This window comes from Sphingomonas sanxanigenens DSM 19645 = NX02 (assembly GCF_000512205.2).
In the GTDB taxonomy this organism is placed as follows: Bacteria; Pseudomonadota; Alphaproteobacteria; order Sphingomonadales; family Sphingomonadaceae; genus Sphingomonas_D; species Sphingomonas_D sanxanigenens.
On record NZ_CP006644.1, the window covers coordinates 5,930,996 to 5,988,435 of the forward strand.

Sequence of the window (57,440 nt, forward strand, 5' to 3'; positions counted from 1 at the left end):
GATGGCGTTCGACGAGGTCGGCCAGGCCGACACCAGGGACCGCAAGGTCGATATCTGCGAGCGCGCCTACAAGCTGCTGGTCGAGGACGGTTTCCCGCCCGAGGACATCATCTTCGATCCCAACATCTTCGCGGTGGCAACCGGCATCGACGAGCATCGCCGCTACGCGATCGACTTCATCGAGGCGACGGCGGAGATCCGCAAGCGCTGCCCCGGCTGCCACATCTCCGGCGGCGTCTCCAACCTCAGCTTCTCGTTCCGCGGCAACGAGCCCGTGCGTCGCGCGATGCACAGCGTGTTCCTCTACCACGCCATCCAGGCGGGGATGGACATGGGGATCGTCAACGCCGGCCAGCTCGACGTCTACGACCAGATCGATCCCGAGCTACGCGAGGCGTGCGAGGATGTGATCTGGGACCGCCGCGAGGACGCCACCGAGCGGCTGATCGCGATCGCCGAGCGCTTTCGCGGCACCGATGCCGCTGCCGAGAAGGCGGCCGAGGAATGGCGCGGCTGGCCGGTCGCCAAGCGGCTCGAGCATGCGCTGGTCAAGGGGCTGGACGCGTATGTCGTCGACGATACCGAGGAGGCGCGCCAGCAGTTCGCGCGGCCGATCGAGGTTATCGAAGGCCCGCTGATGGACGGCATGAACGTGGTCGGCGATCTGTTCGGATCGGGCAAGATGTTCCTGCCGCAGGTGGTGAAGTCGGCGCGCGTGATGAAGAAGGCGGTGGCGCACCTGCTGCCCTTCATCGAGGCGCAGAAGGAAGCGGGTGCGCGCGCCAAGGGCCGCATCGTGATGGCGACGGTGAAGGGCGACGTCCACGATATCGGCAAGAACATCGTCGGCGTCGTCCTCCAGTGCAACGGCTTCGAGGTGATCGACCTCGGCGTGATGGTGCCCTGGACGAAGATCCTCGAGACCGCGCAGGACAATGACGCCGACATGATCGGCCTCTCCGGCCTGATCACCCCCTCGCTCGACGAGATGGTGACGGTGGCGGAGGAGATGAAGCGTGCGAAGATGGCGATGCCGCTGCTGATCGGCGGCGCGACGACGTCCAAGGCGCACACCGCGCTGCGCATCGCCCCGGCCTATGACGGCCCGGTGGTCTATGTGCTCGATGCCAGCCGCGCGGTCGGTGTCGCCTCGACATTGGTCAGCGACACCCAGCGCGACGAGTTCGTCGAGAAGACCGCGGCGGACTATGCCGCCGTCCGCCGCGCGCGAGAGGGCAAGGGGCAGAACGAACTGCTTCCGCTCGAAAAGGCGCGCGCCAATGGCTTCGCCGTGGATTATGCCGCCAAGCCCGGTGCGCCGAAGCAGCCCGGGCTGCACGTCTATGCGGATTGGGATCTCGCCGATCTGCGCGCCTGTATCGACTGGACGCCCTTCTTCCGCGCGTGGGAACTGGCCGGCACCTATCCGGCGATCCTGAGCGACGAGGTGGTCGGCGAAAGCGCGACCAGCCTGTTCGCCGACGCGCAGAAGATGCTCGACCGGATCATCGAGGAGAAGTGGTTGACCGCCAAGGGCGTCGCCGCACTGTGGCCGTGCCACCGCGAGGGCGACGATGTGATCATCGATGCCGGCGAGGGGGCGGTCCGCATGCCCTTCCTCCGCCAGCAGATCGCCAAGCGCGAGGGCCGCGCCAATATGTGCCTCGCCGATTTCATCGATCCGGCGGGCGACTGGTTCGGCGGCTTCGCCGTCACGACGGGCCACGGCATCGATGCGCATCTCGCCCGCTTCAGGGCGGACAATGACGATTATTCGGACATCCTGCTGAAGGCGCTGGCGGACCGCCTCGCCGAAGCCTTTGCCGAGCGCATGCACCAGCACGTCCGCACCACCCTGTGGGGCTATGCCGAGGGCGAGCAGCTCACCAATGAGGCGCTGATCCGCGAGCAATATCGCGGCATCCGTCCGGCGCCGGGCTATCCCGCGTGCCCGGACCACAGCCTCAAGCCGATCCTGTTCGACCTGCTCGATGCCGAAGCGAATACCGGTATCAGCCTGACCGACAGCTTCGCGATGCTGCCGACCGCCGCGGTCTCCGGCTTCTATTTCGGCCACCCCGACAGCCAATATTTCGGCGTCGCGCGGATCGGTCCGGATCAGGTCGAGGATTATGCCGCCCGGCGCGGCATCGATCGCGCGACCGCGGAACGCTGGCTGCGGCCGAACCTGGACTGAGAAAAGCAATTCCCACTTCTCGCCGCGATGCTCTAAGGCGCTGCGCGGAGCCGAGTGGCAGGAAAGTGGAAATGGCAGACAGATTGCGTGTTGCGCTGGCGGGACTGGGGACGGTCGGCGGCGGTGTCGTCCGGTTGCTCGAGGCCAATGAAGGGCTGATTACCCGTCGGGCAGGCATGCCGATCGAGATCGTCGCGGTTTCCGCGCGTGACCGCAGCCGCGATCGCGGCATCGATCTGTCGCGTTTCGACTGGGTCGACGACACCGCCGGGCTGGCGTCGCGCGACGATGTCGACGTCGTCGTCGAACTGATCGGCGGGTCGGACGGCCCGGCGCTCACACTGGCGCGCAACACGCTCGCGGCGGGCAAGGCGTTCGTCACCGCCAACAAGGCGATGATCGCGCATCACGGGCTGGAACTTGCGCGGCAGGCCGAGGACAAGAGCGTCGCCTTGAAATATGAGGCGGCGGTCGCCGGCGGCATCCCGGTGATCAAGGGGTTGCGCGAAGGTGCGGCGGCCAATGAGATCGGGCAGGTCTATGGCATCCTCAACGGCACCTGCAACTATATCCTGACGACGATGGAAGAGCGCGGCAGCGACTTCGCCGACGTGCTCGCCGAGGCGCAGGCGCTGGGCTATGCCGAGGCCGATCCCAGCTTCGACATCGACGGCGTCGATGCCGCGCACAAGCTGGCGATCCTTTCCAGCCTGGCGTTCGGCACGCGGCTCGATTTCGACGGCATCGCGGTTTCGGGCATCCGTCACGTGATCGCAGCGGACATCGCCGAGGCGCAGGCGCTCGGCTTCCGCATCCGCCTCATCGGCCTTGCCGAATCGGATGCCGGCGGCCTGTTCCAGCGCGTCCATCCCTGTCTGGTGCCGACCAGCCATCCGCTGGCGCATGTCGCGGGCTCGCTCAACGCGGTCGTCGCCGAAGGCAATTTCGTGGGCCGGCTGTTCTTCCAGGGCCGTGGCGCGGGCGACGGTCCGACCGCCTCGGCGGTGGTCGCGGATCTCATCGACATCGCCCGCGGCGAATATGGCCCCGCCTTCGCGATGCCGGTCGATGCGCTCGCCGAACCGCCGGTCGCCTCCAGCGCCGTACGTCGCGGCCGCGCCTATCTGCGCTTCACCGTCGTCGACAAGCCGGGCGTGCTCGCCGAGATCGCCGCTGCGATGCGCGATTCGGGCGTGTCGATCGAAAGCCTCATCCAGCGCGGTACCGCGCCCGATGGCTCCGCGATCATCGCGATCGTCACCCATGCCGGCCCAGAGCGCGCGGTGACGGATGCGCTGGAACGGCTGCGGGGGTCGGCCAGCCTGACGGGTGAGCCGATGCTGATGCACATTCTCGATCTCTGAGGCACGTTTTAGCTGCATTGCAGCAAAGCCGTTCGCACCGTTCTCGACAACGCCATATCGGGCGCTTATCGCCGGATCATTCGTGCCTCTTCTCAAAGGATCGCCCACGTCATGGTGAAAGCAAGCCAGGTTCTCGATCGCGTTCTGGTGCTTGAAATGGTGCGCGTCACCGAAGCCGCGGCGATCGCCGCCTCGACGATGATCGGCCGGGGTGACGAGAAGGCGGCCGATGCCGCTGCCGTGGAGGCGATGCGCGCCGCGCTCAATGAACTGCCGATGGATGGCACCGTCGTCATCGGCGAGGGTGAGCGCGATGAGGCGCCGATGCTCTATATCGGCGAGAAGGTCGGCTCGAAGCAGGGCAAGGGCCCCAAGATCGATATCGCGCTCGATCCGCTGGAAGGCACCACGATCACCGCCAAGGCCGGCCCGAACGCGCTTGCGGTGCTGGCGATCGCGGAAGAGGGCAACCTCCTCAACGCACCCGACGTCTATATGGACAAGCTCGCGGTCGGCCCCGGCTATCCCGAGGGCGTGATCGATCTCAACAAGACGCCGACCGAGAATGTCAACGCGGTTGCCGCCGCCAAGGGCGTCGAGCCCAGGGACATCATCGTTTGCGTGCTCGATCGCCCGCGTCACGAAAAGCTCGTCGCCGAACTGCGCAACATCGGCTGCGGCATCATGCTGATCCCGGACGGCGACGTCGCCGGCGTGATCGCCACCACCGATCCCGACACCACCATCGATCTCTATATGGGTTCGGGCGGTGCCCCAGAGGGCGTGCTTGCCTGCGCGGCGCTGAGCTGCGTCGGCGGTCAATTCCAGGGCCGGCTGCTGTTCCGCAACGATGATGAGCGCAAGCGCGCCGCCAAGTGGGGCATCAAGGATCTCGACAAGGTCTACAAGCTGGACGAGCTGGTAAAGGGCGACGCGATCTTTGCGGCAACCGGCGTCACCGACGGTTCGCTGCTCGAAGGCGTCAAGCGTCGCAAGGGCTGCATGACCACCGACACGGTGGTCATGCGCGCAAGCTCCGGCACCGTCCGCTGGGTCAAGGGCGAGCACCGCAAGTTCAAGTGATGGTCGGGCGCCGGACAAGCACTTCGCTTGATCGGCGCTCTGCCCCGGTTCGTCTCTCGGCTGCGAACGCAACCCTTTTCTGTCAACCTCGTTGTTTCAGGTTCATGCAACTTCGATCAATAGCGCGGCGTTGGGTTGTTCGTTCCTCAAGAGGGAAAGAAAGGGACGTTTTGCGATGAAGAAGCTCATGCTGGCCCTCGGGGCCTTTTCGATGGTCGCTCCGGCGACGATGGTGCTTCCGACCGACAAGGCCGAAGCGCGTGACGGTCGTCATCGGAATTACAAGTATCGGGAATGGCGCGGCCGCGACGGCCGTCAATATTGCCGCAAGAAAGATGGTACGACCGGCCTGATCGTTGGTGGTGCAGCCGGTGCTCTCGCGGGCCGCGCGATCGACACCCGCGGTGACCGAACGGTCGGTACGCTGGGTGGCGCTGTCGCCGGCGCGCTGCTGGGCCGCGAAATAGACAGGGGTGGCAGCAGCCGTCGCTGCCGCTGATCCGGTCCAACGCCGAAATCAAAAAAGGCGCTGCACTCGCGAGAGGCAGCGCCTTTTTCATGTCAGCCGCCAGCGGTCGATCTACTCCGCGGCGATCAGCTTGACCTCCGGCGCGCCGTCGTCCGCCTGCCGTGTCAGCCGGCCATCGACCGCGGCGCCGCCGTCGATGCTGACCGTTGCGTAGCTGAGGTCGCCGGTGATCCGCGCGCTCTTCTCGATCGTCAGAGCCTGCGCGTCGACGGTGCCGTCGACCCGGCCCGCAATCCGCGCTTCCCGCGCCACGACATTGCCGGCGACCCGGCCGTTGACGCCCTGGGTGAACTGGGCGCAGCGAATATCGCCCTTCACCTCGCCGTCGACATGCAGCGCACCTTCGGCGGCGATATCGCCCGTGATGACCACATCGGCGCCGATGATCGACAGCGCGTGTGCCGCCTTCGAGCGGCCGTTCCCGCCCGTCTTGTCGGATTTGAACATGCGACCCCCTGCTCGGTCGCGGCTCATGGCCGCACCCGCAGCATAGGTCGCGTCTGGAGCCGATCAAGCGCGGCGGTCAGCGCTCCTGCCGGATTTCGGGCATCTCGGCGCCGAAGGATTCGATATCGTCGCCCTCATCATCGTCGATGATGTCCGGTATCAGATCGGCCTGGAGCAGCCCGTCGGTCGGCGCGTCCTGCGTGGTCATCAGGATCTGCGCGCGCTGGCTTTCGTCATAGCCTTCACCGTCAGGCCGCTGCGTATTGCGCGCCTGGGTCATGATCGTCTCCTCTCTTGTTCTGAGGCGAAGGCTAAACCCGAATCGGCGAAACGCGAAGCCCGATCGGCGGTTCGTGTCGCGGGGCGGGCGAAGCGATCCCGTGCCGGTCGGCGCCGGACGGCCGGCTCTTCTCTTCGCGGCGCCCAGCGCGTAAATATCGGCGATGCTCGACACACATGTTTCTGCCGTCGCCCCGCTGTCGCTCGCCGACGAGGCGGCCGACCCGCAGGCCTTCGCCGCCGCGCTGGGCGGCTCGTTCGAACGCTTCGGCTTCGCCGTCGTCGCCGATCATGGCATCGATCCCGCGCTGATCGACCGTGCCTGGGCGCTGACCAAGGCCTTCTTCGACCAGCCCGAAGAGGTGAAGCGCGCCTTCCACATCCCGGGCAAGGGCGGCGCGCGCGGCTACACCCCGTTCGGCATCGAGATCGCCAAGGGCGCGACCGAGAACGACCTCAAGGAATTCTGGCATGTCGGCCGCGAACTGCCCGCCGGCCACCGCTATCGCGAGACCATGCCCGACAATCTGTGGCCGGAAACCCCGGAGGGGTTCAAGGCGACCTTTCTCGCGCTCTACCGGGCGTTCGATCGCGTCGGTCTGCGCCTGCTCTCGGCGATCGCCCGCCACCTCGGCCTCGATGCGCACTGGTTCGACGCCGCGGTGGAGAATGGCAACAGCGTGATGCGGCTGCTCCATTATCCGCCGGTGCCGCCCGAGGCGCCGGGCGTGCGCGCTGGCGCGCATGAGGATATCAACCTCATCACCTTGCTGCTCGGCGCCGAGGAAGCCGGCCTCGAACTGCTCGACCGCGACGGCCGCTGGCTGCCGATCAAGCCGCCGGAAGGCGCGATGGTCGTGAATGTGGGGGACATGCTGCAGCGGCTGACCAACCATGTCCTGCCCTCGACCACGCACCGCGTCGTCAACCCGCCGCCCGAGCGCCGCGGCACGCCGCGCTATTCGATGCCCTTCTTCCTGCATCTGGCCCCCGACTTCCTGATCGAGACGCTGCCGGGCTGCGTGGGCGGGGGGAATCCGGATCGCTATCCGGAGCCGATCACGGCGGACCAGTATCTGCACCAGCGTCTGCGGGAGATCGGGCTGATGAAGTAGGCGGACGGGACTTTCGCGGGTCGGGTCGCCGCTCGGCAGCCTCACGCCGCCAACCGCGCCGACGCCCCGCGCAGATCCGCCACGAATCGCTCATGCTCCCCGTCCGCATCCTCGCGCACGCGCAGCAGGAAGCTGGGATGCACCGTCACCCACGCCTCGCCGCCCTCCGCCAGCGGGATCGGCCGCCCGCGCAGCGATGCGATCGTGCCCGCCTTCGGGCCCAGTACCGATCGCACCGCGGTCGCCCCCAGCAGCACGGTCATACGCGGCGCGACCAACGTCCGTTCCTGATCGATCCACCAGCGGCAGGCATCGACTTCGCCGGCGCGGGGGCTCTGGTGGATGCGGCGCTTGCCGCGGCGCTCGAACTTGAAATGCTTGACCGCGTTGGTGAGGTAGAGCCCGGCGCGGTCGATGCCCGCCTGCCGTAGCGCCTGGTCGAGCCGCTGGCCGGCGGGGCCGACGAACGCGCGGCCGGCGAGATCCTCCTGGTCGCCGGGCTGCTCGCCGACCAGCATCATCGCGGCATCCAGCGGCCCTTCGCCGAACACGGTCCGGGTGGCATCCTTGAACAGCGGACAGCGCGTGCAACTCGTCGCTTCCTCGCGCAGCGCCGCCCAACTCGACGCGCTGTTGCCGCCCAATGCCGTTCTCGCCGTCGCGATCATGCCGCTCTCCCGGGCTTGCGCCCCGGCTATCAGTTCCGAGACCAACGCCGTTTCGGGCATGTTGTGCCAATAGCGGCGCGGCATCTCCTTCAGCATCATTCCCACCTTGAGGCGCGCGGGGTTGAAGATGGAGGCGTAATAGGTCTTCCACACCTCCTCGATCGGATCGCCCGACGGGGCATCCGCGCGGGTGCCGCCGGGCCCCTCGGTCACCGTCTCGCCATCCCAGTGGATCGAGAGGTCGGGCGTCAGGATCGACCAGCGCATCGCCGCGAAGCGCCGGACGAAGAAGTCGGCATTGGCGCGCACGATATGATGTTCGGGCTCGAACCAGGCGACGAAGCGGTCGCCGCCCCCGCCCTCACCAGCATCGCCGGCGACCTCGCGGAAGCGCAGGAAGGCGCGCATCTTGTGGATGTCGCGATGGACCTGCTTGGCCATTCCCTCCAGCCGGCGGACGACCGGATCGGCATGATCCTCGATCCCCGGCCCGCCGTCGCGGATGCGCAGCAGGACGATGTAGAGCAGCGAGAACCGCGCGGGATCGCGATGGAGCACGACGCTTTCGGCAAGGTCCACGAAGTTCCGCGGCACCGCGAAGGTCGCGCCCGGCGGCGGCAGCGGCCGGGCTTCGGCGAACAGGTCGGCGGGCGTCTCGTCGGTCTGCCACTGGATTGCGCCGGCGGGCACCCGCGCGCCGGCCAGCGCCCGCGCCGCGCTGCGCCAGCCTTCGAAATCGTCGGGCGCGGAAAGATCGACCCGGAACATCGGTTCAGGCCGCGAACAATTCCATCTGCTCGGCGCGGGGAGTCAGGCGCTGGCGCAGGTCGGCACGATCGGTCAACTGCACCGGGCGCCAGTCGTCGGCGGAGATGAACGGCCGGATCTTGGTGATCGACACCGTCAGCCGGCCGACATCCGCCAAGCCCAGTCGCCGCCAGCGCCGCGCGGCGAGGATCGCGTCGACCGCCTTGGTGCCCAGCCCCGGCACCCGCAGCAGCGCCTCGCGCGGTGCGCGGTTGACGTCGACCGGGAAGCTCTCGCGAAACTTCAGCGCCCAGGCGAGCTTCGGATCGATGTCGAGCGGCAGCATCCCGTCTTCGCCCGTCGCCGACACCACCTCGTCGGGGGTGAAGCCATAGAAGCGCATCAGCCAGTCGGACTGGTAGAGCCGATGTTCGCGCATCAACGGCGGACGCTTGAGCGGCAATATGGTGCTGGCGTCGGGGATCGGGCTGAACGCCGAATAATAGACCCGCCGCAGATCATGCGTCTGGTAGAGGCTGCTGGCGCGGCGGACAATATCGCCGTCATGCGCGGCATCGGCACCGACGATCATCTGCGTCGACTGGCCCGCAGGCGCGAAGCGCGGTGCGGATTTGTATCGGCGCGCGGCATCGCCGGCGTCGGTGATCGCCCGCTTCATCCCCGCCATCGCACCGTCGATCCGCGCCGCCGATTTCTCCGGCGCCAGCCGCTTGAGCCCGCCGGTGGTCGGCAGTTCGACATTGATCGAGATGCGGTCGGCATGCAGTCCGGCCTGATGGATCAGTTCCGGGTCGGCATCGGGGATGGTCTTGAGGTGGATATAGCCACGGAAATCATGATCCTCGCGCAGCGACCGCGCCACCTCGACGATCTGCTCCATCGTATAGTTGGAGGAGCGGATGATCCCCGAAGAGAGGAACAGCCCCTCGATATAGTTGCGGCGGTAGAAGGAGAGGGTGAGGTCGACCACCTCGCGCGCGGTGAAGCGCGCGCGGCGCACGTTCGAGCTTTTGCGGTTGATGCAATAATGGCAGTCGAACACGCAGCTGTTGGTCAGCAATATCTTGAGCAGCGAGATGCAGCGTCCGTCCGGCGCATAGGCGTGGCAGATGCCCATCCCCTCGGTCGAACCGATGCCCTTGCCGCCCCTGCTGTCACGCTTGGCGGTGCCCGACGACGCGCAGGACGCATCATATTTTGCTGCATCGGCAAGAATTTCCAGCTTCTGGGCGATACTCGATTGCGCCATGTGTTCAGTATATGTTCTGCATGACGGCAAGTCCAGCGCAGGACGGCGCGGCGTCCGCCCGCACCGGCGCATCCCCGCCCGCTTGCGCCTGTCACCACGCTTCTCCACAAGCGCCGGTCATGAACCCGCTCTACGCCAACATGCCGACCACGATCTTCGAGCATATGTCTGCGCTCTCGCGCGAGACCGGTGCGATCAACCTCGGCCAGGGCTTCCCCGATTCGAACGGCCCCGAGGATGTCATCGCCGCGGCGGCGCGGGCGCTGAGCGAGGCGAGCAATCAATATCCGCCGATGCCGGGGCTGGCATCGCTGCGGCAGGCGGTGGCGGATCATTATCGCCACCACCATGCGGTCGATCTGGACTGGCAGCAGGAAGTGGTCGTCACCTCGGGCGCGACCGAGGCGCTCGCCGCCGCGATCCTCGCGCTGGTTACCCCCGGTGACGAGGTGGTGCTGATCCAGCCGATGTACGACGCCTACCTGCCGCTGGTGCTGCGCGCCGGCGGCGTGCCGCGCTTCGTGACGCTGCAGCCGCCCGAATGGCGGATCACGCGCGAGGCGCTGGAGGCGGCCTTCACGCCGAAGACCAGGTTGGTGCTCCTCAACAATCCGATCAACCCCAGCGCCACCGTCGTGCCGGCCGACGATCTCGCCTTGCTCGCCCAATTCGTCACCGCCGCCGACGCGGTGGTGGTCAGCGACGAGGTGTGGGAGCATGTCGTGTTCGACGGCCGCGCGCACCAGTCGATCCTCGGCGTGCCCGGCCTGCGCGACCGTGCCGTGAAGATCGGATCGGGGGGCAAGATCTTCGCGATGACCGGCTGGAAGGTCGGCTGGACCTGCGCCGCGCCGGCGATCACGCGCGTGATCGCCAAGGCGCACCAGTTCCTCACCTTCACCACCCCGCCCAACCTGCAGGCCGGCATTGCCTATGGCCTGAGCAAGGAAGATAGCTATTTCGCTGCGATGCGCGCCGATTTCGCGCGTTCGCGCGACCGGCTGACCGATGGGCTGACCGCCGCCGGCTGGTCGGTGCTGCCCAGTGCGGGCACCTATTTCCTGTCGGTCGATCTCATCGCCTCGGGCGTCCACCTCGACGACGTCACCTTCTGCGAGCGGCTGGTGCGTGAGTTCGGGGTCGCCGCGATCCCGATCTCTGCTTTCTACACCGAAGATGCGGTACGCCACGTCGCACGGCTGTGCTTCGCGAAGACCGATGCCACGTTGGATGCAGCGATCCCGCGACTGGCGCTCGCACGCGAAACGCTGGCGGTCGCGCCATGATCCTGCAGCGTGATTGACGCCGATCTGTCATAAAAAATCCGCCATCCCGCAACATGGGCCTCCTACGCCCGACGCCGGGTGGGGATGGGGCTGATGCCAAGAAGCCGATCATCCTCCTGTGTAGAAAAGGGGATGATGATATGGCGCTCGGTCTCGGTTCGATCGCGTTTACGGGCTTCAATGCCGACGGCAATGACGACATCGCTTTCGTCGCGCTGGAGACGATCCCCGCCGGAACGGTGATCTATTTAAACGATCAGGAATGGCAGGGCACCGGCTTCAACACCGGCGAGGGCCAGGTGACGTGGACCGCGAGCGCCGACATCGCGCCGGGCACGATCGTGACGATCAACAGCTTCGGCAGCAATCCCGCCAGCAATCTCGGCACGGTCGGCGGCAGCAGCGGCCTCGGCAGCGATGGCGAGATCGTCTACGCCTATGTCGGCGCGCCCTTCGCGCCGACCGCCTTCCTCGCCGCCATCGCCAATGACGGGTTCGCGCAGTCGGGCGGCACCTTGGAAGGCACCGGCCTCGTCGTCGGCGAGACCGCGATCGACCTCGGCAATGGCGGCGCCAACCCGGGCGAGGATGTCGCGGTGTTCACCGGCCCGCGCAACGGCCAGGCGAGCTATGCGGACTATGCCGCGGTGATCAACGACGTCGCCAACTGGACGACGCAGGATGGCAGCGGCGACCAGTCGGGTGACGGCACCGCGCCCGACCTGCCGTTCGATCTCGGCGGCTTCACCTTGGGCGGTGCCGAGAGCCAGAGCATTGGCTTTCAGGGCGCGCTGATCAGCCAAATCGAGGGCAATGACGGAACGACGACCTTCACCTTCACGGTCGCGCGCAGCGGTGGCAGCACCGGCGTTCTCGACTTCACCGGCACGATCGCGGCGGGCGGCACCGACGCCGCCGACTATGCGGGCGGGACGCTGCCGACGAGCTTTTCCGGGAGCATCGCGGCGGGGGAGACCAGTGCGACGGTGACGGTGACGGTTGCCGGCGACACTGCAATCGAAGCCGACGAGAGCTTCACCCTCACGTTGACAGGCGCCACCAACACCGAGATTCCCGCGACGATCAACCCGGGCGCCGCCAGCGCCACCGGCACCATCGTCAACGACGATGCGGCGCCGACCGGCCTCGTCGCCGGCGACATCGCCTTCGTCGGCTTCAACGCCGACGGCAACGACGACATCGCCTTCGCCGTGCTGAAGGACATCGCCGCCGGCACCGTGATCTATTTCAACGACCAGGAATGGCAGGGCACCGGCTTCAACACCGGCGAAGGCCAGGTGGTGTGGACCGCGACCAGCGATATCGCCGCGGGCAGCATCGTCACCATCAACAGCTTCAGCGACGCGCCGACCAGCAATTTCGGTTCGGTCTCGGGCAGCAGCGGCCTCGGCAGCGATGGCGAGATCGTCTACGCCTATGTCGGCGCACCCTTCGTGCCGACCACCTTCCTCGCCGCCATTGCGAATGACGGGTTCGCCCAGTCCGGCGGCACCTTGGAAGGCACCGGCCTCGTCGTCGGCGAGACCGCGATCGACCTCGGCAATGGCGGCGCCAACCCCGGCGAGGATATTGCCGTGTTCACCGGCCCGCGCTCGGGCCAGGCGAGCTATGCGGACTATGCCGCGGTGATCAACGATGTTGCCAACTGGACGACGCAGGACGGCTCCGGCGACCAGTCGGGCGATGGGACCGCGCCCGATCTGCCCTTCGATCTCGGCGGCTTCATCCTTGGTGCCGAGCCGGCCCAGTCGGTCGCTTTCGCCGCCACCGCGGTGAGCATCGCCGAAGGCGATGACGGCACCAAATTGCTGACCTTCACCGTCGCCCGCACCGGCGGCACCAGCGGCCAGATCGACTTCTCCGGCAGCTTCGAGGCGGGCACCACTGATGCCGCCGACTTCGGCGGCGCGCTGCCCACCGGTTTCACCGGCAGCATCGCCGCCGGTACCAGCGCGACGACGGTGACGATCACGATCAGCGGCGACACGGCGATCGAGGAAACCGAAGCCTTCACGCTGACCTTGACCGGCGTGACCAACACGCTGGGCAGCGATGTGACGATCACGCCCGCGGGCGCGGCCGCGACGGGCACGATCCTCAACGACGATTATGGTCTCTCGATCGGCGGCATCAACGTCTACGACGCGGCCGAATCGCTCCAGGGCAGCGCCACCACGCCGACCGCGACCGACGATATCGTGCTCGTCCGCCTCGGCTCGATCCAGGGTGCGACGGCCGGCGCCGAGAGCACCGCCTTCCTCGACGGCAAGGTCTACGCCACCAACATCAACGGCGATGCGATCAACGTCGCGACCGTCACCGCGCAGGGCACGCTGGTCAACGAAGCCGCGATCTCGCTGGCGGGCCTGCCCGACTACAAGGCCGGCGGCGTCAATGCGGTTGCTGCCAAGAATGGCGTGATCGCGGTCGGCTACGAAAGCGTCACCCCCGGCCAGCCCGGCCACGTCGCGCTGTTCAACGCCGCCGACAACAGCCTGATCAAGACCATCACCGTCGGCGTGCTGCCCGACCAGCTGACCTTTACGCCCGATGGCAGCAAGCTGCTGGTCGCGAATGAGGGGGAAGCGGTGTCGGCGGCCGAAAACCCGGTCGGCGGCATCAGCATCATCGACCTGTCGGGCGGCGCCGCTGCGGCAACGGTCGCGACCACGATCGGCTTTGGCGGGTTGGACGGTGCCGAGGCGGCGCTGGCCGATCGCGGCCTCACCCTGTTCCCGGGAACGGCGGCCTCGGCCGACATCGAGCCCGAATATATCACTGTCTCGCCCGACGGCTCCCGCGCCTATGTGACCCTGCAGGAGGTCAATGCGGTGGCGGTGATCGACCTGACCGACCCGACTGCGACCGCGCCGATCGCGATCCAGCCGCTCGGCTTCATCGATCGCAGCCTCGCCGGCAACGCGTTCGACCCGAGCGATCGCGATGGCGGCATCAACATCCACAATGCCGAAGTGTTGAGCGTGCTGCAGCCCGATGCGATCGCCAGCTTCTCGGTGGGCGGCGCGACCTATTTCATCACCGCCAATGAGGGCGACGCGCGCGTCGCGGTGACCGATTCGGTGCGCCTGGGCGACAGCAGCTATGTGCTCGATCCGACCCTCTTCCCGAATGCCGCCGAACTCAAGGCGGATGCGGAACTGGGCCGGCTCAACGTGCTGACCAATGTCGGGGATACCGATTTCGACGGCGATTTCGACGTGATCTACACGCTCGGCGGCCGCGGCATCTCGATATTCCGCCAGGAAGCCGATGGCAGCATCACCAAGGTGCGCGAGACCGGCGGCGAGTTCGAATCGATCATCGCCCAGAACTATCCGGCGATCTTCAATTCCAACCAGAGCATAGCGGGTTCGTCGGCCGACACCCGCTCGGACGACAAGGGCCCCGAGCCCGAGGGCGTGACGATCGGCACGATCGGCGACCGCACCTATGCCTTCATCGGACTGGAGCGGGTCGGCGGCTACATGGTCTATGACGTGACCGACCCCGCCAACGCCTTCTTCGTCACCTACAAGCCGCAGACCGCGCAGGATCTGGGGCCGGAGACGAGCGTGTTCGTGTCGGCGGAAGACAGCCCGACCGGCCAGGCGCTGCTGATCAGCGGCCAGGAGATCAGCAACACGGTCACGCTCTATTCGGTCCAGACGCAGAGCGAGAATGCCGACACGATCATGGGCGCCGGCGATGCCGACACCTTCTTCGGCCGCGGCGGCGATGACTCGATCTCGGGCCTCGGCGGCAACGACGTGCTGACCGGCGGGCTCGGCGCCGACCGGCTCGATGGCGGCGACGGCATCGATACGGCGGGCTATGCGGCGGCGACCGCGGCGGTCAGCGCGTCGCTGTTCGCCGGCCGTGGCCTCAGCGGCGAGGCGCTGGGCGATCGCTTCGTCTCGATCGAGAACCTCACCGGTTCGGCGTTCGACGACGGCCTTTATGGTGACAATGGCGCCAACGCGATCCTCGGCGGTGCCGGCGACGACACGCTCTACGGCTATCTCGGCGACGACCGGCTCGAGGGCGGCGCGGGCGACGATCTCGTCCGCGGTGGCGAGGGGGCGGACATGCTGCTGGGCGGCGAGGGTGTGGACAAGCTGCTCGGCGACGATGGCAACGACGTCATCGCCGGCGGGGCAGGCAGCGACATCGTCTATGGCGGTGCCGGCGATGACAGCATCGACGGTGGCGCCGATGCCGACACGCTGCGCGGCGACGAAGGCAATGACACGCTGACCGGTGGCGACGGTGATGACGTGCTGCTGGGTGGTGACGGCAATGACGTGCTGATCGGCGGCGCGGGCCGCGACTCGATCTATGGCGGCGCCGGAGCCGACCGTTTCGTGTTCAACGCCGTGTCGGACAGCGTGGGCGCGCGCGACATCCTGCGGGACTTCAGCCAGGCCGATGGCGACCTGATCGATCTGAGTGCGATCGACTCGGGTGCAGCGGGCGGCACCTTCACGCTGGTCGGTGCCTTCACCGGCACCGCCGGCGAACTGACCGCGACCACTGTCGGCATCTTCCAGCAGGTGCAGGGCGACGTGAATGGGGACGGCGTCGCCGACTTCACCCTTCTGGTCGCAGCGGGCGGTGCCAGCCTGACCACCGCCGACTTCGTTCTGTGAGGTAGCGCGGGGCCATCGCCTGATGGCCCCGCAACACCGGCTCCGGCGCTCAGCGCTCGGAGAGGTAGTAGCGCTCGATCTCGGCGAGATCGTCGTCGAGCGTGTAGACGATCGGCTGACCGGTCGGGATTTCCAGCCCGGTGATCTCGTCGTCCGAGATGCCCGAGAGATGCTTGACCAGCGCACGCAACGAATTGCCATGCGCGGAGATCAGCACGCGTTCGCCTGCCTTCAGCGCGGGGGCGATGCGCGCCTCCCAATAGGGCAGCACGCGCGTGATCGTGTCCTTGAGGCTTTCGGTGTTGGGCACCGCGATGCCGGCATAGCGGCGGTCGGCGGCAGGATCGAACGGGCTGCCGGGGTCCATCGGCGGCGGCGGCACGTCGAAGCTGCGGCGCCAGATCTTCACCTGATCGTCGCCATGCCGGGCGGCGGTCTCTGCCTTGTTGAGCCCGGTGAGGCCGCCATAGTGGCGCTCGTTGAGCCGCCAGTCCTTCTCCACCGGCAGCCACAGCCGGCCCATTTCCTCGAGCGCGAGGTTCAGCGTCTTGATCGCGCGGCTCTGCAGCGAGGTGAAGCACTGGTCGAAATCCAGCCCCTTCTCCTTCATCAGCCGTCCCGCGGCGCGCGCTTCCTCGACGCCCTTTTCGGTGACATCGACGTCCCACCATCCGGTGAAGCGGTTCTCGAGATTCCAGGTGGATTGGCCATGACGGATGAGGACGAGCGTCGGCATGCTGCACTCCGGCGATTGATGTCGCCGCGTGTCTTAGTCAGGCACGGGCCCGGCGTCACCCCAGATTGCGGGCCGTGTCGGGGCCGTGCGAAGGGAGCGGGACCAAGCCACCGGGAGTCGCGAAATGACGATAGAACGCAGGACAATCGTGCATGAAGGACCGGGGGGCGCCTTCGAGAGCGTTTTCGCCGCCGACACAGCGGATGGTGCACCGCGCCCGGGCGTGCTGGTGCTGCCCAACGTGCTCGGCCAGAAGGAAGCCGACAATCTGGTGGCCGAACGGCTGGCCGCGCTCGGCTATGCCGCGCTGGCGGCCGACATGTTCGGGCAGGGCAACCGCACGACCCGCCAGTCGGCCGATCCGGCGGTCTTCATGAACCAGCTCAACGCCGATCGCGGACTGTTGCGCGATCGGCTCCACGCCGCGCTCGCCGTGCTGACGGCGCAGCCCGAGGTCGATGCCGCGCGGACCGCGGCGATCGGCTTCTGCTTCGGCGGCAAGTGCGCGCTGGATCTTGCCCGCTCCGGCGCACCGGTGCTCGGTGTCGTCAGCTTCCACGGCGTCTATGACCGGCCGGACTATGACACGGTCAAGCCGATCAAGCCGAAGGTGCTGGTCTGCCATGGCTGGGACGATCCGATCGCGCCGCCCGCGGCGACGCTGGGGCTCGCGACCGAACTGACCGAGGGCGGGGCGGACTGGCAGATCCACGCCTACGGCCACACCGCGCACGCCTTTACCGACAAGGATGCCAAGGCGCGCGACCGCGGCGTCTATTATCAGCCCGACGCCGACCGGCGCAGCTGGAAGGCGGCGACGGACTTTCTGGTCGAACTGTTCGGGTAGGTTCTCCGCCGACGCTGCGGCGGGGAGGAAAGACAAGCGACGCCGCTTCCGCCCTCCGTTCGCCTCGAGCGCAGTCGAGCATCTGTCTTCCAGGTCAAGCGGGTTTGGGCGCCCACACGCGATTTTTGGTGATGAGGGTGTTGGCAAGCGCGACGAGTTTTCGTGCGACGGCGATGAGGGCGAGCTTTGGAGCTTTTCCGCGCGCGAGAAGGCCATCGTAGAAGCGCTTCAAGTCGGGGTTGCGGCGGCTGGCGACGAGCGCGGCCATGTAGAGGGTGGATCTGAGCTCGGCGCGTCCGCCGCGTATGGATCGCTTGCCGCGCATGCCGCCGCTGTCGCGGGCGAAGGGCGCGAGGCCGACGAGGGCTGCGGCCTGCTTGTTGGTAATGCGGCCGAGTTCGTGGAGGTATGAGAGGAAGGCCTGGGTGCTGATGGGGCCGATGGCGGGGATGGATCGCAGGATTTTGGCTTTGCGCGTCATCTCGGCATCAGCCTTGATCAGTTCCTCGATCTTCACCTCGATGCGATCGATATGCGTGGCGATCGAGCTCAGCCTTCTTTTATGTTCGCTCTTGAGGAAGCTGCCCTGCGTGACGCTGAGCCTGTTGCGCAGCGCGGTCTGTTCGGCGAGCGCCGCGGTGCGGGCGCTGACGAGTTCCTGAAGCTCCTCCTGCCGCCGGCTCACCGGCTCGGATGCCGAGAGGCCGAAGCGATCGGCCATCAATGCCAGCATGGCGGCATCGATCGCATCGGTCTTGGCGAGTTTGCCGGCAGCCTCGGCGAACAGCCTGGCCCTCAGCGGATTGACGAGCGCCACCGGCAGTCCGGCATCATGCAGATGGCGTTGGACGTCCCGATGATAGCGCGACGTCGGCTCCATCAGCACCAGCTTCACCGCGAACCGGCCGAGCACCTCGACCAGGCGGTCATGCCCGGCACTGTCGTTGCTCACCCGCAGCTGCTCGCCCACCGGGTGAATGTGGATGTCCAAATTGGCCTTGCTCACATCGACGCCGACATGGACCTCCGGCAGCGACTTGTCCTCGACCTTTCCTTGCATACGGGACTTGCTCCCCTTCATCTGTTCAGGCCAGACTTGAAGGGACGGACGGACCGATCTCGACTACGGCTCGAACCAAGGGACACTCGGTCCCGTCCGTCCGACCGCCGGGGGTGGCCACCCCCGGCGGTCGCCCTTCTGGACTACCAGATCGGGCTGACCGCAAGATGCAAGGGGCAGCGTCGAGCGAAGCCGAGACGCGGGGGACACGTAGGGCGCGGGTCTCGCGTTCTCGGCTGCGCTCGAACGACCCCCCTCGACTGCGCTCGGGGCGAACGAGGGGCGGGTAGGCGGCCTTACCCGCCAGCGTGTCGGTGGGTGTCGAACCCAGCTCCTCGCAGCGCCTCCACCAACCGGGCCTCCCCACCCGCCTGCAACACCAGCAGCGCCTCATAGGGATCGCCCTCGATCCCCAGCGCCCGCGCAAAGGCCGGTTCTGTCTTCAACCCCTGCCGGCGCAGCGTCATCACCGTCGCGCGCAAGCGCGCGCCGCCCAGCGCCAGCAGCCGCTGCTCGACGAGGAAATGGCGCCAGCCCGCCTGATCCGCGACCGGCTCGGCAGCGGCGAAGATCTCGAACGGCCAGCCACGTGCGGTGAAGGATGCGATCACCGGCCGGCCGCCGCCCACCCACTGGTGCATCCGGAAATCCTGCCGGTCGCCGAGCGCGCACCAGATCAGCGCCACAAACGCCTCGGCGTCGGGGGCGTGGCACAGCAGGTCGATGTCGCTGCCCGGCAGGTCGAGCCCCAGCGGTGGCGTGCCGGCGACATGCGGATCGAACGGCGCCAGCAGGTCGAGCAGCCCGCTCGCCGCCAGCGCCGCGTCGTAGGGCGGCCGGTCAGCCGAGATCGTCGATCATCTCCGCCAGCACGGCCAGGCAGTCGCGCGCCAGCGCCTTGCTGCGCTCGGGCGACCAGCCGAAGACGGGATCGGGGCTGTCGTCATGATCCTTGAACGGCATCTCGAGCGTCATCGAAACCGCGCCGAAGCGCTCGGCGAGCTGGTTGGTCGACATCGAGAGATTGGCCTTGCCCGCGGGGGCGACGCCATAACCCCTGGCAGTCTGGAACAGCGGCGAACGCTGGGCGAGCATATCGCGATAGCGATAGAACAGCGTGCCCTGCGCTTCGGTCCATGACGGGATGCCCTCGAAGCCGGCGAGGAAATTGGCGGGGATCGCTTCGTCGCCATGCACGTCCATCGCGAAGTCGACGCCGGTGGCGTCCATCGCGCGCAGGACGTGCAGCACTTCCGGGCTGCGCTCCTCGCTCGGCTCATGCCATTCGCGGTTGAGGTTCACCCCTGCGGCGTTGGTGCGCAGATGGCCGCGACGGCTCCCGTCGGGGTTCATGTTGGGGACGATGTGCAGCGTCGCCTTGCTGCGCAGCGTCTGCGCTACCGCATCGGCCGGATCGGTCAGCAGCTCCAGCGCGCCTTCCATCCACCATTCGGCCATGGTCTCGCCGGGATGCTGGCGCGCATAGAGCCACACCTGCTTCGGCCCCTCGCCCATCTCGAGCACGTCGAGCGGCTGGCCGTCGAGCGTCTTGCCGAGTTCGCGCTGCGAGACGCCGGGCAGGCCGCCGATCCGCGCGACGAGGTCATGATGGCGCTCCATCGAATAGGGCGCGAAATACGCGACCCACAGCGCGTCGCGGGTGGGCGTCGCGCGGATCGTCAGCACGCCGTCGGCATAGTCGGTCGCCGCCATCGTCCAGCGCTCGCGATCCTCGCTGATCCGCGCGCGATAGCCGGGCCAGCCCATCGGATAGGCGGACCCCGCGCAGTTGACGATGCGCAGCGTCACCGCGCGCCCCGCCGCGCCCGCCACACGGAAGTGGAACCACTGGTAGAAGTCCGAGCGGTGATCGTGGACGATCTCGAGATCGGCGGAATCCTCGCCGACCGCGACCACCCGGATGTTGCCGCCATCGAAGGCGGCGGTGATGCTGAGGGGGGTGATGCTGATGGTCATTTGACGCTGATAGTGCGCCCCGACTCTCCCGGAAAGTCCTTGAACAAGGCTGCCGACAGCCGATCGGCAGCCAGCCCCGGCTGTGCGGCGGGCGCATTTTCGCGCGCCTCGGTTTGGGCACGGCCCTCCCACACGACTTCGCCCGAGCCACGCCGCTTGATCTGGACGCTGAGCTGCGTGGTAACGACATCGCCGCCCTTGCCGCCGCCGATGCCGAACCCGACACCCAGCCCGAGACCGACACCCCCGCCGCCGGTCCCGCCACCGACGCCGATGCTGACCGGAGAACGCCGGCCGGTGCTGGCGGGGCGGACACCGCGCGCATAGCCGACGACGGCGATGAAATCGGAGCGGTCCTGCCCGATCCGATAGCCGATACGCGACAATTCGCGTTCAACGCCCGCGATGTAGGCGCGATATTCGAGGCTGCCCGAATCGGTGCCCGGTTGCGCCTCGACCGTCACCGAGCCGCGCACGACCGGCGCGCCGAGGTGGAAGCGGGTGACGTCCACGGGGGCGACCGGGGTCGCGCAACCGGCCGCGCCGAGCAACAGCAATAGGGCGGCGAACCGGGGCGGACGTGACAACATTCTGCGACTCCTCTGGTCTGGGCCTCGCCTTGTCGCAGACTGCCGGCCGCCGGGCAATTTCCGTTGCATCGCAGCAATGTCTGCCATGTTTCGGCGAACCGTGGCCGTGCCAGAAAAGCCGTACGGATCAGCGAAGCAATGCCGCAGCGGCGCTTTCCAGCCGATCGCGCCAGGCGATCCGGCCGCGCCAGGCGGCCGGGATCGCCGCATGGCCGTGGAGCGCGCCGGCAAGCTGGCCGGTGATCGCGGCGACGGTGTCGGCATCGTCGCCGAGATTGGCTGCGAGCAGGACGGCGTCGTCGAAGCCGCTGCCGTTCGCGACGCTCCAGATCGCGGCCTCCAGGCTGTGCACGACATAGCCGGAGGATCGGATCTCGTCGCGCCCCTTGCGGCGCCAGCAACCGCGGAAGATGGCGCCGACCTCTGGCGTCGTGTCGAGGTCTCCGGCGCGGGCGAGCGCCTCATCGAAACCGGCGCCGTGGAACGGCGCGTGCAGGACGACCGCGAATCCCTCGCACGCATCGAGACAGGCAATGGTGCCGTGCGTCGTCGCGCTCTGGTCGCGCGCGGCCTCGCGCATCGCCGCTTCTCCAGCACCGATGCCCCAGATCGCAACGGGGGCGAGGCGCATCAGCGAGCCATTGCCCGCAGCATCCCAGTCGGTTGCGCCGGCATAGGGATTGCCGTCGCGCACGAAGCGCTGCAGCGCCTGGACGGTGGTGACGCCGATGTCGAAGCAGGTGCCGGTGACGCTATAATCGCCGTCTCGCCACCAGCCGACGAAGCGCGTCATCAGGTCGCTGGCGTCGAGGCCGTCGCAGTCAGCGAGGCTTTCGGCCAGCGCCAGCGCCATGGCCGTGTCGTCGGTCCACTGGCCCGGCGCGAGCGCGAAGGGGCCGCCACCGACCATGTCGGTCAATGGCGGGGCGCTGTCGCGCGGCTTGAATTCCAGCGTCGTGCCGATCGCGTCGCCCACCGCGAGGCCGATCAAGGCGCCGGTCGCGCGGTCGGCAAGCATGGAAGGGGTGGTCATTGCGGCCTCCGATCGCGCGACCTGCGCCTATTGGAGCGGCTCGGCAGCGTGAGCAAGGATGGGCGACGATATCTCCTGCGCAATTATCAGACAATGGGCCTGCAGACAGTGATGCTTCAGTCGCGCGAACGGCTTATTGTGCGCTGCACAAATGGCGCGGCGGCGGTCGGTGCGGCACAGGCCCATTTTGCGGTCGCCGGACCTGCTTTGACTGTGTTCCTTAAGCAACAGCGCAGGAGGATCGTGCCCATTCGGCCAAGTTTATTGTCTGACTAATGCAAATTGTCTGGCGCGCGTCCCTCCTCCCAGCTATATATGACAGCAAGGTCCACATGATGGGAAACGGTGGGCCAACGACAGGGAGGATGGGGATGAGCTTTTCTAGCACTGTTCGATATGGCGCGGGTACCAGCCTGGCGACGCTCGCATTCGCTTCGATGATGGTGTTCGCGGCACCGGCCCACGCGCAGGATGCGCCGCCGCCCGCAGAAGCGGTCGATGCGGCGCCGGCCGAAGCGCCCGAACAGGATATCGTCGTCACCGGCTTCCGCGCCTCGCTCGCCAGCGCGCTCAACCAGAAGCGTACTGAGACCGCCGCGATCGACAGCATCGTTGCCGAGGACATCGGCAAGTTCCCGGATTCCAACCTCGCCGAATCGATGCAGCGCGTGCCCGGCATCGCGCTTCAGCGCGGCGACGGCGGCGAGGGCCGCAACATCTCCGTGCGCGGCCTCGGGCCGGGCTTCAGCCGCGTGCGCATCAACGGCATGGAAGGCACCGCGCAGACCGGTTCGTCGGACATTTACGGTGCCGGCAACAATGGCCGCAGCTTCGACTTCAACGTCTTCCCGACCGAGATATTCTCGGCGCTGGCCGTGCGCAAGACGCCGTCCGCCGACGTCGAGGAAGGTTCGCTCGGCGCCACGGTCGACCTGACCGCGCCCAAGCCGCTCGACCAGAAGGAGGATTTCGTCCTCACCGCGACCGCGCGCGGCGTCTATAACGAGCTGTCGAAGAAGGTCGATCCGCGCGCCTCGCTGCTCGTGTCGAAGAAGTTCGGCGACGGCACGTTCGGCATTCTCGGATCGTTCGCCTATCAGAAGCGCCGCCTGCGCGAGGTCGGCTATTCGTCGGTGGACCTGCTGTCAGCGAACACCAATGGAGGCTTCTGCTCGCCGGTCGGCTTTGCGTCACAGAACCCCGGCGACAATGCGGGCAAGGGCACTGATGCGCTGAACTGCAGCACGGGCAACCCGCGCACGAGCAACGCCGCCGCCTATCAGACGATCCTCGACCTGCGGCGCGACGACCTGCCGAATGTCGAGGGCAGCGGCGCCTTCCTGCCGCGCATTCCGCGCTATCTGAACTCCGAACAGAATCAGGAGCGCATCGGCGGTTCTCTGAGCCTGCAGTTCCAGCCTGACGACGATACCGACATCTCGCTCGACATGCTCTATTCGCGCTTCGAAGTGACCCGCCGCGATAACTATATCGCCGGCATTTCGTTCGCGCGCTCGGCCTCGAACAATGGCCAGCCGATGACCTCGGTGCGCGACATCGAGTTCGACGAGAATGGCTCGCTGCTCTCCGGCCTGTTCGACGGCGTCGACGTCCGCTCGGAAGGGTTGATCGACAATTTCGTGTCGACGTTCAAACAGGCCAATCTGAACTTCAAGCATAACTTCACCGATACGTTCACGGTAACGGCGATGTTTGGCCTCAACCGTTCGATCTGGGACGGCAAGAAGCGCCTCCAGACCTTCATCGATGCGATCGACACCGATAATTTCTCGATCGACTTCAACGGCAATTCGACGCCCGTGCTGGGCTTCGGGGTCGACGTGAACGACCCGACCAGCTTCAACTATGCGCCGGGTCGTGCCGATGGCACCGTGCTGGGCGGGTTCAGCTTCCAGGGCAAACCCTCGAAGAACACCACCGACGGCCTCACTGGTGAGGTCAATTTTGACTGGGAATTCACCGACGGTTTCAAGCTGAAGTTCGGCGGCCAGTACCGCGAGAGCGACTTCCGCTCGACCTTCCTGCGCGCCTACAACGCCGATACCGTCGTGCGCGCGTTGCCGGCCGGCACCACGCTGGCGGACATCACCACCAACATCACCGGTGTCGACAAATTGTGGGGCAATGGTGCGCCGTCGAGCTGGGTGGCAATCGATCCCGAGAAGTGGGAAGAGACGTTCGACTTCGACAGCGTGCGCTACTGCGGCGTCGAATGCGGCGGCGGCGATACCAATGTCCGTGAGAGCGTGACCAGCGCCTATGTGATGAGCACGTTCGACCTGCAGGATCGCCTGTCGTTCGGCGTCCGCGGCGACATCGGCGTCCGCTATGTCCATACCGAGCAGTTCAGCTCGGGCATCATCCCGGTTGCGCCGCCGGCGGGCACCACCTCGCCGACCAACCTCGTCGGGCAATATGCGTCAGTAAATCGCAGCTATGACAACTGGCTGCCATCGGCGAACCTCGTGATCGAGCCGTTGGACAATCTGCTGCTGCGCTTCTCGGCGGCGAAGGTGCTGTCGCGTCCGGAACTCGGATTGTTGGCGCCGACCAGCGGCGTCAACCCGGTAACCCGCGTCGGCAACGTCAACAATCCGATGCTTGAACCGATCAAGGCCGACACATTCGATGCCGCCGTGGAATGGTACTTCCGTCCGGGCGCGCTACTGTCTGCGGCGTTCTTCTACAAGGACGTCAAGACGCTCGTGCAGTCGGTCACCAGCCAGGTGCCATTTAGCGAACTCGGCCTGCCGAACGCGCTGCTTGAAAATTCGAACACTGCGCCGACGGAGCTGTTCACCGTCTCGCGGCCGGTCAATTCGCCGGGCGGCACCTTGAAGGGTATCGAAATCAACGCGCAGGTGCCGTTCGATTTCGCCGGTGGTATCCTGAGCAACTTCGGTGCGTTGGGCAACTTCACCTACATCAAGTCGGACTTCGAATATTGCCTGGTCAGCACCGGCGGCGCCTGCACGGTAACGGTGGAGAACGACCTGCTCGGTCTCTCGCGCTACACCGCCTCGGGTACGCTGTACTATGAGGATGACAGGTTCAGCATCCGCAGCACGGTCAACTATCGCGACAAGTTCCTGCGCGGCATCCCCGCCTCGCCGGGCAGCGACGTGCAGGGCAATGCCTCGACCATCTATGTCGATGCGTCGGCCTCCTACAGCATCAACGACAACATCAAGCTGATCGTCGAGGCGACCAACCTCACTGACGAGCAGAACCGTCTCTACATCGACAGCCAGCGTCAGGACACATTGTTCGAGACGCGGATCGGCCGGACCTTCACCTTCGGCGTCAATGTCCGGATGTAAGCCCGGCGGGTCGCTGCCAGAGGCATGAGAGGAAAGGGGGCCGAATGGCCCCCTTTCTGATTCCCGGCGCGGCGAGAATGACCGCAGGCACACCTTGTCACACCGGCGCTATTAAGCATATTCATCTGATAATAGGCAGAGAGGGGGCGTGAGGTGACAGTGCGCGGCACTTGCGGCAGAACGCTGCCGTGCAGACCGATATGACAGATATGGATCCGACGCTCGGACGTTCGGAACTCGGACGGAACCTCACCTTGGGGATGCTCGACACGCTGGGCCGTGCGATCGTCACGGGGCGCTACGAGACGCGGCCTTTTCCCACCGAGGCGGAGCTTGCCAAGGCGCATGGCGTCAGCCGATCGGTGACGCGTGAGGCTGTGAAGATGCTGACCGCCAAGGGGCTGGTCAGCGCGCGGCCGCGGCAGGGCACGGTGGTGCAGCCCGCCGCCAACTGGAACCTGTTCGATCCGGACGTGCTGCACTGGCTGCTCGAGCGCAAATTCTCGGTCGATCTGCTCCGCCAGTTCAACCAGCTGCGCGTCGCGATCGAGCCCGAGGCGGCGGCGCTCGCGGCGCAATTCCATGACGCGGCGGACCTGGCTGCGATCCGCGCCGGGCTGGCTCGCATGGAAGCGGCGGAGGCGGGCGAGGATGACCCGCTCGATGCCGATATCGCCTTCCACATCGCCATCCTGCGCGCGTCGAAGAACCCGTTCTACGCGCAGTTCCAGATGATGGTCGCAACCGCGCTGCGCACCTCGATCCGCTTCACCAACCGCATGAAGGGCCGCTCCGCCAACATCGGCGATCATGGTGCCGTCGCCGACGCGATCGCCGCGCGCGATCCGCAGGAAGCGCGGCTGGCGATGCGGCGCATCATCGGCGACGTGCTGGAACTGATCGCGGCGGACAAGGCCGGGGTGTGACGCTCATAGTCCTCCCCAAGCTTTGCTTCGGGGCGGACACAGGACAAAAAAGGGCGGCCGCATCGCGACCGCCCTTTCTTTTTGCGTATCGGCCGCCGGACCTACTCGATCCGGTTGGCGAGCTCGCGGTTCAGCCACAGCGCCAGCAGCGTGCCGGCGGCACCCGAGAGCAGATAGGCGCCCGAGGAGATCAGGCCGAACTGGCTCGACAGCAGCAGCGCGACCAAAGGCGCGAAGCCGGCGCCGAACAGCCAGGCGAGATCCGAGGTCAGCGCCGAGCCGGTGTAGCGATGGCGCGGCGAGAAGCTGGACGAAAGCGCGCCCGAGGCCTGGCCGAAGGAGAGGCCGAGGAGAACGAAGCCCATCAGCATGAACATGATCTCGCCCGACTCGCCGGCGTCGAGCATCTGCGGCGCGAAGCCGCTGAAGGTCGCGATCGCCGCGGCGGTGGCGCCGAGCAAGGTGCGGCGCCCGATGCGGTCGGCGAGCTGGCCCGAGACGATGATCGCGATCACGCCGATCGCGGCGGCGATCGCCTCGATCACCAGGAAGCGCGTCGGGCTCTCGGTGGTGAACAGGAAGACCCAGGAAAGCGGGAACACGGTGACCATGTGGAACATGGCGAAGCTGGCGAGCGGCGCGAAGGCGCCGATCGCGACGATGCGGCCCTCGGCGCGCAGCGTCTCGCCCACCGGCGCCGGCTGCAGCTCGCGGCTCTCGAACAGCTCGGCATATTCCGGCGTCACCACGATGCGGAGACGTGCGAACAGCGCCACCACGTTGATCGCGAAGGCGACGAAGAAGGGATAGCGCCAGCCCCAGTCGAGGAAGTCGGCGGCGGGAAGCTGGGTGATGAAGAAGGCGAACAGCAGGCTCGACACGATCAGGCCGAGCGGCGCGCCGAGCTGCGGGATCATCGCATACCAGCCGCGCTTGTCCTCCGGCGCGTTGAGCGCGAGCAGCGAGGCGAGGCCGTCCCACGTGCCGCCCAGCGCGACGCCCTGGCCCATGCGGAACAGCGCGAGCAGCAGCGCCGAATAATGGCCGATCGTCTCGTATCCGGGCAGGAAGGCGATCGCCGCGGTGGAGCCGCCGAGCAGGAAAAGCGCGGTGGTCAACTTGGCGCCGCGGCCGTAGAGTCGATCGACCGTCATGAAGATCAGCGTGCCGACCGGGCGCGCCATGAAGGCGAGTGCGAAGATGGCGAACGAATAGAGCGTACCCGTCAGCGCATCGACATAGGGAAAGACCAGCTTCGGGAACACGATCACCGAGGCGATCGCATAGACGAAGAAGTCGAAGAACTCGGAGGTGCGACCGATGATCACGCCGATGACGATTTCACCGGGATCGATCTTGTGGCCATCCGCGTGGAGGGAGCGGACATCCTTCTCCGGCTGGGTCTCGGCTACCGGTTGGGCATTCATTCTCTTCGGCTCCCGGGGCGCGACCCCTGTGCATGAATCGACGGCGCGCGGGTGCGCCCGCGAGCGGATGAGCCCCTTTGATACTGCAGCGCACACAAGGGCATTGGACAAAATGTCCTATGTCTTTTCGCACGTGCGGCATTAGGCGCAGCGTCATGCTCCACTCCGCCCGCCGAATCCGGCCGCCGCTGCGGCTCCTCAACGCCGCCGCCCTCGTCCCGCTGCTCGGCGGGTGCCAGACCGTCGTTCTCAATCCCGCGGGAGACGTCGCGCGGCAGCAGGGCGATCTGGTGGTCATCTCCACCATGCTCATGCTGCTGATCGTCGTGCCGGTGATGGCGCTGATCGGCCTGTTCGCCTGGCGCTATCGCTCGGCCAATACCGAGGCGCGCTACGAGCCGGACTGGGATCACTCCACCCAGCTCGAACTGGTGATCTGGGCGGCGCCACTGATGATCATCATCTGCCTGGGTGCGCTGACCTGGGTCGGCACCCATCTGCTCGATCCCTATCGTCCGCTCGCGCGCACGGCGCCGCAACAGCCCGTGAATGCGGCGGTCAAGCCGCTCGACGTGCAGGTGGTCGCGCTCGACTGGAAGTGGCTGTTCATCTACCCCGAATATGGCATCGCGACGGTCAACGAGTTCGCGGCGCCGGTCGATCGGCCGGTCAGTTTCCGCATCTCGTCCTCGTCGGTGATGAACTCCTTCTACATCCCGGCGCTCGCGGGCCAGATCTACGCGATGCCCGGCATGGAGACGAAGCTGCACGCCGTGTTCAACGAACCCGGCGAGTTCAAGGGCTTCTCCGCCAACTATAGCGGCGCCGGCTTCTCGCACATGCGCTTTGCCGCCAGGAGCCTGTCGCCCGCCGCGTTCGACGCGTGGGTGGCCGAGGCCAAGGGCGGCGGCGGCGCGCTCGACCGCGCCGGCTATCTCGAACTGGAGCGCCCGAGCGAGAATGTACCGGTCGCCCGCTTCGCCAATGTTGAGACCGGCCTGTTCGACAAGGTCGTCAACATGTGCGTCGAGCCCGGCAAGATGTGCATGACGGACATGATGGAGATCGACGCGAAGGGCGGCCTCGGCCTCGCCAGCGCGCACAATGTCCGCCGCCTGCATTATGACAAGACCGGCGGTCGCGGCACCGGCCCGCTGGTCGACCGCCGCGTCGTCGCCGCGCTGTGCGCGCAGGACGAATCGAAGTCGGCGCACAGCCATGTGAAGGCCGGCCCCTCGGCGCCGGTCGATCTCGCGCCGCTCACCGGCGTGGGCCTCTCGCGCCCGGCCGACCGCACCGGTCTCACGCTCATCCCGTCGGCGCGCGCGGAAACGTCCGCGCCCGCCCGCCCGTAACCGTCGGAACCCATATTCATGTCTTCTGATCCGACCGCGCCCATGCCGTTCAGCCCGATCTTCGGGCGGCTCTCGCTGGATTCGCTGCCGCTCCATGAGCCGATCGTCGTTGCGACCTTCGGCGCCGTCGTCATCGGCGGCATCGGCGTGCTCGCCCTGCTCACCCGCTTCAAGCTGTGGGGCTATCTCTGGAACGAGTGGTTCACCAGCGTGGACCACAAGAAGATCGGCATCATGTACATGGTGCTGGGCCTCATCATGTTCCTGCGCGGCTTCGCCGATGCGGTGATGATGCGCCTGCAGCAGGCGTTGGCCTTCAACGGCTCCGATGGCTATCTGAACGCGCACCACTATGACCAGGTGTTCACCGCGCACGGCGTGATCATGATCTTCTTCGTGGCGATGCCGTTCGTCACCGGGCTGATGAACTATGTGGTGCCGCTGCAGATCGGCGCGCGCGACGTCTCCTTCCCGTTCCTGAACAATTTCAGCTTCTGGATGACGACCGCGGGCGCGGTGCTGATCATGACCTCGCTGTTCATCGGCGAGTTCGCGCAGACGGGCTGGCTGGCCTATCCGCCGCTCTCCGGCCTGGCATACAGCCCCAATGTCGGCGTCGACTATTATATCTGGTCACTCCAGATCGCGGGCGTGGGCACGACATTATCAGGTATCAACCTGATTGTGACCATCATCAAGATGCGTGCGCCGGGCATGTCGCTGATGAAGATGCCGGTGTTCACCTGGACCTCGCTGTGCACCAACGTGCTGATCGTGGCGTCGTTCCCGGTGCTGACCGCGGTCCTCGCGCTGCTCAGCCTCGACCGTTACGTCGGCACCAACTTCTTCACGAACGACTTCGGCGGCAGCGCCATGATGTACGTGAACCTGATCTGGATCTGGGGCCACCCTGAGGTCTACATCCTCATCCTGCCGCTGTTCGGCGTCTTCTCGGAAGTCACCTCGACCTTCTCGGGCAAGAAGCTGTTCGGCTACAGTTCGATGGTCTACGCCACGGTCTGCATCACCATCCTGTCCTACCTGGTGTGGCTGCACCACTTCTTCACCATGGGTTCGGGCGCCAGCGTCAACAGCTTCTTCGGCATCACCACGATGGTGATCTCGATCCCGACCGGGGCGAAGCTCTTCAACTGGCTGTTCACCATGTATCGCGGCCGGATCCGCTTCGAACTGCCGATGATGTGGACGGTCGCGTTCATGTTCACCTTCACGATCGGCGGCATGACCGGCGTGCTGCTCGCGGTGCCGCCCGCGGACTTCGTGCTGCACAACTCGCTGTTCCTGATCGCGCACTTCCACAACGTGATCATCGGCGGCGTGCTGTTCGGCCTGTTCGCGGCGATCAACTTCTGGTGGCCCAAGGCGTTCGGCTTCAAGCTCGACAAGTTCTGGGGCCTGGTCTCCTTCTGGTGCTGGGTCGTCGGCTTCTGGGTGGCGTTCACCCCGCTCTACGTGCTCGGCCTGATGGGCGTGACGCGGCGCATGCGCGTGTTCGACGATCCCTCGCTGCAGATCTGGTTCGTCATCGCCGGCATCGGCGCGGCGCTGATCGCGGCCGGCATCGGTGCCATGCTCGTCCAGTTCGCGGTCAGCATCTGGAAGCGCAAGGAACTCGCCGACACCACCGGCGATCCGTGGGGCGGCCGTACGCTGGAGTGGGCGACCTCGTCGCCCCCGCCGGAATATAACTTCGCCTTCACGCCGGTGATCCACTCGCTCGACGCGTGGTACGACATGAAGTCGCGCAATGCCGAGCGTCCGCTGAGCGGCTTCCGCCCGATCCACATGCCCAGCGGCACCGGCACCGGCGTCATCCTGGCGGGGATCAGCACGGTGATGGGGTTCGCCCTGATCTGGCACATCTGGTGGCTGGCGGGCCTCGGCTTCGTGGCGCTCATTGCCACCGCCATCGCCCATACCTTCAACTATAAGCGCGATTTCCACATCCCGGCCGAAACGGTGGCGACCACCGAGGCCGAGCGGACGCGCCTGCTCGCGGCAGGAGCATGACGATGAGCGCATCCCAGACGATGACGGCCGGCGGGCCGGTCAGCTTCTACGACCTCGACGAACATGATCATCCCGAAGGCGGCAGCACGATGCTGGGCTTCTGGATCTACCTGATGAGCGACTGCCTCATCTTCGCGATCCTGTTCGCCTGCTACGCGGTGCTCGGCGGCAATTTCGCCGCCGGCCCGTCGCCGCGTGACCTGTTCGATCTGCCGCTGGTCGCGGTGAACACGGCGATGCTGCTGTTCTCCTCGATCACCTATGGCTTCGCGATGCTGGCGATGCAGCGCGATCAGGCGCGCCAGGTGCAGTTCTGGCTGCTGGTCACCGGCCTGTTCGGTGCCGCCTTCCTCTCGATCGAACTCTATGAGTTCGCGCACCTGATCCACGAGGGCGCGACGCCGCAGCGCAGCGCCTTCCTGTCCGCCTTCTTCACGCTGGTCGGCACGCACGGCCTGCACGTGACCTTCGGCATCGTCTGGTTGCTGACCTTGATGGTGCAGGTGGGCAAGCGCGGGCTGATCCAGGCCAACAAGCGCCGGCTGATGTGCCTCAGCCTGTTCTGGCACTTCCTCGACGTCATCTGGATCGGCGTCTTCACCTTCGTCTACCTGATGGGAATGCTGCGATGAGCCACGACGCGCACGACGCGCATCACGATCATGCCGATGGCGGCCATGGCAGCATGCGCGACTATGTGATCGGCTTCCTGCTGTCGGTCGTCCTCACCGCGATCCCGTTCTGGCTGGTGATGGCCCGCCCGATGTCCGACGGCGCGATCGCCGCGCTGATCATGGCGTTCGCCGCGGTGCAGATGGTCGTCCACATGATCTACTTCCTGCACCTCAAGGGCAGCACCGAAGGCGGCTGGAACATGACCGCGCTGATCTTCACGATCATCGTCGTCGTGATCATGATGACCGGCTCGATGTGGGTGATGTACCACCTCAACACCAACATGATGCCGATGCCGGCCGCGTCCGACATGCGGCAGATGCCGTGAACCCCGCCCGCCGCCCGCGCCCGTCATGGGCGCGGATGGCGCTGGCCGCGACGATGCTCCTGCTCGTCGCGGCCTTCGTTGCTCTGGGCGTCTGGCAGATCCAGCGCCGCGCCTGGAAGCACCGCCTGATCGCCGCCGTCGAATCCCGCGTGCATGGCGCGCCGGTCCCGGCGCCCGGCCGCGCCACCTGGGACCGCATCACCGCGGACGGCGACGCCTATCGCCGCATCACCGCCACCGGCCGCTTCCGCCACGATCGCGAGACGCTGGTGCGCGCCACCACCGGTCTCGGCTCGGGTTATTGGGTGATGACTCCGCTTCAAACCGCGGGCGGGTTCAGCCTGATCGTCAATCGCGGCTTCGTGCCGCCGGAAAAGCGCGATCCCGCGTCCCGTGCGGCGGGGCAGGTGGGTGGTCCCGTCACCGTCACCGGCCTGCTGCGCGTCACCGAACCCGGCGGCGGCTTCCTGCGCGCCAACGATCCCGCCGCCGATCGCTGGTATGGCCGCGACATCGCCGCGATCGCCGCCGCGCGCGGGCTGAAGGATGCAGCGCCCTATTTCGTCGACGCCGATGCCGCGCCCAACCCGGGCGGCTGGCCGCGCGGGGGGCTGACCGTCATCAGCTTCCCCGACAATCACCTGCCCTATGCGCTGACCTGGTTCGGCATGGCACTGCTCTCCGCCTGGGGCGCATGGTGGGTGCTGCGCGATCGCGAACGGGGGGCTAAGGGGGAGGGGTGACCACCACCCCCGACGACACCACCCGTTCCGCGCCGCCGGAGACCAACGCCGGCCGGCGCAACATGCACCTGCTGGTGCAGCTCCGCTGGATCGCGGTCGGCGGCCAGCTCGTGACGATCGCGGTGGTGCACGGGCTGATGGGCATCCCGCTGCCGCTGGCACCGCTGCTGGTCATGCCGGTGATGCTGGCCGCGATCAACCTCGCCAGCCTGCCGCTCATCGCGCGGCGCACGGCCGTGACCAACAGCGAGCTGACCGGTGCGCTGCTGTTCGACGTCGCCGCGCTCGCCTGGCAGCTTTATCACAGCGGCGGCATCACCAATCCCTTCGCCTCGCTGTTCCTGCTGCAGATCGTGATCGGCGCGATCCTGCTCACGCCGGCATCCTCCTGGGCGATCGTCGTCGCCACCGGCATCGCGCTGCTGACGCTGCGGCTCGATTCCCAGCCGCTGCCGCTGCCGCCGCCCTACAGCGACAATCCGATGAAGCTCTACCTGCAGGGCAGCCTCGTCTGCTTCGCGCTGATCGCGGTGTTGCTGGTCGCGGTGGTGACGCGGGTGACCAGGAACCTCCTGCAGCGCGACGCGGCGCTGGCGACCATCCGCCAGCGCGCGGCGGAGGAAGATCATATCGTCCGCATGGGGCTGCTTGCCTCGGGGGCGGCGCATGAACTGGGCACGCCGCTCGCCTCGCTGTCGGTGATCCTGGGGGACTGGAAGCGGATGCCGCGGTTGAGCGGCGACGCCGAACTGCAGGACGACCTGCGCGAGATGGAGGCCGCCGTGAAGCGCTGCAAGGCGATCCTCAGCGGTATCCTGATGTCCGCCGGCGAGGCGCGCGGCGTGGCGCCGCGGGTGACGACGATGCGCACCTTCCTGGATGGCATCGTCGCCGAATGGCATGCCGCGCGCCAGCCTGAGACGCTCGCCTATGCCGACCTCTTCGGCGCCGACCTGCCGATCGTGTCGGACCCGGCGCTCAAGCAGGTGATCGACAACGTCATCGACAATGCCGCCGAGGCCTCGCCCGGATGGGTCGGCATCACCGCGCGCCGCGAGGAGGAGATGCTGGTGCTCGAGGTCGCCGATCGCGGTCCCGGTTTCGCGCCGGAGATGCTCGCCTCCTTCGGCCAGCCCTATCGCTCCACCAAGGGGCGGCCGGGCGGCGGGCTCGGCCTGTTCCTGCTGGTCAACGTGCTGCGTACGCTGGGCGGCGAGGCGAATGCGGTCAATCGCGGTGAAGGCGGCGCGCTGGTGCGGCTCAGTCTGCCGCTGACGGCGCTCGTCTATGAGGATAAGGGTGCGGCATGACCGAAACCCGCCTGTTGATGATCGTCGAGGATGACGAGGCGTTCGCGCACACGCTCAAGCGCTCCTTCGAACGGCGCGGCTATCGCGTGCTGCTTGCCGACAGCCACGATGCGCTGCAGGCGCTGCTCGCGGAAGGGCACCAGCCTGGCTTCGCGGTGGTCGACCTCAAGCTCGGCGGCGCCTCCGGCCTCACCTGCGTCCAGACCCTGCGCGCCACCGACGACGAGATGCGCATCGTCGTGCTCACCGGCTTCGCGAGCATCGCCACCGCGGTGGAGGCGATCAAGCTCGGCGCGTCCTACTATCTCGCCAAGCCCTCCAACACCGACGATATCGAAGCCGCGTTCGCGCGCGACGATGGCGATCCCGACGCGCCGGTCGACGGCCGCCAGACCTCGATCAAGACGGTGGAGTGGGAGCATATCCACCAGACCCTGGTGGAAACAGGCTTCAACATCTCCGAATCGGCGCGACGGCTGGGGATGCATCGGCGGACCCTGGCGCGGAAGCTGGAGAAACGGCGGCTGACGTAGGGAAGGCGTCGCTTCGACACCCCCTATTCCGCTCGGGACGAACGGGGAGGGGTCAGGCCGCGGGGCGAGTCCACGCCCCCACTTCTCCCGCCACGAATTCCACGAACCGCCGCGCGCGCAGCGGCATCGCCCGCGCGAAGGCGTGCAGCGCCTGCACCGGAACCGTCGGCAGCACATGGTCCGGCAACACCACCACCAGCCGGCCCGCTGCGACATCCTCCGCCACCGCCGTCGCCAGCATATGCGCGATGCCGAGGCCGCCGACCGCTGCAAGCCGCAGCGCCTCGCCGCTGTCGGTGTCGAAGCCGCCCTCGGGATCGATGCGGGTGCCGTCGGCGAAGCGGATCGGATAGGGGCGCCCGTTCAGCAGGTAGCGGACATGGCGATGGCGGCGCAGCGCGTCGGGATCGGCGGGCACCCCCTGCGCCGCGAGATAGGCGGGCGAGGCCACCAGCCGCAGCGGGAGCGATCCCAGCGGCCGTGCCCATAGCCCGCTGTCGGCGACGGCGCCGGCGCGGATCGCGAGGTCATAGCCTTCGCGCACGAGATCGACATGGCGGTCGGCCAGGCTGAGTTCCAGCACCAGCGCCGGATGTGCCGGCGCGAAGTTCGCCGCGATCGCCGGCATCAGCGCGCGACCGAGGTCGGCGGGCATGGTCACGCGCAGCCGGCCGCGCACCTCATGGTCGCCGCGAAGTTCTTCCTCCGCTTCCTCCACCGCACGGATCAGCGGCGCCATCCGCTCGTGATAGGCCTGCCCCTCCTCGGTCAGCGCCAGCGCGCGCGTCGTCCGCTGGAACAGCCTCACGCCCAGCCGTTTCTCCAGCCGCGCGATGCTCTTGGAGATCGCCGAGGGGGTGGTGCCCAGCCGCCGCGCACCGGCGGTGAAGGATCCGGCCTCGACGACGCGGATGAAGGTGGCAAGGCCCTGCACGGTTTCGGCGCCCATTGATGACCATCCGGCACAATTGAACTGAGCAATGAAGGAATAGACCGACCGACGGGCAAGAACCAGATGGCGTGCACACCCCAAGGAGGTTCTGATGGCTCAACTGGAAGGCAAGGCCGCTGTCGTCACCGGCGGCAACAGCGGCATCGGCTATGCGATCGCCGAGCGCTTCGTGGCGGAAGGTGCGCGGGTGCTGATCGTCGGGCGTCGCGCGGATGCGGTCGGGCAGGCGGTCACCGCGCTCGGCGATGCGGCGACCGGCATCGTCGGCGATATCGGCGAGATCGAGACGCACCGGCGCGTCGCGGCGCTGGTCGCCGAGCGTTTCGGGCATGCCGACATCTATGTCGCCAATGCCGGCGCCAACACGATCACCCCCACCGCGGGCGTCTCTCCGGCCGAGTATGAGGCGCAGTTCGCGATCAACGCGCGTGGCCCCTTCTTCGGGGTGCAGGCGATGTTGCCGCACCTCGCCGATGGCGGCGCGCTGATCCTGGTCGGCTCGATCGCGGCGACCAAGGTGCTTGAGAACCACGCCGTCTATGCGGCGAGCAAGGCGGCGGTGGCGGCGCTCGCGCGGGGCTGGGCGGTCGAGTTCGCGCCGCGCCGCATCCGCGTCAACCTGCTGAGCCCGGGCCCGGTGGCGACGCCGATCCTCGGCAAGCTCGGCATCGATGCGGTGGCGCTGCCCGCGTTCGAGGCGATGATGGCGCAGGCGATCCCGCTCGGCCGGCTCGGCCAGCCGGAGGATGTGGCGGAAGCGGCGCTGTTCCTCGCGTCGGATGCGTCGCGCTTCGTCACCGGCATCGACCTGCGCGTCGATGGCGGCATCGCGCTCACCTGAACGCGCCGGATCGGCATGGATCGGCATGGATCGACAATCGCTTCGGTTGCGATAAGCCTCGTCCTGCGACCGCTCCCCACCCGGCGGCGCGGGATGAGGAGCGCCGATGGACGTCGCGATCGCAGCATTGGTGCTGATCCTGCTGATGCTGGCCGCCTATCGCGGGCTCAGCGTCATCATCTTCGCGCCGCTGCTGGCGATGCTCGCGGTGTTCCTCACCGATCCGGCGGCGGTGCCGGCGGTGTTCTCCGGGCTGTTCATGCAGAAGGTGGGCGCCTTCCTGCAGCTCTATTTCCCGGTCTTCCTGCTCGGCGCGCTGTTCGGCAAGCTGGTCGAGATCTCCGGCTTCTCGCGCGCGATCGTCGGCGCGGTGATCGGCTTCCTCGGCGCGGGGCGGGCGATTCCGGCGATCATGATCGTCACCGCGCTGCTCACCTATGGCGGGGTCTCGGTGTTCGTCGCGGTGTTCGCGGTCTATCCCTTCGCCGCCGAGATGTTCCGGCAGGCCGATATTCCCAAGCGGCTGGTGCCCGCCACCATCGGCCTCGGCGCGCTGACCTTCACGATGGATGCGCTGCCCGGCACGCCGCAGATCCAGAACATCATCCCCAGCAGCTTCTTCGGCACCACCACCTGGTCCGCGCCCGTGCTCGGGCTGACCGGATCGGTGGTGATCGTCGCGGCGGGCCTCGCCTATCTCAACTGGCGCCGGCGAACGCTGGCGGCGGCGGGGGAGGGCTATGGCCGCGCCGCGGATCTGGTCAACGAGCCCGAGGCGGTGGCGGGCGCCGGCGCGATCAATCCGGCGATGGCGCTGCTGCCGCTGGTCGTGGTCGGCACCGCCAACCTGCTGCTCACCTTGTGGATCCCGCACCTCGCCGGCGACACTGTCCGCGTCTCGCTGATCGGGCTGGAGGCGCCGCTCGAGATCGAGGTCGCCAGGACGGCGGCGCTATGGGCGGTGGAAGGCGCGCTGCTGCTGGGCATCGCCACCATCGTCGTCACCGCTTTCCCCGCCATCCAGGCGCGCTTCGCCGAAGGATCGAAGGCGGCGGTGGGCGGCGCGCTGCTGGCGGGGATGAACACCGCGGTCGAATATGGCTTCGGCGCGGTGATCGCGGCGCTGCCCGGCTTCCTCGTCATCAAGGAAGCGCTGCGCGCGATCCCCGATCCGCTCTTGAACGAGGCGATCAGCGTCACCTCGCTCGCCGGCATCACCGGTTCCGCCTCGGGCGGGCTCAGCATCGCGCTGGCGGCGATGGCGGAGCAGTTCGCCGCCGCCGGCGACGCCGCGGGCATCCCGCGCGAGGTGCTCCACCGCATCGCCGCGATGGCATCGGGCGGCATGGATTCGCTGCCGCACAATGGTGCGGTGATCACCTTGCTCGCGGTGACCGGTCTCACCCACCGCCAGGCCTATAAGGACGTCTTCGCGCTGACCCTGATCAAGACGATGGCCGTATTCGTGGTGATCGCTGTGTTCTACGTCACAGGCTTCGTCTGATCGGCTACTTTTATTTCGCTCGATTCGTCGCACGACACCGTAACGATCAATCTTTGCAATCGATCAACCGCCCCGAATCCGCTACAAATTGAGCGAAGTTGGCGGGTCGGGGTGTATTGCGACATGCGGTTATGGCTTCTCGCGGCGTTTATGGCGATGACGGTTTCGACGGGGGCGGCCGCACAGCGTGGCCCGCTGCCGCATCGCTTCGAGAACGAGATCGAGGCGTTCAAGAAAGCCGATTCCGCGCGGACCGAGCCGGAGAAGGCCGCGCTGTTCATCGGCAGCTCGACGGTCCGCTTGTGGGATCTGCAGCGCAGCTTCGCCCACGGCAGCGTGATCAACCGCGGCTTCGGCGGCGCGACCACCCCCGAACTTCTCTATTATTATGGCAGCGTCGTGAAGCCGCACCGGCCGGCGGTGATCATTGCCTATATCGGCGAGAACGATATCGCCGCGGGCGCGACGCCGATGAAGGTGGCGGGCGACGTGCTGATGCTGCTCCAGCGCCTGCGCCGCGACTATCCGGAGGCGCGGATCGGCTATGTCGCGATGAAACCCAGCCCGGCGCGGATCGCGCTGTGGGGCCGGATGGACGACGCCAACCGCATGATCGCGGCGCGCGCCGCAACCTATCGCGCGGACTTCCTCGATGTCGGCGCGGAACTGCGCGGGGCGGACGGCCTGCCCGATCCGGACCTGTACCGCGCGGACCGGCTGCACCTCAACGATCGCGGCTATGCGGTGTTGACCGCGGAGCTGCAGGGCTATGTCGGCGGTGCGAAGCAGCCCGTCAGCGCGAAAGTGGCGCGGTAAACTTCCCTCGCCCCTTTGGGGAGAGGGTTGCGCAGACTTGGGTCCGCCCGTTGGCGGGCCCTGGTCGTAGCTGGGTGAGGGGATGCGGCGCTCTCGCGCCGCGCGCTCGCCGCGAGCGCCGTCCTCGATGCGGCGACGTCCTTCGCATTCCTGCAACAGCCTCTCCCATCGTATATCTGGCTCCCGCCCATGCATCCGTGCACAGTCTCGCGCGTTTGACGCGAACCCCTTGCAAGGAGACTCGAACATGACCGACCTCAGCGCCATTCGCGAGCATATGGAAATCATCGGCGCCGACGGCGTCCATGTCGGCACCGTCGACAAGGTCGAGGGTGACCGCATCAAGCTGACCAAGGCCGACAGCGGCGAGGGCAGCCACAAGGGCCATCATCATTATATCTCGGTCGGGCTGGTCGCCGAGGTCGAGGGCGACACGCTGCGCCTCTCCGCCAATGGCGATGTCGCCGTGCTGTTCGAGGAAGAAGAAAACGGCTGACGCCACGCCAATCCCTCTCCCCGGAGGGGAGAGGGAAATGCCGCCGCAGGCGGCGAGGGAGAGAGGGCTGGAATCCTTGGGATCCATGCCCCTCTCCCTGGTCCGCTGCGCGGACCTGTCCCTCTCCCCGGAGGGGAGAGGGTTAAGCGAAAACGTTTCGCTTGTAATTGATTGCCCGATTCGCTATCGGCGCCACTATTACTTCAGGGAACCAAGCAATGTCGCGCCTCGAACAAGGTATCAATCAGCTATCGACGATGGATCATTCCGTCGCCGGCGGACTGTATTTCACCGCGATCTGACGACGTCTCCCCTAAGCGGGAGGCGAAGGCCTCCCTGTGTGTCTGCGGACCCCGGTTGGCCTGAGCCTCCGGGGTTTTTTATTGGCCGCGCGCGCCGCGCGGCCGCGATCGAGGAGTGGGTCATGGCCCATATGCTGATCAATGCCGTCATCGTCCTGCCGTGCGCCTATGGCGAACGCGTCGATGGCGCATGGGGAACGACCTTCCCGGCCTGAGCCCAGGATCCACCTCCGGGGACCGTAACGGACCCGGCAAGCGCGTGCATCTGAGGCTCGCCGGGGTCCGCCCGGCGGGCCTTTTCCTTTGTCACTTATTCGGCGCGTCACCGGCGAGGCGGCGCGGCGGCACCCCTTTGGCGCGCCAATGCCAATGGCCGTCCGGGCTGGTTTGGCCAACCCGTCCGGACGGCGCCTTCAAGAGCAGGAACAAGACGATGCTCAACACCAAGACGCATGTGAATGTCGGGACCATCGGCCATGTCGATCATGGCAAGACCACGCTGACCTCCGCGATCACGCGGGTGCAGGCGGCGCGGTTCGGCGGGCAGGCCCTGTCCTACGACCAGATCGACCGGGCGCCGGAGGAGCGCGCCCGCGGCATCACGATCAACACCGCGCATGTGCAGTATGAGTCGGACAGCCGGCATTACGCCCACATCGATTGCCCGGGCCATGCCGACTATGTGAAGAACATGATCACCGGCGCGTCGCAGATGGACGGCGCTATCCTGCTCGTCGACGCCACCAGCGGCGCCGCCAGGCAGACGATCGAGCATGTCCTGCTCGCGCGCCAGGTGGGCGTTCGCCACATCGTCGTGTTCGTCAACAAGCTGGACATGGTGCCCGCAGCGGATCGGGACGAGATCCGCGCGCTGATCGAGCTGGAGATCGGCGAACTGCTCGGGCTGCGCGGTTATGAAGGCTCGCCCTTCATCTTCGGCAGCGCGTTGCGCGCGGCGCAGGCGATCGAGCGCGGCGACCTCGCCGATGCCGATGTGCAGGCGATCGCCGGTCTCGTCGCGGCGCTGGACCGCCACATCCCCGATCCCGTGCGGGATCTGGAGGGCGCGTTCCTGATGCCGATCGAGGGCGTCCACACCATCGCCGGCCGCGGCACGGTGGTGTCCGGCCGCGTCGATCGCGGCCGGGTGAAGGTGGGCGATCTCGTCGAGATCGTGGGCAGCGAGGAGGATGGTACCTCGGTCGTCACCGGCGTGCAATCCTTTCACAAGGATGTGCCGGAGGCGGTGGCGGGCATGAATGTCGGCCTGTTGCTGCGCGGGCTGAAGCGCGACGCGGTGGTGCGCGGCCAGGTGCTGAGCGCCCCGGGTGCGATCCAGGCGCGCAGCAGCGGGCGGGCGGAACTGTTCGTGCTCGCGAAGGAGGAAGGCGGCCGGCACACGCCGTTCGCCAGCGGCTATCGCCCGCAATTCTTCTTCGGCGCCACCGACGTGACCGGCGTGATCCGGGTGGATGGCGGCGACGCCGTGGCGCCCGGCGACCGTGCGGAGATCGGCTTCGAGCTCAACCGACCGGTCGGCCTCGAACCCGGCGTGCGCTTCGCGATCCGTGAAGGCGGCAAGACCGTCGGCGCGGGCCTCGTCACCGCGGTAACCGACTAGCGCGACGTCGCGCGTGACGGCTCCCGGCCCTGGGAGAGAACTTTGCGCCCCAGGGTCGGGGGATGTGGTTGACTCGCTTGATTCAGTCCGAATGACGGTTTGCGGGAAATTTCTCCAGCCAATGAATGCGGCTCTCGAATGATTTACGGAGTCGGCTGGTCGGCGCGATGCCGAGGCGCATACGGCATCGTTCGATTTCTGTATCCAACTGGGCGAAGCTTAACTTGGCCAAGTCTTCCTCATGATCGATGATGCCGCTGCGTTTACCCATGATGGGGATGCTCGCTGTCAAAAGAGGGGGGCTTCAGGCGGCGCGCTTTGCAAGCCGACCCGCCGTATCAAGCCGCTGATGCAGAGCATTCGGCGATAGCTCCAGCCCATTGGGCCAAGCAAGCGCACCACCTTCGATGAAGGCCCGCGCGAAATAATCAGGATCAGCGAGCGGACGCGTCAGCACCGTGTCCCGCGCGATCAGCTCTTCCGCAGACCAGATACCATGCGCGCCGTCGCTGAAGGCCAGATCGAGGCGCATGGCGCCGGCCGGTCTGATGGCAATGATCTTAATCATCCTGGTCGGCTCCCGGGATCAGTTCCATCGGCTCCAGCGCTTCGCCGCGCGACCAGTTTGCCATCAGTTCCGCCTGATGGTCCAGCGCCCATTGCCGAACGATCCGCGCCGCCTTGTTCGGCAGGGTGCCGGCGATGATCTCGCCGTCCGCGATGCCGACAAAGGCCTCGAAGCCCTGATAGAAGGCATGAAAATGCGGCGGCGGATGATCGTCATGATACATCCGGATGATGATGCCGAAGAAGACCGAGATGATCGGCATGGACTGCCCGAAGGCGGCGGATTACTCCGCCGCAATCCCCGCCTTCGAGAACATGTCGCCCTCATCGAGATCCTCGTTGGCGATCGCGCTCGTCTTCGCCTGCCGGCGCTTGTCGAAGCTGTCCCACACCTCGTTCCAGTTGCCGCGGGTCGCCGCCTTCGAATATTCGGTCGCGCGGGTCTCGAAGAAATTGGCGTGCTCCACGCCGTTCAGCAGCGGCGCCAGCCACGGCAGCGGGTGTTCCTCGATCATGTACATCGGCTTGAGGCCGAGCTGGCCCAGGCGCCAGTCCGCGATGTAGCGGATATATTTCTTGATCTCCTTGGGCGTCATGCCCGGCACCGGGCCCTGCTCGAAGGCGAGGTCGATGAACGCGTCTTCCAGGCCGACGGTGGTGTGGCACACGTCGCGAATGTCCTTCTTCACCGCCGGGGTCAGGCAGTCCCGCTCCTTGGTGAAGGCGTGGAACAGGCGGGTGATGCCCTCGCAGTGCAGGCTCTCGTCGCGGATCGACCAGGTGACGATCTGCCCCATGCCCTTCATCTTGTTGAAGCGTGGGAAGTTCATCAGCATCGCGAAGCTGGCGAACAGCTGCAGCCCCTCGGTGAAGCCGCCGAACATCGCCAAGGTGCGCGCGATATCCTCGTCGCTGTCGACGCCGAACGTCGCCAGATAATCGTGCTTGTCCTTCATTTCCTTGTACTGAAGGAACATGCCATATTCGCTCTCGGGCATGCCGATCGTGTCGAGCAGATGGCTGTAGGCGGCGATGTGCACCGTCTCCATGTTGCTGAACGCGGTCAGCATCATCTTGATCTCGGTCGGCTTGAACACGCGGCCATATTTGTCGTGGTAGCAATCCTGCACCTCGACGTCGGCCTGCGTGAAGAAGCGGAAGATCTGCGTCAGCAGGTTGCGCTCATGGTCGGTCAGCTTCTGCGCCCAGTCGCGGCAATCCTCGCCCAGCGGCACTTCCTCCGGCATCCAGTGGATCTGCTGCTGGCGCTTCCAGAATTCGAACGCCCACGGATATTCGAAGGGCTTGTACTGCTTGGAAGCCTGGAGGAGCGGCATCGTCTGGTCCTTCTTCTGTCCCTCTCCCCTTGTGGGAGAGGGAGGGGCCCGGCCGCGCTAGCGGACGGGAGGGTGAGGGGGTGTCGCGGCCACGGCGATCCGCGCCAGCACGCCCTCGAGATGGGTGGTCAAATCCCCTCTCCTCTCCGGAACGGGGAGGGGGACCACCGCCGAAAGGCGGTGGTGGAGGGGTGGGCGCCGAAGCGTCCCGATCATATGCATTGAACCGACTGAGGCCGAGCCCGCCCCTCCACCACCCGGCTGCGCCGGGCGGAAACTCCCACGAGGGGAGAGGGGTGGCCGTTCACTGGCAGGCCAGGCACTCGTCATAATCCTTCACCTCGACCTCGATCTGCTTGAGGTCGATGGTGTTGTCGGCCTCCACGCCGCCGGCGAAGCCCGCGCGCTGCACCGACTTGGAGCGGAGATAGTAGAGCGACTTGATGCCCAGTTCCCAGGCGCGGAAGTGGAGCATCAGCAGATCCCACTTCTCGACGTCCGCCGGGATGAACAGGTTCAACGAGGCCGACTGGTCGATATAGGGCGTGCGATCGGCGGCAAGTTCGAGCAGCCAGCGCTGGTCGATCTCGAAGCTGGTCTTGTACGTGTCCTTCTCGTCCGGCGTCAGGAAGTCGAGATGCTGCACGGAGCCGCCCTTCTCCAGGATCGAGTTCCACACCGCGTCCGAATTCTTGGACTTCGCGATCAGCAGTTTCTCGAGATAGGGGTTCTTGATCGAGAAGCTGCCCGACAGCGTCTTGTGCGTGTAGATGTTCGCCGGGATCGGCTCGATGCAGGCGCTGGTGCCGCCGCAGATGATGCTGATCGACGCGGTCGGCGCGATCGCCATCTTGCAGCTGAAGCGCTCCATCACGCCCATGTCGGCGGCATCGGGGCAGGGGCCGCGCTCCACCGCGAGCTGCATCGACGCCTCGTTCACCTGCGCGTTGATGTGCTTGAAGATGCGCAGGTTCCACGACTTCGCCATTGCGCCCTCGAATGGCAGCCCGCGCGCCTGGAGGAAGCTGTGGAAGCCCATCACGCCCAGGCCCACCGAACGCTCACGGCTGGCGCTGTACTTGGCGCGTGCCATTTCGGGCGCGGCGCGGGCGATATAGTCGCTCAGCACATTGTCGAGGAAGCGCATCACGTCCTCGATGAAGATCTTGTCGTCCTTCCACTCGTCCCACGTCTCGAGGTTGAGCGACGAGAGGCAGCACACTGCGGTGCGATCGTTGCCCAGATGGTCGCGGCCGGTGGGCAGCGTGATTTCCGAGCAGAGGTTGGAGGTGGAAACCTTCAGCCCGAGATCGCGGTGATGCTTCGGCATCGCCTTGTTCACATGGTCCGAGAAGACGATGTAGGGCTCGCCCGTCGCCAGGCGGGTCTCGACCAGCTTCTGGAACAGCGCGCGCGCATCGACGCGGGCCCGTTCCGAGCCGTCCTTGGGGCTGACCAGCGCCCATTCCTTGCCGTCGCGCACCGCTTCCATGAAGGTGTCCGGAATCAGCACGCCGTGGTGCAGGTTCAGCGCCTTGCGGTTGAAATCGCCGGACGGCTTGCGGATCTCGAGGAACTCCTCGATCTCCGGATGGCTGACGTCGAGATAGCAGGCGGCCGAGCCGCGGCGCAGCGAACCCTGGCTGATCGCCAGCGTCAGCGAATCCATCACCCGCACGAACGGGATGATGCCGCTGGTCTTGCCGTTCAGGCCCACCGGCTCGCCGATGCCGCGCACCGAACCCCAATAGGTGCCGATGCCGCCGCCGCGCGAGGCGAGCCAGACATTCTCGTTCCAAGTGTCGACGATGCCGTTGAGGCTGTCGTCCACCGAGTTGAGGTAGCAGCTGATCGGCAGGCCGCGCCCGGTGCCGCCGTTGGAAAGCACCGGCGTGGCGGGCATGAACCACAGCTTGGAGATATAGTCGTACAGCCGCTGCGCATGCGCCGCGTCGTCTGCATAGGCGGAGGCGACGCGCACGAACAGGTCCTGATAGCTTTCGCCCGGGAGCAGGTAGCGGTCGGTCAGCGTTTCCTTGCCGAAATCGGTGAGGAGCGCGTCGCGGCTGTGATCGACCTCGACCGGGAAGGGCTGGGGATCGATGCTGTGCGACGAGCTGGCCGCTTCAGTCTGCGCCTCTTCGGCGGTGGTGGTGGTCATCTCGTTCGAACTCACGTCCCGGCTGTTACTGAACTCCATACGCGCCACCTCTGTTCACCGTGTGTTCGACTCAGGAGGCGAACCCCCCCTGTACACCCGCGCCCCCGTTTGGACACGCCGAATCCCCACTCGCTTACTGCCCAACCCGCTGCTCGCGGGACGAAACGGCCCTTCGCCGCGAAACCGCTGCGTCGGGCCGTTCACTATCTCTTGGGTCGGCCACCGAGCGGCGACACAACCCATAGTGCCTCATCCACGCTCACACACAAGAGGGTAAATGACGATTTAGAGACTCGCTTCGTCGCCGCTGCGATTCGTTTCGTCGCAGTCCTGCTTCGTTCCACCGCTGCGACGCGCGGATCTCTGCGGCTTGCCGAACCTGCAAGTGAACGAACCGGGAACTGCAAAAAAATTGCTGTGGATATCCGGACTTGGGCGCCGACCCCCCATCCTGGATGCATTCGTGCACGACAAGCGGCCATGATCTGCGTTAGCATCACGCCCCTGGAACGATCGCGTGTTGAGCGGCGGCCGGGAGGGGAGTCTGAGTATGAGCCTGATGTGCCGTGTGGTGGGACACAGCCCCAAGCGCGACCGCGCGCGCTACGACGGGGACTTCTATTGGGCGCCGTGCGATCGCTGTGGCAGCACGCTGATGCGGGATCGGAGCGGCTGGCGGATACCGACCAGATATGAGGCGGCACGCCATGAGGTCCGGCTGGACGATCTCGCGGCGGCGCGCGCGGCCGAGGCGCAGCCGGCAGAATGACGCCAGCGGTCATCGCACCGTCATCCATTTGCAACAGCCAGAGACAATTTTGCAGCGCGGCATGACGGCTGCTTGATTCCCGGACGGCGCACGTGAACGATTTGGGTTCGGGGGCAAGGCGCGATTCCGCGCGCCGGCGCTCCATGAACAGGAGGAATCCATGCGCGCCTTCCGTCGCGATTCGTTGATCATAGCGGCTCTTCTCGCATCCGCAGCAATGCCCGCTTATGCACAGGCGCCCGCCGACGAGGATGCGGCGGCGTCCGGCGACATCGTCGTCACCGCGCAGCGCCGCGCGGAAAGCATCCAGGATGTTCCGGTCTCGGTCGGCGTGGTCTCGGGCGATGCGCTGGCCGCGATCACCTCGACGGGGGCGGACGTGCGCGTGCTCGCCGGCCGCGTGCCCAGCCTCAACATCGAAAGCTCGTTCGGCCGGTCCTTCCCGCGCTTCTACATCCGCGGCCTCGGCAATACCGACTTCGATCTCAACGCCTCGCAGCCGGTGAGCGTCGTCTATGACGATGTCGTGCTCGAAAACCCGATCCTCAAGGGCTTCCCGATCTTCGATCTCGAGCGCGTCGAGGTGCTGCGCGGGCCGCAGGGCACCTTGTTCGGCCGCAACACCCCGGCGGGCATCGTCAAGTTCGACACGGTGAAGCCCGGCGAGACCGGCGGCTATGCCCGGGCGAGCATCGGCCGCTACGGCACCTCGCAGGTGGAACTGGCGCTGGGCGCGGCAGACCCCAACGGCTTCTCGGTCCGCTTCTCGGGCCTCTATCAGCGCCGCAACGACTGGGTGGACAATGTCGCCAATGGCGACGGCAGCGACCTCGGCGGCTATGAAGACATCGCGGCGCGCCTGCAGCTGCAATATGAGGACGGGCCGTTCAAGGGCCGCCTGATCGGCCAGGTCCGCGTGCTCGACGGCTCGGCGATCATCTTCCGCGCCAACACCAAGGCGGTGGGCAGCAACAAGCTGATCGGGCTCGACGGGCCGACCTCGCCGTTCGAGCGCGACAAGGTCTATCAGGACGGGCTGAACTTCCAGAAGCTCAACACCTACAATGCCGGCCTGAACTTCGAATATGATTTCGGCGCGGTGACCGCCTATTCGATCACCTCCTACTGGAACGGCGACCTCAAGAGCCGTGGCGATATCGATGGCGGCTTCGGCGCGTCGTTCCTGCCGGTTTCGGGGCCGGGGGATATCCCGTTCATGGCGCAGAGCCGCGACGACGTTCCCAGCCTCGACCAGTTCACGCAGGAAATCCGCTTCGCGTCGAACAACACGGGCGGGCTCGGCTATCAGTTCGGCGGTTTCTACTTCAAGGAAAACCTCGACATCGTCAGCTACGAATATTCGAACCCGACCGATGTCGCCCCCGCCGCCTTCGCGCAGCAGCGGCAGGAAACCGAGGCGTTCGGCATCTTCGGCTCGCTGAACTATGCGTTCGACAATGGCCTGAAGCTGCAGGCCGGCGCGCGCTACAATGACGACAAGCGCGATTTCGTCGCCTCGCGCCCGTTCGAGACGCGGCCGGACTTCGTCGTCAATCCCAACACGCCGGTGCCGCCGCAGCGCGCCAATGTGGAGGGCAACCTGCTGACCTGGGATGCGAGCGCGACCTATGCGGCGACCGACGACGTCAACGTCTATGCCCGCGTCGCCCGCGGCTATCGCGCGCCGTCGGTGCAGGGCCGCCTGACCTTCTCGCGGACGATCTCCACCGCCGATTCCGAAAAGACGATGTCCTACGAAGCCGGCCTGAAGACCAAGTTCGCCGATGGCCGCGTGCGTTTCAACCTGACCGGCTATTTCTTCGAGACCAAGGATCTGCAGCTCACCGCGGTTGGCGGCGCGTCCAACGCGGCATCGCTGCTCAACGTCAAGGCGAAGGGGCATGGTGCGGAGGCCGAATTCGAGGCGGCGCCGGTCGATGGATTGACGCTGAGCGTGGGCGGCTCCTGGAATATCGCCGAGATCGACGATCCCAACGCTTTCGTCCAAGGTTGCGGTAGTGGGTGCACGGTTCTCAATAGGTTGGACCGCATAGTCGGTACGACCAAAATCTACTCGATCGACGGCAACCAACTGCCGCAGTCGCCCAAGTGGACCGTCAATTGGACGGCCGGATACGAACTGCCGGTCGGCGATGGCGCGCTGTATGTCTTTACCGATTGGTATTATCGCTCTAAGATCCAGTTCTTCCTTTATCGCTCTGTCGAATATTCGGACGACAAGCTGATCGAGGGCGGCCTGCGCCTCGGCTACAAGACCGACCGCTTCGACTTCGCCGGCTTCGTCCGCAACATCACCAACGACAAGTCGTCGACCGGCGGCATCGACTTCAACAACCTCACCTCCTACGTCAACGAACCCCGCATCTGGGGCGGCGAAGTGAGCGTAAAGTTCTGATCTGACGGCCGAATTTCCTCCCCGAGCTTTGCTCGGGGAGGGGGACCGCGCCCGAAGGGCGTGGTGGAGGGGCCGGCTCGGTCCTCATCGTCACATGGCGGCGAGATCGATTGCTTCGGCGCCGGCCCCACCACCACCAGCCTGCGGCTGGCGGTCCCCCTCCCCGTTCCGGTGAGGACATATCCGCGCCGCCCACACGCTCACTTCAGCAGCGTCTGGTTCCAGAACATCAGCCCGGTCCAGAACTGGTAATCGGCATTCTCCTTCTTGGCGAAGCCGTGGCCCTCGTTCTGCCCCAGCAGGTGCCAGGCGGTGCCGCCCTTGGCGCGGATCGCCTTGACGATCTGGTCGGCCTCGCTCGCCGGCACGCGCGGATCGTTGCCGCCGGTCACCACCATCAGCGGGATGTTCAGCCTGTCGACGCTGGTCAGCGGGCTGATCTCCAGCAGCTTCTGCTTCTGCTCGGGCACCCGCTCGTCGCCATATTCGACGCGGCGCAGGTCGCGGCGATAGCTCTGGGTGTTCTCGAGGAAGGTGACGAAGTTGGAGATCGCGACGACGCAGTTCGCGCCCTTCAGCCGCGCGCCGTAACGGATCGCCACCGCATAGCACATATAGCCGCCATAGGAGCCGCCGGTCACCGCGAAGCGGCGCGTGTCGAGCGCCGGATCCTTGTCGAGCGTGTCGAGGAAGGCACCGATATCCTTCACCGAATCCTCGCGCTTGAAGGGGCCGTTGTCGAGGCCGACGAAGCGCTTGCCGAAGCCCGACGAGCCGCGGACATTGGGGAAGAAGATGGCGATGCCCAGCTCGTTCAGCAGATAATTGTTGCGGCCGACGAAGCCGGGCTGGAACTGCCCCTCCGGCCCGCCATGGATGTTGACGATCAGCGGCCGCTTGCCCGGGAATTTCCTCGCGTCGGGGCGATAGAGGAAGCCCGAGACCGTCTCGCCGTCGAAGCTCTTCACCTCCACGAGCTGCGGCTCGACATTGCTGTTGGTGTCGAGCCCGCCGGTCTCGCTCTGCGTCCAGCGGGTGACGGCCAGCGTCTTCGGATCGATCGCATAGGCATCCGCCGCGCTCTTCGCGGAGGTGAAGGTCAGGCCGATCGCGCCCCAGGGCGCGATCTCGAGGCCGCCGGCGACGCCCGCGGGAAGGCCGGTCACCGTGCGCACCTGTCCGGTCTTCGCGTCCATCAGCTTGACGCGGCTGCTGCCCGCCTCGTTGACGATATAGGCGATGAAGCTGCCGTCGGGGGCGACGTCGAAGCCGTCGATATCCCATTTCGGATCGGGGCTCTTCACCGTGAACGTGCCGGTCGCGGGATCGAGCGTGCCGAGGCGGAGGAAGTCCGAGCCCTCGTCGCTGGTGACGTAGAGCGTCCCGTCCGGCGCGAACTCGGCGGCGGCATAGGCGATGTCGCGCTTGTGGTCGCCGATCGGCGTCATCGCGCCCGAGGCGAGGTCGAGCCGGAACAGGTTGGATTTGGCGATGGAAATATATTGCACAGCCACCGCGGTCCTGCCGTCGGGCGCGATTGCGGCGATCGCCCAGCCGCCGCCCTTCACCTGCGCCACCATCCGGTCGCTCTTCGGATCGCGCGGGTCGATCAGATAGAGGTCCGAATCGCTGCCGTTGCGGCGGGTGGAACTGTAGGAGAGCCAGCGGCCGTCATGGCTCCACACGCCGATCTCGTTGCGGCTCTTGCCGTCGGTCAGCAAGGTCAGCCGCCCGTCCTTCAGCGCATGGAGCTGGTAGAACTCGCTGCCGCCGATGTCCTTGGACGCGACGAGCACGTCGCCCCTGGGGGACCAGCTGCCGCGGACCGGTTCCTCCTCGAAGCTGATCTGGGTGCGCGCCATCATCGGCCCGGCGACGCGGTGGAGCTGCGCGACATTGCCGAAGCGCGTGGCGATCAGCATCGACTTGTCGGCGCTGTTCCAGCCCTGAAAGGCAGCGGTGCGATATTCCATATAGGGCCGCGTCTTGAGCGCGAGGTCGGCGGGCACCGCCGGAATGCCGTCCGCGACGAGCGCGGCGGGCTTGTCGACGACGGCGGCCTCGTCCTGCGCGAAGGCGGGCAGGGCAAGGGTGAGAAGCGCGGCGCCGGACGATGCGGCGGCGAGGCGGAGTTTCATGGCGAATATCCCCTGTATCGGTCTGTTGCCGGCAGGTTAGGCGGGGCCTTGCGGAGCGTCCATCGACGCTCGTCGAAACTGTGAATGGGCGTGCGGCTCGACATCGCCGGCACGCGGTGCCAATCGCGCCCGATGCTGTTGCCCCCGCCGCCGACGCCGTTCGTCCTGCTCGATGACGCACGTCTCGCCGGTGCCGCCGATGCGCGGCTCTACGCCGCGCCGGAGCGGATCGTCGTCGCGCACCACCGCGATGAGATGCGGCCGGCGCTGGCCGCACTGCGGGGCGCCATCGCGGACGGCCTCGATGTCGCCGGCTTCCTCGCCTACGAAGCGGGCCATGCGCTGGAGCCGCGGCTCGGCGGGCTTCGCGCGCAGCCGGAGGGGCCCTTGCTGTGGTTCGGGCTGTTCCGGGGCTGGCGGTCCATCCCCGCCGCCGAGGTGCCGGCGCTGCTGCCCGATCCCGCCGGCGGTCATGTCGCCCCCGCGCGGCCGCTGATCAGCCGCGCCGCCTATGGCGCCGCCTTCGCCGAGGTCCAGCGGCTGATCGCGGCGGGCGACATCTATCAGGCCAACCTGACCTTCCAGGCGCGGATGGCGACCGCCGGCCACCCGCTCGCGCTCTATGCCGGGCTGCGCCGGCGCGCGCGCGCGGGGCATGGCGGCATCGTCTTCACCGGAGAGCGCTGGCTGCTCTCGCTCAGCCCCGAACTCTTCTTCACGCTGGAGGATGGCCGGCTGACTGCCCGGCCGATGAAGGGCACCGCTGAGCGCGGCGTCGATCCGGCGGCGGACGCGGCGCTGGCGGCGGACCTCGGCACCGATCCCAAGCAGCGCGCCGAGAATCTGATGATCGTCGACCTGCTCCGCAACGACCTCACCCGCGTCGCCGCACCCGGCAGCGTCTCGGTGCCCAGGCTGTTCGAGGTGGAGACCTATCCCACCGTCCACCAGCTGACCTCCACCGTCACCGCGCGGCTAGCCGAAGGGCGGTCGGCGGTGGATGTGGTCGAGGCGATCTTCCCGTGCGGGTCGATCACCGGCGCGCCCAAGATCCGCGCGATGGAGGTGATCGACGCGGTCGAGGCCGCGCCGCGCGGCGCCTATACCGGCGCGATCGGGCGGATCGACGCGGCCGGCGACGCGTCGTTCAACGTCGCGATCCGCACTCTGTGCCTCGCCGATGGCTGCGCCACATTGGGGCTCGGATCGGGCATCGTCGCCGATTCGGATGTCCACCTCGAATGGCGCGAGGCGCTGGCCAAGGGCGCGTTCGCCGCGAGCGCCGAGCGCTTCGACCTGATCGAGACGATGGCGTTCGATCCCGTGGGTGGCATCGCGCTGCTCGACCTGCACCTTGCCCGCCTGACGGCGAGCGCCGCGGCGCTCGCTTTCGCCTGCGATGCCGCGGCTGTCCGCGCCGCGATCCTGCGCGCCTGCGACGGGCTCGACGCGCCGGCGACCGTCCGGCTCAAGCTGTCGCGCAGCGGCGCGCTGGCGGTGGAGCGGCGGCCGATGCCGCCGCCGCCGGCGGGGCCGGTTCCGGTGAAGCTGGTCCCGCTGCCGGTCGATCCGGCGGACTTCCGCCTGCGCCACAAGACCAGCGCGCGCGGCTTCTACGATGGCGCGCGCGTCGCCGCCGGCGCGTTCGAAACGCTGTTCGTCGACCCCCAGGGCTTCCTCACCGAAGGCAGCTTCACCAGCCTCTTCGTCGAACGCGATGGTCGCTTGCTGACGCCGCCGCTGGCGCGCGGCCTCCTGCCCGGCGTTCTGCGCGCGTCGCTGATCGCGGCGGGCCGCGCTGTCGAACAGGATCTGCGGCCGGACGACCTGCAGGATGGGCTGCTGGTCGGCAATGCCCGCCGCGGGCTGATACGGGCCACGCTCGCCGTTTGAGCTGCGGTTATCGGGCGTTCGTCGAATGTGACGGTTTAGGGTCACGCAGGCGGTTGCCGTAACGATCCCCGCCGCCTATGAGCCGGCGCGAAATCACCCAAGCCAAGGCAGCACACCATGCGCACGACCTCTGCCGCGCTGGACCGTATCCAGCCGTCCGCCACCCTTGCGATGACCAGCCGTGTGCTGGAATTGAAGGCGAAGGGCGTCGACGTCATTGGCCTCGGCGCGGGTGAGCCCGATTTCGACACGCCCGATTTCGTCAAGGACGCCGCGATCGAGGCGATCCGCGCGGGCAAGACCAAGTACACCAATGTCGACGGCACCGCCGAACTGAAGGCGGCGATCGCCGCCAAGTTCAAGCGCGACAACGGCCTCGACTATGCCGCGAACCAGATCAGCGTGAACGTGGGCGGCAAGCACACCCTGTTCAACGCGCTGGTCGCGACGATCGACGCCGGCGACGAGGTCGTGATCCCGGCGCCCTACTGGGTCAGCTATCCCGATATCGTCCAGTTCGCCGGCGGCGTGCCGGTGTTCGTGAAGGCGGGCGCCGACCAGAACTACAAGATCACCGCCGGGCAGCTCGACGCCGCGATCACCGCGAAGACGCGCTGGGTGATCCTGAATTCGCCGAGCAACCCGACCGGCGCCGCCTACTCGGCGGACGAGCTGAAGGCGCTGGCCGAAGTGCTCCGCCGCCACCCGCATGTGTGGATCATGGCGGACGATATGTACGAGCATATCGTCTATGACGACTTCAGGTTCGCGACGATCGCGGAGGTCGCGCCCGACCTCTACGAGCGCACGCTGACCGTCAACGGCTGTTCCAAGGCCTATTCGATGACCGGCTGGCGCATCGGTTTCGCCGGCGGCCCGACCTGGCTGATCAAGGCGATGGCCAAGCTGCAGTCGCAGTCGACCTCCAACCCCTGCTCGATCGCGCAGGCGGCGGCGACCGCGGCGCTGAACGGCGACCAGGGTTTCCTCAAGGATCGTGCGGCGGCCTTCCAGAAGCGCCGCGACCTCGTGGTCGGGTTGCTCAACGCCATCGACGGGATCACCTGCCCGACGCCGGAAGGCGCCTTCTACGTCTATCCCGAAGTGTCGGGCCTGATCGGCAAGACCACGCCGGACGGGGTGACGATCGACACCGACGAGACGCTGATCGGCTATCTGCTCGATACCGGCCGGGTGGCGGCGGTGCATGGCGGCGCGTTCGGCGTGGAGCCGGCATTCCGCGTCAGCTACGCGACGTCGGAAGCGATCCTCACCGAGGCGTGCAACCGCATCGCGGAGGCGTGCGCCGCGCTTCGCTGAACCGGGCACGACGCCACGGTTCAACAGACATTCAGCGCCGCATCGCCATGTGATGCGGCGCACAGACGAACTCTCGGGACAGAGCTAGGCTGAGTCACATCGGGATTGATGCGGCGAAAGCCGAAATGGGGTTTCTGGTTATGCGTAATGTTATCCGGTCCGATTTCTTCCGGCACTTCATGAGCGGCTTCCTGGTCGCCGCGGTCGCGCTCGTCGCGCTGCAGCCGGCCGACCAGAAGGCCGAGCTCAAGGCGCGCATCCACGCCGCGGTCGAGCAAATCGCCTGATGCACGGGCGGACGCCGCTGCGTCCGCCACCCGGCTTCGTGCGTAGCTTCGTCTGTCGCCGTTTCATGGGCGAGGTACGGAGTTGAAGGCATGAAGGCCGCAGTCGCATCCACCACAGCCATCGTCGCGCTGACCCTTGGGGTTGGCGCGATTCTTTTCGAGGGTGCCCGCCCGGCACCCGCGCACGCCGAGGCAGCGGTGGCGATCGCCCCGCCGCGCGTCGATATCGATCCGCCCAAGGGCATGCAGACCGCGATACTCGCCGGCGGCTGCTTCTGGGGCATGGAAGGCGTGTTCCAGCATGTGAAGGGCGTTCGCCGCGTCGAATCGGGCTATGCCGGCGGCAGCGCGGATACTGCCACCTACGACCAGGTCAGCACCGAGCGCACGCGCCATGCCGAGGCGGTGCGCATCGTCTACGATCCGCAGGTGATCAGCTATGGCCGGCTGCTGCAGATCTATTTCTCGGTCGCGCACGACCCCACCCAGCTCAACCGCCAGGGGCCGGACACCGGCCCCAGCTATCGCTCCGCGATCTTCCCGCAGAGCGAGGCGCAGAAGACGGTGGCGACGCGCTATATCGCACAGTTGGGGGCGGCGGGTTCCTACAAGCGGCCGATCGTGACGAAGATCGAAAGCGGGCGCTTCTACGCGGCGGAAGCCTATCACCAGGACTTCCTCAACCGGAATCCGAGCCACCCCTATATCCGCATCAACGACGCGCCCAAGGTGGCGAACCTGAAGGTGACCTTCCCGGCAATGTGGCAGGCGGCGCCGGCGCGGTGAGATCGCCAAAAGCCCCTCCCCTTGAGGGGAGGGGAAGGGGGTGGGGAGCGGCGGCGGGGGCTCAATGCCGTCGACGGCGCCGTTGTTTCCGCGCGCGCGGAAGCGCGCTGCGCTCGCCTCCACCCCAACCCTTCCTCTAAAGAGGAGGGGCTAAGTCCGTCACCCCCGCGCCATCGTCCGCGTCAGCCGGTAGAGTCCGAAGATCGTCGCCACGAACAGCAGCGGCCCGAGCAGCGTCGCCACCCCCTCGAACGCCGGTCCGACCACCGCCAGCGGCGCGTCGCTGTCCGTCAGATATACCAGACCTGCGAAGGTGACGCCGAACAGGCTCTCGCCCACGATCAGCCCGGTCGCGGCGAGCACGCCCAGACGCTCGGCGAGCTCGGGGTTGGCCTGGCGCCGCGACCAATTCTCATGGAGCTTGCCGATCAGCGCGCCGATCGGGATCAGCAGGGTCAGCGCCATCGGCAGATAGATGCCCATCCCGACCGCCAGTGGCGGCAGGCGACGGCGGTTGCCGGTGAAGCGGCCGAGGAGTTCGTCGATCGCGATCACCGCGACGCCGATCAGCGCGCCATAGCCGATCAGATCCCAGCGGATGTCGCCGCCGAGCACGCCCTTGGCGAGCGCCGAGATCAACGCCGCCTGGGGGGCTGCGAGCGCGCCTTCCTTGGCGTTTGGCGCGCCCTCGAACGTCATCGTCGTGTTGAGCAGGTCGAGCACCGGCGCGATCACCAGCGATCCGAAGATCACGCCGAGGATCAGCGCAAGCTGCTGCTTCCAGGGCGTCGCGCCGACGAGCTGGCCGGTCTTGAGATCCTGCAGATTGTCGTTGGAGATGGTGGCGATGCTGAACACGATCGCGGTGGTGAACAGCGCATAGGCGACCAGCGCGGCGCTGGTTTCCGGATCGCCGCCGGTACCGTAGAGCAGGGCGAGCAGCACCGCCGCGCCCAGCACCGCGAGAATGCCGACGCCCGAGACCGGGCTGTTCGAGGCGCCGATCAGGCCCGCCATATAGCCGCACACCGCGGCGATGATCGCGCCGACCACCACCACGTAGACCAGCGTGCCGGCGATGATGCCGGCGGCATGTTCGGCGATCGGGGTGCCCGCGCTGAAGCTCCACAGCAGGCCGGCGATCGGCAGCAGCGAGGCGAGGATGACGCCGCCGATGATGCCGATCGGCAGGTCGCGCTCGGTGAGCTCGAGCATGCCGCCGGCGCGGCGGGCCTCCGCGGCGGCCATCGCCGATCGGATGCCGGCGGCGATCGGGCCGAGGATCTTGAGCAGGGTCCAGATCGCGGCGATGCCCATCGCGCCCGCGCCGATGAAGCGCACCTGGTTGCGGAAGGTGCTGCCGACCAGCGCTGCGACGTCCGTCCCCGCCGCCTGGCCCCAGGTGAGCATCGGCACCAGCACTGCCCAGGATGTCAGCATGCCGACCAGCATCGCGATGCCGACGGTGAGGCCGACGAGATGGCCGACGCCGATCAGCGCCATGCCGAGGCTGGTCGAGGCACCGCTGGCGCCTGCGCCGACGCGGAAGGCGGTCGCCAGTTCGGCGACGGCGAGCTTCATCGCCGCGAGCAGCGAGAATCCCGCCGCACCCAGCGCGCCGAACAGGATCGCGCGCAGCCCCATGGCATTCTCGTCGGCGCCCGCCTCGGTGCCGGCGCCCACCTTGAGCACTTCGGCCGCCGCGACGCCTTCCGGATAGGGCAGGTCCGATCCGGTCACCAGCGCGCGGCGCAGCGGCACCGAATACATCACGCCGAGGATGCCGCCGATCGCGCACACCGCGACCGTCGTCCAATAGGGGAAGCCCTGCCACCAGCCGACCATGATCAGGCCGGGCAGCACGAAGATGATCGCCGCCAGCGTGCCCGCCGCCGAAGCGATGGTCTGGACGATATTGTTCTCGAGGATGTTGGATCCGCCGATCAGCCGCAGGATCGCCATCGAGATCACCGCCGCGGGGATCGAGGTGGCGAAGGTCAGCCCCACCTTGAGCCCGAGATAGACGTTGGCGGCGGTGAACAGCAATGTGATCACGCCGCCGAGGATGATGCCCCGGATCGTGAGTTCGGGCAGGCTGGTTTTGGTTCCCGTGGTCATCAGGCCGTTACGCACGAAACCTGGCGGGGTGGCAATGGGGGGCGGCATCGGAGCGGGCCTCCGATGTCCCCCGCATCTGCGCTCGGGAAGAAAGATGAGGGCGTGGAGAAGAACGCATCATCCCCCTCCGTTCGCCTCCCTCGACTTCGCCCGGGGCGAACGGTTGTGTGGAGGGTGAAGCCCCTCACAACAGCGACAGAAACTCCTCGAACTTCCCGTTCCGCCCCACCGGCAGCGTCCCCTCGAAATAGGTCAGCGCGATCCGGAACGGGTGCTGCAGCTTCCAGTGCAGATGCGCGACCAGCGCGGCTTCCTCGTCGCCGGTCAGCGGGCGTTCGGTCACCAGCCGCACCTCGATGCGGTCGATCTCGTGCTGGCGGAACTGATATTGCCGGATCGGCGCGATCTCGCGGAACTGCTTGTAGCCGGTCAGCGGCCAGTGGCGGCTGCCGTCCGGCTTGACGATCATGTTGCGTTCGCGGCCGAGGATGCGGCGCATCGTCGGCAGGCCGCGGCCGCACGGGCAGGCGCCGCCGGCCTCGGCATGGTCGC

The 57,440-nt window shown here is 66.9% G+C and carries 48 protein-coding genes (2 of these 48 running past the window's edge); 28 read left to right on the plus strand and 20 right to left on the minus strand.

Features of this window, described 5'->3' with window-relative positions; genetic code table 11:
* From metH to NX02_RS27250, 4 genes are all read left to right on the plus strand, one after another.
* Positions 1-2,197, plus strand: the 3' portion of a protein-coding gene (metH, locus tag NX02_RS27235; RefSeq protein WP_025295331.1) for a methionine synthase. 434 nt of this gene lie to the left of the window's left edge; only the last 2,197 of its 2,631 coding nucleotides appear in the window; the start codon falls outside the window, past its left edge; it ends in the stop codon at positions 2,195-2,197.
* 71 nt (positions 2,198-2,268) lie between these two features.
* Positions 2,269-3,561, plus strand: a complete 1,293-nt coding sequence (locus tag NX02_RS27240) for a homoserine dehydrogenase (RefSeq protein WP_025295332.1) — start codon at positions 2,269-2,271, stop codon at positions 3,559-3,561.
* Between the two features lie 111 nt (positions 3,562-3,672).
* Complete coding sequence (gene glpX, locus NX02_RS27245) at positions 3,673-4,644, plus strand: class II fructose-bisphosphatase (protein ID WP_025295333.1); 972 nt, start codon at positions 3,673-3,675, stop codon at positions 4,642-4,644.
* 175 nt (positions 4,645-4,819) lie between these two features.
* Positions 4,820-5,143, plus strand: coding sequence for a glycine zipper 2TM domain-containing protein (locus NX02_RS27250; protein WP_025295334.1), 324 nt, complete (start codon positions 4,820-4,822; stop codon positions 5,141-5,143).
* An 81-nt stretch (positions 5,144-5,224) separates the two neighbouring features.
* Here NX02_RS27250 and NX02_RS27255 read toward each other — a convergent pair whose 3' ends face one another.
* Positions 5,225-5,620 carry a bactofilin family protein gene (locus NX02_RS27255; RefSeq protein ID WP_025295335.1) on the minus strand — a complete coding sequence of 132 codons (396 nt, stop codon included), beginning with the start codon at positions 5,618-5,620 and terminating at the stop codon, positions 5,225-5,227.
* 76 nt (positions 5,621-5,696) lie between these two features.
* Entirely contained in the window at positions 5,697-5,900 is a 204-nt protein-coding gene (locus tag NX02_RS27260) for a hypothetical protein (protein WP_025295336.1), read from the minus strand.
* Positions 5,901-6,063: 163 nt separating this feature from the next.
* Between NX02_RS27260 and NX02_RS27265 the strand changes: the two genes are divergently transcribed.
* Positions 6,064-7,014, plus strand: coding sequence for an isopenicillin N synthase family dioxygenase (locus tag NX02_RS27265; RefSeq protein ID WP_025295337.1), 951 nt, complete (start codon positions 6,064-6,066; stop codon positions 7,012-7,014).
* A 41-nt stretch (positions 7,015-7,055) separates the two neighbouring features.
* Here NX02_RS27265 and NX02_RS27270 read toward each other — a convergent pair whose 3' ends face one another.
* Positions 7,056-8,450, minus strand: coding sequence for a UdgX family uracil-DNA binding protein (locus NX02_RS27270; protein ID WP_025295338.1), 1,395 nt, complete (start codon positions 8,448-8,450; stop codon positions 7,056-7,058).
* 4 nt (positions 8,451-8,454) lie between these two features.
* Positions 8,455-9,699, minus strand: a complete 1,245-nt coding sequence (locus NX02_RS27275) for a putative DNA modification/repair radical SAM protein (RefSeq protein ID WP_025295339.1) — start codon at positions 9,697-9,699, stop codon at positions 8,455-8,457.
* Between the two features lie 119 nt (positions 9,700-9,818).
* On the opposite strand from NX02_RS27275, the gene NX02_RS27280 reads away from it, so the two are divergent.
* Both NX02_RS27280 and NX02_RS31035 read left to right on the plus strand, forming a co-directional pair.
* On the plus strand, positions 9,819-10,985 hold the full coding sequence (locus NX02_RS27280) for an aminotransferase (RefSeq protein WP_025295340.1): 1,167 nt from the start codon (positions 9,819-9,821) through the stop codon (positions 10,983-10,985).
* A 140-nt stretch (positions 10,986-11,125) separates the two neighbouring features.
* Entirely contained in the window at positions 11,126-15,652 is a 4,527-nt protein-coding gene (locus NX02_RS31035) for a choice-of-anchor I family protein (RefSeq protein WP_025295341.1), read from the plus strand.
* A gap of 49 nt (positions 15,653-15,701) precedes the next feature.
* Here the strand turns inward: NX02_RS31035 and gpmA are convergent, their stop codons facing one another.
* The gene (gene gpmA, locus NX02_RS27290) at positions 15,702-16,388 is read right to left on the minus strand and encodes a 2,3-diphosphoglycerate-dependent phosphoglycerate mutase (protein ID WP_025295342.1); all 687 of its coding nucleotides are present in this window, start codon (positions 16,386-16,388) and stop codon (positions 15,702-15,704) included.
* A gap of 124 nt (positions 16,389-16,512) precedes the next feature.
* Here gpmA and NX02_RS27295 point away from each other — a divergent pair, with 124 nt between their 5' ends.
* The gene (locus NX02_RS27295) at positions 16,513-17,235 is read left to right on the plus strand and encodes a dienelactone hydrolase family protein (protein WP_025295343.1); all 723 of its coding nucleotides are present in this window, start codon (positions 16,513-16,515) and stop codon (positions 17,233-17,235) included.
* A 94-nt stretch (positions 17,236-17,329) separates the two neighbouring features.
* Here NX02_RS27295 and NX02_RS27300 read toward each other — a convergent pair whose 3' ends face one another.
* From NX02_RS27300 to NX02_RS27320, 5 genes are all read right to left on the minus strand, one after another.
* Entirely contained in the window at positions 17,330-18,295 is a 966-nt protein-coding gene (locus tag NX02_RS27300; protein WP_025290252.1) for an IS110 family RNA-guided transposase, read from the minus strand.
* 296 nt (positions 18,296-18,591) lie between these two features.
* On the minus strand, positions 18,592-19,146 hold the full coding sequence (locus NX02_RS27305; protein ID WP_039996876.1) for a DUF4269 domain-containing protein: 555 nt from the start codon (positions 19,144-19,146) through the stop codon (positions 18,592-18,594).
* A complete protein-coding gene (locus tag NX02_RS27310; RefSeq protein ID WP_025295345.1) occupies positions 19,136-20,272 on the minus strand; it encodes a M14 family metallopeptidase in 1,137 nt (378 codons plus the stop codon). Before NX02_RS27310 ends, NX02_RS27305 begins: the two co-directional genes overlap by 11 nt.
* Positions 20,269-20,862, minus strand: coding sequence for a DUF4136 domain-containing protein (locus NX02_RS27315; RefSeq protein WP_025295346.1), 594 nt, complete (start codon positions 20,860-20,862; stop codon positions 20,269-20,271). Before NX02_RS27315 ends, NX02_RS27310 begins: the two co-directional genes overlap by 4 nt.
* A 127-nt stretch (positions 20,863-20,989) precedes the next feature.
* On the minus strand, positions 20,990-21,895 hold the full coding sequence (locus NX02_RS27320; RefSeq protein ID WP_025295347.1) for an ADP-ribosylglycohydrolase family protein: 906 nt from the start codon (positions 21,893-21,895) through the stop codon (positions 20,990-20,992).
* Positions 21,896-22,332: 437 nt separating this feature from the next.
* On the opposite strand from NX02_RS27320, the gene NX02_RS27325 reads away from it, so the two are divergent.
* A complete protein-coding gene (locus tag NX02_RS27325; protein WP_425424050.1) occupies positions 22,333-25,236 on the plus strand; it encodes a TonB-dependent receptor in 2,904 nt (967 codons plus the stop codon).
* Between the two features lie 200 nt (positions 25,237-25,436).
* The gene (locus NX02_RS27330; protein WP_025295349.1) at positions 25,437-26,162 is read left to right on the plus strand and encodes a FadR/GntR family transcriptional regulator; all 726 of its coding nucleotides are present in this window, start codon (positions 25,437-25,439) and stop codon (positions 26,160-26,162) included.
* A gap of 101 nt (positions 26,163-26,263) precedes the next feature.
* On the opposite strand, the gene NX02_RS27335 is transcribed toward NX02_RS27330, so the two are convergent.
* A complete protein-coding gene (locus NX02_RS27335; protein ID WP_025295350.1) occupies positions 26,264-27,589 on the minus strand; it encodes an MFS transporter in 1,326 nt (441 codons plus the stop codon).
* A gap of 155 nt (positions 27,590-27,744) precedes the next feature.
* On the opposite strand from NX02_RS27335, the gene cyoA reads away from it, so the two are divergent.
* The 7 genes from cyoA (at position 27,745) to NX02_RS27370 (ending at position 34,564) form a co-directional block, all read left to right on the plus strand.
* Positions 27,745-28,944 (plus strand): ubiquinol oxidase subunit II, encoded by a 1,200-nt coding sequence (gene cyoA / locus NX02_RS27340; protein ID WP_047099866.1) that lies wholly within the window; start codon positions 27,745-27,747, stop codon positions 28,942-28,944.
* Positions 28,945-28,962: 18 nt separating this feature from the next.
* A complete protein-coding gene (gene cyoB / locus NX02_RS27345) occupies positions 28,963-30,975 on the plus strand; it encodes a cytochrome o ubiquinol oxidase subunit I (protein ID WP_025295352.1) in 2,013 nt (670 codons plus the stop codon).
* A 2-nt stretch (positions 30,976-30,977) separates the two neighbouring features.
* Positions 30,978-31,607 carry a cytochrome o ubiquinol oxidase subunit III gene (gene cyoC, locus NX02_RS27350; RefSeq protein WP_025295353.1) on the plus strand — a complete coding sequence of 210 codons (630 nt, stop codon included), beginning with the start codon at positions 30,978-30,980 and terminating at the stop codon, positions 31,605-31,607.
* Positions 31,604-31,978, plus strand: coding sequence for a cytochrome o ubiquinol oxidase subunit IV (gene cyoD / locus NX02_RS27355; RefSeq protein WP_025295354.1), 375 nt, complete (start codon positions 31,604-31,606; stop codon positions 31,976-31,978). Before cyoC ends, cyoD begins: the two co-directional genes overlap by 4 nt.
* Positions 31,979-32,013: 35 nt before the next feature.
* Positions 32,014-32,721 carry an SURF1 family protein gene (locus NX02_RS27360; RefSeq protein WP_025295355.1) on the plus strand — a complete coding sequence of 236 codons (708 nt, stop codon included), beginning with the start codon at positions 32,014-32,016 and terminating at the stop codon, positions 32,719-32,721.
* 62 nt (positions 32,722-32,783) lie between these two features.
* Complete coding sequence (locus NX02_RS27365) at positions 32,784-34,031, plus strand: ATP-binding protein (RefSeq protein ID WP_047100223.1); 1,248 nt, start codon at positions 32,784-32,786, stop codon at positions 34,029-34,031.
* Complete coding sequence (locus NX02_RS27370) at positions 34,028-34,564, plus strand: response regulator transcription factor (protein ID WP_025295357.1); 537 nt, start codon at positions 34,028-34,030, stop codon at positions 34,562-34,564. Before NX02_RS27365 ends, NX02_RS27370 begins: the two co-directional genes overlap by 4 nt.
* 52 nt (positions 34,565-34,616) lie before the next feature.
* On the opposite strand, the gene NX02_RS27375 is transcribed toward NX02_RS27370, so the two are convergent.
* Positions 34,617-35,513, minus strand: a complete 897-nt coding sequence (locus NX02_RS27375) for a LysR family transcriptional regulator (protein ID WP_025295358.1) — start codon at positions 35,511-35,513, stop codon at positions 34,617-34,619.
* A 94-nt stretch (positions 35,514-35,607) separates the two neighbouring features.
* Between NX02_RS27375 and NX02_RS27380 the strand changes: the two genes are divergently transcribed.
* From NX02_RS27380 to tuf, 5 genes are all read left to right on the plus strand, one after another.
* The gene (locus NX02_RS27380; RefSeq protein ID WP_025295359.1) at positions 35,608-36,357 is read left to right on the plus strand and encodes a glucose 1-dehydrogenase; all 750 of its coding nucleotides are present in this window, start codon (positions 35,608-35,610) and stop codon (positions 36,355-36,357) included.
* A gap of 106 nt (positions 36,358-36,463) precedes the next feature.
* Positions 36,464-37,861, plus strand: a complete 1,398-nt coding sequence (locus NX02_RS27385) for a GntP family permease (protein WP_025295360.1) — start codon at positions 36,464-36,466, stop codon at positions 37,859-37,861.
* A gap of 156 nt (positions 37,862-38,017) precedes the next feature.
* Positions 38,018-38,677: a GDSL-type esterase/lipase family protein gene (locus tag NX02_RS27390; RefSeq protein ID WP_053000788.1), complete on the plus strand. Its 660-nt coding sequence runs from the start codon at positions 38,018-38,020 to the stop codon at positions 38,675-38,677.
* A 247-nt stretch (positions 38,678-38,924) separates the two neighbouring features.
* Positions 38,925-39,173: a DUF2171 domain-containing protein gene (locus tag NX02_RS27395; protein ID WP_025295362.1), complete on the plus strand. Its 249-nt coding sequence runs from the start codon at positions 38,925-38,927 to the stop codon at positions 39,171-39,173.
* A gap of 735 nt (positions 39,174-39,908) precedes the next feature.
* Positions 39,909-41,096: an elongation factor Tu gene (tuf, locus tag NX02_RS27400; protein ID WP_025295363.1), complete on the plus strand. Its 1,188-nt coding sequence runs from the start codon at positions 39,909-39,911 to the stop codon at positions 41,094-41,096.
* A gap of 82 nt (positions 41,097-41,178) precedes the next feature.
* Here tuf and NX02_RS32855 read toward each other — a convergent pair whose 3' ends face one another.
* The 5 genes from NX02_RS32855 to NX02_RS27420 form a co-directional block, all read right to left on the minus strand.
* Complete coding sequence (locus NX02_RS32855) at positions 41,179-41,367, minus strand: hypothetical protein (protein WP_158014193.1); 189 nt, start codon at positions 41,365-41,367, stop codon at positions 41,179-41,181.
* Between the two features lie 33 nt (positions 41,368-41,400).
* Positions 41,401-41,664, minus strand: a complete 264-nt coding sequence (locus NX02_RS27405; RefSeq protein WP_025295364.1) for a DUF2442 domain-containing protein — start codon at positions 41,662-41,664, stop codon at positions 41,401-41,403.
* The gene (locus NX02_RS27410; protein WP_025295365.1) at positions 41,657-41,926 is read right to left on the minus strand and encodes a DUF4160 domain-containing protein; all 270 of its coding nucleotides are present in this window, start codon (positions 41,924-41,926) and stop codon (positions 41,657-41,659) included. Before NX02_RS27410 ends, NX02_RS27405 begins: the two co-directional genes overlap by 8 nt.
* 21 nt (positions 41,927-41,947) lie before the next feature.
* Positions 41,948-43,000 (minus strand): ribonucleotide-diphosphate reductase subunit beta, encoded by a 1,053-nt coding sequence (locus tag NX02_RS27415; RefSeq protein WP_025295366.1) that lies wholly within the window; start codon positions 42,998-43,000, stop codon positions 41,948-41,950.
* Positions 43,001-43,304: 304 nt separating this feature from the next.
* Positions 43,305-45,200: a ribonucleoside-diphosphate reductase subunit alpha gene (locus NX02_RS27420; RefSeq protein WP_025295367.1), complete on the minus strand. Its 1,896-nt coding sequence runs from the start codon at positions 45,198-45,200 to the stop codon at positions 43,305-43,307.
* 511 nt (positions 45,201-45,711) lie between these two features.
* On the opposite strand from NX02_RS27420, the gene NX02_RS27425 reads away from it, so the two are divergent.
* Entirely contained in the window at positions 45,712-45,930 is a 219-nt protein-coding gene (locus tag NX02_RS27425) for a hypothetical protein (RefSeq protein WP_025295368.1), read from the plus strand.
* A gap of 217 nt (positions 45,931-46,147) precedes the next feature.
* Positions 46,148-48,346, plus strand: coding sequence for a TonB-dependent receptor (locus NX02_RS27430; RefSeq protein WP_025295369.1), 2,199 nt, complete (start codon positions 46,148-46,150; stop codon positions 48,344-48,346).
* A 200-nt stretch (positions 48,347-48,546) separates the two neighbouring features.
* On the opposite strand, the gene NX02_RS27435 is transcribed toward NX02_RS27430, so the two are convergent.
* Positions 48,547-50,484 carry a S9 family peptidase gene (locus tag NX02_RS27435; protein ID WP_025295370.1) on the minus strand — a complete coding sequence of 646 codons (1,938 nt, stop codon included), beginning with the start codon at positions 50,482-50,484 and terminating at the stop codon, positions 48,547-48,549.
* A gap of 132 nt (positions 50,485-50,616) precedes the next feature.
* Here NX02_RS27435 and pabB point away from each other — a divergent pair, with 132 nt between their 5' ends.
* From pabB to msrA, 4 genes are all read left to right on the plus strand, one after another.
* On the plus strand, positions 50,617-52,377 hold the full coding sequence (gene pabB, locus NX02_RS27440) for an aminodeoxychorismate synthase component I (RefSeq protein ID WP_025295371.1): 1,761 nt from the start codon (positions 50,617-50,619) through the stop codon (positions 52,375-52,377).
* Between the two features lie 117 nt (positions 52,378-52,494).
* Entirely contained in the window at positions 52,495-53,697 is a 1,203-nt protein-coding gene (locus NX02_RS27445; protein ID WP_025295372.1) for a pyridoxal phosphate-dependent aminotransferase, read from the plus strand.
* A gap of 140 nt (positions 53,698-53,837) precedes the next feature.
* Entirely contained in the window at positions 53,838-53,984 is a 147-nt protein-coding gene (locus tag NX02_RS33185) for a hypothetical protein (RefSeq protein ID WP_169787216.1), read from the plus strand.
* 90 nt (positions 53,985-54,074) lie between these two features.
* The gene (gene msrA, locus NX02_RS27450; protein WP_039996881.1) at positions 54,075-54,770 is read left to right on the plus strand and encodes a peptide-methionine (S)-S-oxide reductase MsrA; all 696 of its coding nucleotides are present in this window, start codon (positions 54,075-54,077) and stop codon (positions 54,768-54,770) included.
* A 159-nt stretch (positions 54,771-54,929) separates the two neighbouring features.
* Here msrA and NX02_RS27455 read toward each other — a convergent pair whose 3' ends face one another.
* Entirely contained in the window at positions 54,930-56,888 is a 1,959-nt protein-coding gene (locus NX02_RS27455; protein WP_025295374.1) for an OPT family oligopeptide transporter, read from the minus strand.
* Between the two features lie 184 nt (positions 56,889-57,072).
* Positions 57,073-57,440, minus strand: partial view of a phenylacetate--CoA ligase family protein gene (locus NX02_RS27460; RefSeq protein WP_025295375.1) — the end only. It continues 1,003 nt past the right edge of the window; the window shows 368 of its 1,371 coding nt (coding positions 1,004-1,371); its start codon lies off the right edge, out of view; its stop codon occupies positions 57,073-57,075.

What these genes read in the sequence shown, in the direction of transcription:
- NX02_RS27325 (WP_425424050.1), top strand. Translation starts at nt 22,333, where the DNA reads ATGATGGTGTTCGCGGCACCGGCCCACGCGCAGGATGCGCCGCCGCCC.
- NX02_RS27260 (WP_025295336.1), bottom strand. Translation starts at nt 5,900, where the DNA reads ATGACCCAGGCGCGCAATACGCAGCGGCCTGACGGTGAAGGCTATGAC.
- NX02_RS27435 (WP_025295370.1), bottom strand. Translation starts at nt 50,484, where the DNA reads ATGAAACTCCGCCTCGCCGCCGCATCGTCCGGCGCCGCGCTTCTCACC.
- NX02_RS27375 (WP_025295358.1), bottom strand. Translation starts at nt 35,513, where the DNA reads ATGGGCGCCGAAACCGTGCAGGGCCTTGCCACCTTCATCCGCGTCGTC.
- NX02_RS33185 (WP_169787216.1), top strand. Translation starts at nt 53,838, where the DNA reads ATGCGTAATGTTATCCGGTCCGATTTCTTCCGGCACTTCATGAGCGGC.
- NX02_RS27395 (WP_025295362.1), top strand. Translation starts at nt 38,925, where the DNA reads ATGACCGACCTCAGCGCCATTCGCGAGCATATGGAAATCATCGGCGCC.
- NX02_RS27455 (WP_025295374.1), bottom strand. Translation starts at nt 56,888, where the DNA reads ATGACCACGGGAACCAAAACCAGCCTGCCCGAACTCACGATCCGGGGC.
- NX02_RS31035 (WP_025295341.1), top strand. Translation starts at nt 11,126, where the DNA reads ATGGCGCTCGGTCTCGGTTCGATCGCGTTTACGGGCTTCAATGCCGAC.
- NX02_RS27310 (WP_025295345.1), bottom strand. Translation starts at nt 20,272, where the DNA reads ATGACCATCAGCATCACCCCCCTCAGCATCACCGCCGCCTTCGATGGC.
- cyoD (WP_025295354.1), top strand. Translation starts at nt 31,604, where the DNA reads ATGAGCCACGACGCGCACGACGCGCATCACGATCATGCCGATGGCGGC.
- tuf (WP_025295363.1), top strand. Translation starts at nt 39,909, where the DNA reads ATGCTCAACACCAAGACGCATGTGAATGTCGGGACCATCGGCCATGTC.
- NX02_RS32855 (WP_158014193.1), bottom strand. Translation starts at nt 41,367, where the DNA reads ATGGGTAAACGCAGCGGCATCATCGATCATGAGGAAGACTTGGCCAAG.
- NX02_RS27420 (WP_025295367.1), bottom strand. Translation starts at nt 45,200, where the DNA reads ATGGAGTTCAGTAACAGCCGGGACGTGAGTTCGAACGAGATGACCACC.
- cyoA (WP_047099866.1), top strand. Translation starts at nt 27,745, where the DNA reads ATGCTCCACTCCGCCCGCCGAATCCGGCCGCCGCTGCGGCTCCTCAAC.
- NX02_RS27255 (WP_025295335.1), bottom strand. Translation starts at nt 5,620, where the DNA reads ATGTTCAAATCCGACAAGACGGGCGGGAACGGCCGCTCGAAGGCGGCA.
- NX02_RS27410 (WP_025295365.1), bottom strand. Translation starts at nt 41,926, where the DNA reads ATGCCGATCATCTCGGTCTTCTTCGGCATCATCATCCGGATGTATCAT.
- glpX (WP_025295333.1), top strand. Translation starts at nt 3,673, where the DNA reads ATGGTGAAAGCAAGCCAGGTTCTCGATCGCGTTCTGGTGCTTGAAATG.
- NX02_RS27370 (WP_025295357.1), top strand. Translation starts at nt 34,028, where the DNA reads ATGACCGAAACCCGCCTGTTGATGATCGTCGAGGATGACGAGGCGTTC.
- NX02_RS27315 (WP_025295346.1), bottom strand. Translation starts at nt 20,862, where the DNA reads ATGTTGTCACGTCCGCCCCGGTTCGCCGCCCTATTGCTGTTGCTCGGC.
- NX02_RS27300 (WP_025290252.1), bottom strand. Translation starts at nt 18,295, where the DNA reads ATGCAAGGAAAGGTCGAGGACAAGTCGCTGCCGGAGGTCCATGTCGGC.
- NX02_RS27250 (WP_025295334.1), top strand. Translation starts at nt 4,820, where the DNA reads ATGAAGAAGCTCATGCTGGCCCTCGGGGCCTTTTCGATGGTCGCTCCG.
- NX02_RS27360 (WP_025295355.1), top strand. Translation starts at nt 32,014, where the DNA reads ATGGCGCTGGCCGCGACGATGCTCCTGCTCGTCGCGGCCTTCGTTGCT.
- gpmA (WP_025295342.1), bottom strand. Translation starts at nt 16,388, where the DNA reads ATGCCGACGCTCGTCCTCATCCGTCATGGCCAATCCACCTGGAATCTC.
- NX02_RS27425 (WP_025295368.1), top strand. Translation starts at nt 45,712, where the DNA reads ATGAGCCTGATGTGCCGTGTGGTGGGACACAGCCCCAAGCGCGACCGC.
- cyoB (WP_025295352.1), top strand. Translation starts at nt 28,963, where the DNA reads ATGTCTTCTGATCCGACCGCGCCCATGCCGTTCAGCCCGATCTTCGGG.
- msrA (WP_039996881.1), top strand. Translation starts at nt 54,075, where the DNA reads ATGAAGGCCGCAGTCGCATCCACCACAGCCATCGTCGCGCTGACCCTT.
- NX02_RS27320 (WP_025295347.1), bottom strand. Translation starts at nt 21,895, where the DNA reads ATGACCACCCCTTCCATGCTTGCCGACCGCGCGACCGGCGCCTTGATC.
- NX02_RS27330 (WP_025295349.1), top strand. Translation starts at nt 25,437, where the DNA reads ATGACAGATATGGATCCGACGCTCGGACGTTCGGAACTCGGACGGAAC.
- NX02_RS27380 (WP_025295359.1), top strand. Translation starts at nt 35,608, where the DNA reads ATGGCTCAACTGGAAGGCAAGGCCGCTGTCGTCACCGGCGGCAACAGC.
- NX02_RS27405 (WP_025295364.1), bottom strand. Translation starts at nt 41,664, where the DNA reads ATGATTAAGATCATTGCCATCAGACCGGCCGGCGCCATGCGCCTCGAT.
- NX02_RS27445 (WP_025295372.1), top strand. Translation starts at nt 52,495, where the DNA reads ATGCGCACGACCTCTGCCGCGCTGGACCGTATCCAGCCGTCCGCCACC.
- NX02_RS27430 (WP_025295369.1), top strand. Translation starts at nt 46,148, where the DNA reads ATGCCCGCTTATGCACAGGCGCCCGCCGACGAGGATGCGGCGGCGTCC.
- NX02_RS27280 (WP_025295340.1), top strand. Translation starts at nt 9,819, where the DNA reads ATGAACCCGCTCTACGCCAACATGCCGACCACGATCTTCGAGCATATG.
- NX02_RS27240 (WP_025295332.1), top strand. Translation starts at nt 2,269, where the DNA reads ATGGCAGACAGATTGCGTGTTGCGCTGGCGGGACTGGGGACGGTCGGC.
- NX02_RS27415 (WP_025295366.1), bottom strand. Translation starts at nt 43,000, where the DNA reads ATGCCGCTCCTCCAGGCTTCCAAGCAGTACAAGCCCTTCGAATATCCG.
- NX02_RS27390 (WP_053000788.1), top strand. Translation starts at nt 38,018, where the DNA reads ATGACGGTTTCGACGGGGGCGGCCGCACAGCGTGGCCCGCTGCCGCAT.
- cyoC (WP_025295353.1), top strand. Translation starts at nt 30,978, where the DNA reads ATGAGCGCATCCCAGACGATGACGGCCGGCGGGCCGGTCAGCTTCTAC.
- NX02_RS27275 (WP_025295339.1), bottom strand. Translation starts at nt 9,699, where the DNA reads ATGGCGCAATCGAGTATCGCCCAGAAGCTGGAAATTCTTGCCGATGCA.
- NX02_RS27385 (WP_025295360.1), top strand. Translation starts at nt 36,464, where the DNA reads ATGGACGTCGCGATCGCAGCATTGGTGCTGATCCTGCTGATGCTGGCC.
- NX02_RS27265 (WP_025295337.1), top strand. Translation starts at nt 6,064, where the DNA reads ATGCTCGACACACATGTTTCTGCCGTCGCCCCGCTGTCGCTCGCCGAC.
- NX02_RS27365 (WP_047100223.1), top strand. Translation starts at nt 32,784, where the DNA reads ATGCACCTGCTGGTGCAGCTCCGCTGGATCGCGGTCGGCGGCCAGCTC.
- NX02_RS27335 (WP_025295350.1), bottom strand. Translation starts at nt 27,589, where the DNA reads ATGAATGCCCAACCGGTAGCCGAGACCCAGCCGGAGAAGGATGTCCGC.
- NX02_RS27295 (WP_025295343.1), top strand. Translation starts at nt 16,513, where the DNA reads ATGACGATAGAACGCAGGACAATCGTGCATGAAGGACCGGGGGGCGCC.
- pabB (WP_025295371.1), top strand. Translation starts at nt 50,617, where the DNA reads ATGCTGTTGCCCCCGCCGCCGACGCCGTTCGTCCTGCTCGATGACGCA.
- NX02_RS27270 (WP_025295338.1), bottom strand. Translation starts at nt 8,450, where the DNA reads ATGTTCCGGGTCGATCTTTCCGCGCCCGACGATTTCGAAGGCTGGCGC.